38 protein-coding genes and 2 pseudogenes are annotated in these 47,247 nt (G+C 74.2%); 22 read left to right on the top strand and 18 right to left on the bottom strand.

From position 1 onward, the window contains the following. Positions 1–128: 128 nt before the first annotated feature. The gene (locus tag ACI79X_RS20505) at positions 129–1,040 is read left to right on the top strand and encodes a TIGR01777 family oxidoreductase (RefSeq protein ID WP_457027264.1); all 912 of its coding nucleotides are present in this window, start codon (positions 129–131) and stop codon (positions 1,038–1,040) included. A gap of 5 nt (positions 1,041–1,045) precedes the next feature. On the opposite strand, the gene ACI79X_RS20500 is transcribed toward ACI79X_RS20505, so the two are convergent. Beyond that, positions 1,046–2,731, bottom strand: coding sequence for a serine/threonine-protein kinase (locus ACI79X_RS20500; RefSeq protein WP_457027263.1), 1,686 nt, complete (start codon positions 2,729–2,731; stop codon positions 1,046–1,048). Positions 2,732–2,850: 119 nt separating this feature from the next. Between ACI79X_RS20500 and ACI79X_RS20495 the strand changes: the two genes are divergently transcribed. From ACI79X_RS20495 to ACI79X_RS20480, 4 genes are read left to right on the top strand one after another with little or no spacing between them, the layout of a single operon-like run. Then, a complete protein-coding gene (locus ACI79X_RS20495; RefSeq protein ID WP_457027262.1) occupies positions 2,851–4,095 on the top strand; it encodes an NAD(P)/FAD-dependent oxidoreductase in 1,245 nt (414 codons plus the stop codon). Continuing rightward, positions 4,095–4,829, top strand: coding sequence for a Type 1 glutamine amidotransferase-like domain-containing protein (locus ACI79X_RS20490; protein ID WP_457027261.1), 735 nt, complete (start codon positions 4,095–4,097; stop codon positions 4,827–4,829). Before ACI79X_RS20495 ends, ACI79X_RS20490 begins: the two co-directional genes overlap by 1 nt. Before the next feature lie 22 nt (positions 4,830–4,851). Continuing rightward, the gene (lipB, locus tag ACI79X_RS20485; protein WP_457027260.1) at positions 4,852–5,511 is read left to right on the top strand and encodes a lipoyl(octanoyl) transferase LipB; all 660 of its coding nucleotides are present in this window, start codon (positions 4,852–4,854) and stop codon (positions 5,509–5,511) included. A gap of 5 nt (positions 5,512–5,516) precedes the next feature. Then, entirely contained in the window at positions 5,517–5,900 is a 384-nt protein-coding gene (locus ACI79X_RS20480; RefSeq protein WP_457027259.1) for a PPOX class F420-dependent oxidoreductase, read from the top strand. A gap of 27 nt (positions 5,901–5,927) precedes the next feature. Here the strand turns inward: ACI79X_RS20480 and leuS are convergent, their stop codons facing one another. After that, positions 5,928–8,843, bottom strand: coding sequence for a leucine--tRNA ligase (gene leuS, locus ACI79X_RS20475; protein ID WP_457027258.1), 2,916 nt, complete (start codon positions 8,841–8,843; stop codon positions 5,928–5,930). A 216-nt stretch (positions 8,844–9,059) separates the two neighbouring features. On the opposite strand from leuS, the gene ACI79X_RS20470 reads away from it, so the two are divergent. The 4 genes from ACI79X_RS20470 to ACI79X_RS20455 all read left to right on the top strand — a co-directional run bounded on the left by ACI79X_RS20470 (position 9,060) and on the right by ACI79X_RS20455 (position 14,450). Continuing rightward, positions 9,060–11,336 (top strand): putative bifunctional diguanylate cyclase/phosphodiesterase, encoded by a 2,277-nt coding sequence (locus ACI79X_RS20470; protein ID WP_457027257.1) that lies wholly within the window; start codon positions 9,060–9,062, stop codon positions 11,334–11,336. Between the two features lie 77 nt (positions 11,337–11,413). Then, positions 11,414–12,484 carry a hypothetical protein gene (locus tag ACI79X_RS20465; RefSeq protein ID WP_457027256.1) on the top strand — a complete coding sequence of 357 codons (1,071 nt, stop codon included), beginning with the start codon at positions 11,414–11,416 and terminating at the stop codon, positions 12,482–12,484. 84 nt (positions 12,485–12,568) lie between these two features. Then, positions 12,569–13,543: a lipoyl synthase gene (gene lipA / locus ACI79X_RS20460; RefSeq protein WP_457027255.1), complete on the top strand. Its 975-nt coding sequence runs from the start codon at positions 12,569–12,571 to the stop codon at positions 13,541–13,543. A gap of 61 nt (positions 13,544–13,604) precedes the next feature. Continuing rightward, positions 13,605–14,450 carry a DUF4191 domain-containing protein gene (locus ACI79X_RS20455; RefSeq protein ID WP_457027254.1) on the top strand — a complete coding sequence of 282 codons (846 nt, stop codon included), beginning with the start codon at positions 13,605–13,607 and terminating at the stop codon, positions 14,448–14,450. A gap of 189 nt (positions 14,451–14,639) precedes the next feature. Here ACI79X_RS20455 and ACI79X_RS20450 read toward each other — a convergent pair. Together ACI79X_RS20450 and ACI79X_RS20445 are read right to left on the bottom strand one after the other, a co-directional pair. Beyond that, positions 14,640–14,999 (bottom strand): annotated as a pseudogene (locus tag ACI79X_RS20450) (GNAT family N-acetyltransferase); the annotation flags it as partial. Beyond that, the gene (locus ACI79X_RS20445; protein WP_457027253.1) at positions 14,996–15,418 is read right to left on the bottom strand and encodes an RDD family protein; all 423 of its coding nucleotides are present in this window, start codon (positions 15,416–15,418) and stop codon (positions 14,996–14,998) included. The pseudogene ACI79X_RS20450 and the gene ACI79X_RS20445, both read right to left, overlap by 4 nt. Before the next feature lie 162 nt (positions 15,419–15,580). Here ACI79X_RS20445 and glnA point away from each other — a divergent pair, with 162 nt between their 5' ends. After that, a complete protein-coding gene (glnA, locus tag ACI79X_RS20440; RefSeq protein WP_457027252.1) occupies positions 15,581–17,014 on the top strand; it encodes a type I glutamate--ammonia ligase in 1,434 nt (477 codons plus the stop codon). Positions 17,015–17,067: 53 nt separating this feature from the next. Here glnA and ACI79X_RS20435 read toward each other — a convergent pair whose 3' ends face one another. Next, entirely contained in the window at positions 17,068–18,150 is a 1,083-nt protein-coding gene (locus ACI79X_RS20435) for a tyrosine-type recombinase/integrase (RefSeq protein WP_457027251.1), read from the bottom strand. 300 nt (positions 18,151–18,450) lie between these two features. Between ACI79X_RS20435 and ACI79X_RS20430 the strand changes: the two genes are divergently transcribed. Both ACI79X_RS20430 and ACI79X_RS20425 read left to right on the top strand, forming a co-directional pair. Then, complete coding sequence (locus ACI79X_RS20430; protein WP_457027250.1) at positions 18,451–20,196, top strand: DUF4304 domain-containing protein; 1,746 nt, start codon at positions 18,451–18,453, stop codon at positions 20,194–20,196. A gap of 124 nt (positions 20,197–20,320) precedes the next feature. Then, positions 20,321–20,785, top strand: a complete 465-nt coding sequence (locus ACI79X_RS20425) for a hypothetical protein (protein ID WP_457027249.1) — start codon at positions 20,321–20,323, stop codon at positions 20,783–20,785. A 523-nt stretch (positions 20,786–21,308) separates the two neighbouring features. On the opposite strand, the gene ACI79X_RS20420 is transcribed toward ACI79X_RS20425, so the two are convergent. The 3 genes from ACI79X_RS20420 to ACI79X_RS20410 form a co-directional block, all read right to left on the bottom strand. Beyond that, positions 21,309–21,524, bottom strand: coding sequence for a hypothetical protein (locus tag ACI79X_RS20420; RefSeq protein ID WP_457027248.1), 216 nt, complete (start codon positions 21,522–21,524; stop codon positions 21,309–21,311). Between the two features lie 122 nt (positions 21,525–21,646). Continuing rightward, a complete protein-coding gene (locus ACI79X_RS20415; protein ID WP_457027247.1) occupies positions 21,647–22,906 on the bottom strand; it encodes a hypothetical protein in 1,260 nt (419 codons plus the stop codon). A gap of 1,206 nt (positions 22,907–24,112) precedes the next feature. Then, positions 24,113–24,235, bottom strand: a complete 123-nt coding sequence (locus ACI79X_RS20410; RefSeq protein ID WP_457027246.1) for a hypothetical protein — start codon at positions 24,233–24,235, stop codon at positions 24,113–24,115. 163 nt (positions 24,236–24,398) lie between these two features. On the opposite strand from ACI79X_RS20410, the gene ACI79X_RS20405 reads away from it, so the two are divergent. Beyond that, positions 24,399–25,535: a transglycosylase domain-containing protein gene (locus tag ACI79X_RS20405; RefSeq protein WP_457027245.1), complete on the top strand. Its 1,137-nt coding sequence runs from the start codon at positions 24,399–24,401 to the stop codon at positions 25,533–25,535. 85 nt (positions 25,536–25,620) lie between these two features. After that, positions 25,621–27,075, top strand: a complete 1,455-nt coding sequence (locus tag ACI79X_RS20400) for a sugar porter family MFS transporter (protein ID WP_457027244.1) — start codon at positions 25,621–25,623, stop codon at positions 27,073–27,075. Between the two features lie 31 nt (positions 27,076–27,106). Here ACI79X_RS20400 and araA read toward each other — a convergent pair whose 3' ends face one another. From araA to ACI79X_RS20360, 8 genes are all read right to left on the bottom strand, one after another. After that, positions 27,107–28,615 (bottom strand): L-arabinose isomerase, encoded by a 1,509-nt coding sequence (gene araA / locus ACI79X_RS20395; RefSeq protein WP_457027243.1) that lies wholly within the window; start codon positions 28,613–28,615, stop codon positions 27,107–27,109. A 14-nt stretch (positions 28,616–28,629) separates the two neighbouring features. Beyond that, positions 28,630–29,304, bottom strand: coding sequence for an L-ribulose-5-phosphate 4-epimerase (locus ACI79X_RS20390; RefSeq protein ID WP_457027242.1), 675 nt, complete (start codon positions 29,302–29,304; stop codon positions 28,630–28,632). Further along, on the bottom strand, positions 29,301–30,923 hold the full coding sequence (locus ACI79X_RS20385; protein ID WP_457027241.1) for a xylulokinase: 1,623 nt from the start codon (positions 30,921–30,923) through the stop codon (positions 29,301–29,303). The genes ACI79X_RS20390 and ACI79X_RS20385 overlap by 4 nt, the downstream gene beginning before the upstream one ends. Positions 30,924–31,069: 146 nt before the next feature. After that, complete coding sequence (locus tag ACI79X_RS20380) at positions 31,070–32,116, bottom strand: LacI family DNA-binding transcriptional regulator (protein ID WP_457027240.1); 1,047 nt, start codon at positions 32,114–32,116, stop codon at positions 31,070–31,072. Positions 32,117–32,190: 74 nt separating this feature from the next. After that, on the bottom strand, positions 32,191–33,255 hold the full coding sequence (yjfF, locus tag ACI79X_RS20375) for a galactofuranose ABC transporter, permease protein YjfF (RefSeq protein WP_457027239.1): 1,065 nt from the start codon (positions 33,253–33,255) through the stop codon (positions 32,191–32,193). Further along, entirely contained in the window at positions 33,252–34,433 is a 1,182-nt protein-coding gene (locus tag ACI79X_RS20370; protein WP_457027238.1) for an ABC transporter permease, read from the bottom strand. The genes yjfF and ACI79X_RS20370 overlap by 4 nt, the downstream gene beginning before the upstream one ends. Beyond that, complete coding sequence (locus ACI79X_RS20365) at positions 34,426–35,973, bottom strand: sugar ABC transporter ATP-binding protein (protein ID WP_457027237.1); 1,548 nt, start codon at positions 35,971–35,973, stop codon at positions 34,426–34,428. The genes ACI79X_RS20370 and ACI79X_RS20365 overlap by 8 nt, the downstream gene beginning before the upstream one ends. 94 nt (positions 35,974–36,067) lie before the next feature. Further along, positions 36,068–37,060: an ABC transporter substrate-binding protein gene (locus ACI79X_RS20360; protein ID WP_457027236.1), complete on the bottom strand. Its 993-nt coding sequence runs from the start codon at positions 37,058–37,060 to the stop codon at positions 36,068–36,070. Positions 37,061–37,325: 265 nt separating this feature from the next. On the opposite strand from ACI79X_RS20360, the gene ACI79X_RS20355 reads away from it, so the two are divergent. Further along, positions 37,326–38,276 (top strand): aldose 1-epimerase family protein, encoded by a 951-nt coding sequence (locus tag ACI79X_RS20355; protein WP_457027235.1) that lies wholly within the window; start codon positions 37,326–37,328, stop codon positions 38,274–38,276. A gap of 86 nt (positions 38,277–38,362) precedes the next feature. Here the strand turns inward: ACI79X_RS20355 and ACI79X_RS20350 are convergent, their stop codons facing one another. Continuing rightward, positions 38,363–39,715 (bottom strand): dicarboxylate/amino acid:cation symporter, encoded by a 1,353-nt coding sequence (locus ACI79X_RS20350; RefSeq protein ID WP_457027234.1) that lies wholly within the window; start codon positions 39,713–39,715, stop codon positions 38,363–38,365. 249 nt (positions 39,716–39,964) lie between these two features. On the opposite strand from ACI79X_RS20350, the gene ACI79X_RS20345 reads away from it, so the two are divergent. The 5 genes from ACI79X_RS20345 to ACI79X_RS20325 are packed head-to-tail and all read left to right on the top strand — an operon-like array spanning position 39,965 to position 43,259. Continuing rightward, positions 39,965–40,291, top strand: a complete 327-nt coding sequence (locus tag ACI79X_RS20345; protein WP_457027233.1) for a DMT family transporter — start codon at positions 39,965–39,967, stop codon at positions 40,289–40,291. Continuing rightward, on the top strand, positions 40,291–40,860 hold the full coding sequence (locus ACI79X_RS20340) for a TetR/AcrR family transcriptional regulator (RefSeq protein ID WP_457027232.1): 570 nt from the start codon (positions 40,291–40,293) through the stop codon (positions 40,858–40,860). Before ACI79X_RS20345 ends, ACI79X_RS20340 begins: the two co-directional genes overlap by 1 nt. Before the next feature lie 45 nt (positions 40,861–40,905). Next, positions 40,906–41,487, top strand: a complete 582-nt coding sequence (locus ACI79X_RS20335; RefSeq protein WP_457027231.1) for a sugar O-acetyltransferase — start codon at positions 40,906–40,908, stop codon at positions 41,485–41,487. After that, positions 41,484–42,041 (top strand): TetR/AcrR family transcriptional regulator, encoded by a 558-nt coding sequence (locus tag ACI79X_RS20330; RefSeq protein WP_457027230.1) that lies wholly within the window; start codon positions 41,484–41,486, stop codon positions 42,039–42,041. Before ACI79X_RS20335 ends, ACI79X_RS20330 begins: the two co-directional genes overlap by 4 nt. A 21-nt stretch (positions 42,042–42,062) precedes the next feature. Beyond that, entirely contained in the window at positions 42,063–43,259 is a 1,197-nt protein-coding gene (locus ACI79X_RS20325; protein ID WP_457027229.1) for an MFS transporter, read from the top strand. 13 nt (positions 43,260–43,272) lie between these two features. Here the strand turns inward: ACI79X_RS20325 and ACI79X_RS20320 are convergent, their stop codons facing one another. Then, entirely contained in the window at positions 43,273–43,950 is a 678-nt protein-coding gene (locus ACI79X_RS20320) for a GntR family transcriptional regulator (protein ID WP_457027228.1), read from the bottom strand. 155 nt (positions 43,951–44,105) lie between these two features. On the opposite strand from ACI79X_RS20320, the gene ACI79X_RS20315 reads away from it, so the two are divergent. Together ACI79X_RS20315 and ACI79X_RS20310 are read left to right on the top strand one after the other, a co-directional pair. Next, complete coding sequence (locus ACI79X_RS20315) at positions 44,106–45,629, top strand: aldehyde dehydrogenase (protein ID WP_457027227.1); 1,524 nt, start codon at positions 44,106–44,108, stop codon at positions 45,627–45,629. A gap of 31 nt (positions 45,630–45,660) precedes the next feature. Beyond that, positions 45,661–47,076: pseudogene (locus tag ACI79X_RS20310) on the top strand (FAD-dependent oxidoreductase). Positions 47,077–47,247: the final 171 nt, after the last annotated feature.

The following is a 47,247-nucleotide window of genomic DNA, read 5'->3' as shown; positions in this document are numbered from 1 at the left end:
GCGCCCCCCCCCCCCCCCCCCCCCCCCCCCCCCCCCCCCCCCCCCCCCCCCCCCCCCCCCCCCCCCCCCCCCCCCCCCCCCCCCCCCCCCCCCCCCCCGCTTCCGTGCCAGGGGGGACGAGGAGCGTCATGAAGATCGCTGTCACCGGGGCCTCCGGCCTCATCGGGTCGGCGCTGGTCCCCGCCCTGCGCGAGGACGGCCACGAGGTGATCCGGCTGGTCCGGCGCACCCCGCGCACGGCCGACGAGCACCGCTGGGACCCCCAGCACCGGCGCATCGACCCCGCGCTGCTGGCCGACGTCGACGCCGTGGTGAACCTGGCCGGCACCCCCATCCGGCCGCGCCCGTTCACCGCCTCCTACAAGCGGGACCTGCTCGCCAGCCGGGTCGACAGCACCACCACCATCAGCGAGGCGCTGGCCACCGCGTCCGCCGCGGACCCCTCCCGGCCGCGCGTGCTGCTGTCGGCATCGGCGGTCGGCTACTACGGCGACACCGGTGACCGCGTCACCGACGAGCAGGCCCCGCCGGGTGAGGACTTCCTGGCCCACGTCTGCGTCGAGTGGGAGGCCGCCACCCGGCCGGCCGCGGACGCCGGCGTGCGGGTGGTGACCCTGCGGACCGGGCTGGTCATCGACCGCGGCGCGATGCTCGTGAAGATCCTCGGCACCGTGTTCCGCCTCGGCCTGGGCGGCCGGATGGGCTCGGGCCGGCAGTACTGGCCCTGGGTCGGCCTCGCCGACGAGATCGCCGCCATCCGGTTCCTGCTCACCGCCGACGGCGTCCGCGGGCCGGTGAACCTGACCGGGCCCGAGCCCGTGCCCAACGCCGTCTTCGTCCGGGAGCTGGCCGCCGCCGTCCGCCGGCCCGCCGTCCTGCCGGTGCCGGCCTTCGCGATCCGCGCCGGCCTGGGTGAGTTCGGCCGGTCGAGCGTGCTCGCCGGGCAGCGCGCGGTCCCGGCCGCGCTCCAGGCAGCCGGGTACCGCTTCACGCACGACACGCTGTCCTCGGCCCTGCGGGAGGCGCTGGCGCGACGCTGACCGGCTCACGCCAGCCGCCCCGCCGAGCCGATCCGCCAGCCGTCCGGGCCGGGCACCAGCACCATCGACACCGCCACGGGCGCCCGGCCGGGCTCCGTGCGCAGGGCCGGGCCGTCGGGGTCGGCGGCGGACACCACCGTGTAGGCCGGCCAGGAGTCGACCAGGTCGACCCGGACCTGCCCGTCCGCGGTGGGCGCCGCGGCCGCCTCGACCTCCGTGACGGCCGGCCGGAAGTCGCGCAGGAGCTCGCCGGCCGAGGCCAGCGCGTCGAGGAAGGCACGGTCGGTGGCCAGGAGCGGGCTGTCGGCGGTGTAGACGCCGTCGAGCAGGGATGCGTCCCCGGTGGTGAAGGCCTCGGCGCGGCGGTCGTAGAGGGCGCCGAGGACGGCGGTCCAGTCGGTCTCTCCCGCGGGATCCGGAGCGGAGCCCGGAGCGGGAGCCGGGACGGGCTCCGGAGCGGGGAGGACGGGCTCGGGGAAGACCGGAGCGGGTGTCGGGTACCCCGCGTCCGGCGGGGATGCCGGGGCCGCCGGGCCGGTCCGCGGGGTGGTCCCGGTGGCGGTCCCCGCGGCGGTGGCGGTCCCCGCCGCCTCAGCCGGAACCCGTGCGGCGCCCGGGCCCGACCGCGACCACAGCAGGCCGCCCCAGACGGCGACGGCGACGAGCAGCGCCGTCCCGGCGGCGACCGCCCCGCGGCGGAGCAGGGCCCGCGAGGGCAGTCGCGGGCGGCGCGCGGGCGGCGGCACCTCCCGCGGCGCGGGACGGCGGTGCCGACCGGGCACCTGGTGGGTGAGCTCCGTGCGCGGGCCCCGGCCGGGGTCGGCGAGGTCGGCGTCCGGCATGCCGGCCGCAGGGAGCCGGACGGCCTCGGGCCGGCAGGCGTGCCGGAGGTCGAGGGCGAACGCGGCGGCCGAGCCCCGGGCGTGCGGATCGGCCGACAGGCCCCGGGCGACCACCTCGAGGAGCCCGGGCGGGCACCCGGGCGCCAGGGCGGCGAGGTCGGGCAGCTCCCCCACTGCCGCCAGGGCCAGGGTGTCGGCGGGAGTGGCGGCGTTCCACGGCGGTACCCCGGTGAGCGCGTGGAAGGCGGCCGCCGCCACGCCGAAGACGTCGGAGGCCGGGCCCGGCGCGGCCCCGCGGGCGACCGCCGGGTCGACGTAGGCCGGGGTGACCTCACCGGCCGCCTCCTCGCCGAGCACCCGGGCCACGCCGAGGTCGGTGAGCACCGGACGCCCCTCCGCGGTGAAGACGACGTTGCCCGGCGAGAGGTCGCCGTGCACGACGCCCTCCTCGTGCGCTCGGGCGAGCGCCGCCGCGACCGGCGCCAGCGCGGTGACGACCTCCCCGGGCCGCAAGCGGCCCCGGCGGGCGAGCAGCGCGGCCAGGCTGCCGCCCTCCAGCAGGTCGAGGACGAGCGCCACCCGCGCCGGACCGCCGCGGCGGGGCTGGTGCACCACCTCGTGCAGCCGGACCAGGTGCGGGTGGTCGAGCGCCCCGAGCAGGGCGGCCTCGCGCGCCTGCCGGGCGGCGTCGCCGGCCACCAGGACCTTGACCGCCACCGGCGGGCCGCCACCACGCGGGCGGGCGCGCCAGACCTCGCCCGAGCCGCCCCGGCCGAGCAGGCGGTCGAGCAGGTAGCCGGGCACGACGGGCGGTAGCGGGCACTCGTCGTCATCGGGAGGCGCGGACACGGCCGGGACGGTAGGTCCCGCCGCGCTCCGCCCGCTCCGGCCGTCCACAGGCCGGGGAGCCGTCCACAGCCCGGCCGCCCGACGGGTGTGGCGGTCGTCCTGCGCCTAGGTTCGGGGCCATGCCGCTCCCCGCCCGTGCCGAGGTCGTCGTGGTCGGTGCGGGGCTCGCCGGCCTGTCGGTGGCCACCCGGCTGGCCGCGGCCGGCGTCGACGTGCACGTGCTGGAGGCCGCCGCGCACGCCGGTGGCCGCCTGGCCACCGAGCAGGTCGACGGGTTCGTCGTCGACCGCGGGTTCCAGGTGTTCAACACCGGCTATCCGCGCGCCGCCGACCTCGACCTGCCCGCCCTCGACCTCGGCTACTTCGTGCCCGGCGCCGTCGTCCGGGTCGACGGGTCGGCGCACCGGGTGGCCGATCCGCGGCGCCGGCCGGGCGCGGCGCTCGACACGCTGCGGGCACCGATCGGGTCGCTGCCGCAGAAGGCGGCCATCGCCGCGTTCTCCGCGCGGGCCGGCTACTGGCCGGTCCGCCGGCTGCTCGGCGCCCGGGAGACCACGGCGGCCGAGCACCTGCGGCAGGCGGGCGTCGGCACCGCGGCGCTGGAGCGCTTCTTCGGCCCGTTCCTCGCCGGCGTGCTGCTCGAGGACCGGCTGGAGACCTCCAGCCGCTACCTCGACCTGCTGTGGCGCAGCTTCGCCCGCGGCGGCACCGGCCTGCCCGCGGCCGGCATCCAGGCGATCGGCGAGCAGCTCGCGGGCCGGGTGGGCGCCGGCCGCGTGCACACCGGGGTCCGGGTCGAGGCGGTCACCGGGACCAGCGTCACCAGCGACGCCGGTCCCGTGCGGGCCGACGCCGTCGTGGTGGCCACCGATCCCGGCACCGCCGCCGGCCTGGTCCCCGCCGTCGAGGCCTCCGCGCCCCGCCAGGTGACCACGCACTACCACGTGCTGCCGTCCTCGCCGTGGATAGAGCCGCTCATCGTCCTGGGCACCCCGGGCGGGCAGCTGGTCAACAGCGTGGTGCTCAGCGACGCGCAGCCGGCCTACTCCCCCGACGGGCGGGCGCTGGTCGCGAGCAACAGCCTGGCCCCCACCCGGGAGGCCGACGTGCGCGACGAGGTGGCCCGGCTGCACGACGTCGCCGCGGCCGACCTCGAGCACCTGACCACCGTGACGGTGACCGGCGCCCAGCCCGCCGCCCTGCCCCCGTTGCGTCACCTCCGGCCGGTCGACCTCGGCGGCGGGCTGTACGTCTGCGGCGACCACCGCGACACCCCGTCGATCCAGGGCGCCATGGCCAGCGGCCGGCGCACCGCCGCCGCGGTCCTGCGGGCGCTGCGCCCGGGCACCGCCGGAGCCGCCTGATGCCCGCCACCGCCCCGACGATCCTGGCCACCAGCATCGGCTTCGACTCCCGCGGCCGGGGCCCCTCCGACTGGGCGCCCGGTCCGGTGTTCGACCTCGCCGCCGAACTCGCCGGCGCGCCCGGGCAGCCGCGGCTGTGCTGGCTCGGCACCGCCACCGGCGACGACCCGGCGCGGCTGGCCGGTGTGTACGGCGCCTTCGCCGGCAGCCGGGTGCGGGTCAGCCACCTGAGCCTGTTCCCGATGCCCACGGTCGCCGACGTGCGGGCGCACCTGCTGGCCCAGGACGTCGTCTGGGTGGGCGGGGGCAGCGTCGCGAACCTGCTCGCCGTGTGGCGGGTGCACGGCCTCGACGAGGTGTTCCGCGAGGTGTGGGAGGCGGGCGTCGTGCTGGGCGGGGTGTCGGCGGGTTCGCTGTGCTGGCACGTCGGGGGCACCACCGACTCCTTCGGCCCCGACCTGCGCCCCGTGACGAACGGCCTCGGGCTGATCCCCACGTCCAACGGCGTCCACTACGACTCCGAGGAGCAGCGCCGGCCGCTGTACCACCGGCTGGTCGCCGACGGCACGCTCCCCGCGGGGCACGCCACGGACGACGGCGTCGGCCTGGTCTACCGCGGCACCGAACTGGCGGAGGCGGTCGCCGACCGGCCCGGGAAGGCCGCCTACCGGGTGGAGCGGGGGCCCGACGGCGGCGCCGTCGAGACCCGGCTCGAGCCGCGCCGGCTGCGGTGACCGCGGGCATAGGCTGGGAGCCGTGACCGAACTGCGCGTCGTCCGGGCCGGCACCGTCCCCTACGAGGAGGCGTGGGCGCGCCAGCGCGAGATCCACGCCGCCCGCGTGGCCGGGGAGGGCCCCGACACGCTGCTGCTCCTCGAGCACCCGTCGGTCTACACCGCCGGCCGGCGCACCGAGCCGCACGAGCGCCCGCTCGACGGCACCCCGGTGGTCGACGTCGACCGCGGCGGCAAGATCACCTGGCACGGGCCGGGTCAGCTGGTCGGCTACCCGATCGTGGCGCTGCCCGACCCGGTCGACGTCGTCGCGCACGTGCGGCGCCTCGAGGACGCGCTGATGGAGGTCTGCGCGGGCCTCGGCGTGACCACGCAGCGGGTCGAGGGGCGCAGCGGCGTCTGGGTCGCCGCCGACCCGCCGGGTCCGGACAGCCGGTTCCGCCCCGAGCGCAAGATCGCCGCGATCGGCGTCCGGGTGGCCCGCGGCGTGACCATGCACGGCTTCGCGCTCAACTGCGACCCCGACCTGGGCGCGTTCGGCGCGATCGTCCCGTGCGGCATCGCCGACGCGGGCGTCACGTCGCTGACCGCGGAGCTCGGCCGCGACGTCCCCGTCGCCGAGGTGATCGACGCCGTCGAGGACGCGGTGCGCCGCGTGCTCACCCTCACCCCGGCCGTCTGACGCCCGTGGCCGGCCTGCCGCACAGCGAGTACGTCAGCCTCACCACGTTCCGCCGCTCCGGTGACCCGGTGGCCACGCCGGTGTGGGCCGCCCCCGACGGCGACACGCTCGTCGTCTGGACCCGCGCGGAGTCCGGCAAGGTCAAGCGGCTGCGGCACACCGCCCGGGTCACCGTGGCGCCCTGCGACGTCCGCGGCCGCCTCCTCGGCGAACCGGTCGAGGCCACCGCCGTCCTCATGCCGCCCCACGAGTGGCGGCAGGCGCGGGCCGCCCTCGCCCGCCGCTACGGCTGGCGGTGGCGGATCTCCTACACCAGCTCGCGGCTGTGGCAGCGGCTCACCCGCCCGGACACCCAGCGCCACGCCATGATCCGCATCCGTCCCGCCTGAGCCGACGGCCCAGGCCGGACGGCGGGGTCAGCCGACGACGAAGTTGACCAGCCGGCCCGGGACGGCGATCACGCGCCGCACCGTCTTGCCGGCCAGCTGCGCGGCCACCCGCTCGTCGGCGCGTGCCGCCGCCTCCAGCGCCGCGGCGTCGGCGTCGGCCGGCACATCCACCTGGGCCCGCACCTTGCCGTTGACCTGCACCGCCACCTGCACGGTGTCCTCGGCCAGCCAGCGCTCGTCGGCCACCGGGAACGGCGCCCACGCCACGGACCCGGTGTGCCCCAGGCGCGCCCACAGCTCCTCGGCCAGGTGCGGGGCCAGCGGGGCCACCAGCAGCACCAGCGGCTCGGCCACCTCCCGCGGCACCGGGGACTCCGCGCCGTAGGCCGCGGTCAGCGCGTTGGTCAGCTCCGCGATCCGGGCGATGGCGACGTTGAACCGCAGCGTGGCCATGCCGTCGCGCACGCCGGCGATGGCCCTGTGCAGCGCCCGCAGCTCGTCGTCACCGGGAGCCACGTCCGCGGCCCGGACGGCGCCGGTCTGCTCGTCGACCACGACGCGCCAGATCCGCTGCAGCAGCCGCTGCGAGCCGACGACGGCCTTGGTGTCCCACGGCCGCGACTGCTCCAGCGGGCCGGTCGACATCTCGTACACGCGGAAGGTGTCGGCCCCGTAGGCGCCGATCATCTCGTCGGGCGTGACCATGTTCTTCAGGGACTTGCCGATCTTCCCGTACTCGCGGTTGACCGGCTTGCCCTCGTAGAGGAAGCGCCCGTCCTCCTCCACCACGTCGGCGGCGGGCACGTAGAAGCCGCGCTCGTCGGTGTAGGCGTAGGCCGAGATGTAGCCCTGGTTGACCAGCCGGCGGAACGGCTCCTCGCTCGACACGTAGCCCAGGTCGTGCAGCACCTTGTGCCAGAACCGCGCGTACAGCAGGTGCAGGACCGCGTGCTCCATGCCGCCGACGTAGAGGTCCACGCCGCCGACGTCGCCGGGCGACCGCGGGCCCATCCAGTAGCGCTCCAGCTCCGGGTCGACCATCTGGGTGTCGTCACCCGGGTCGATGTAGCGCAGGTAGTACCAGCACGAGCCCGCCCAGTTGGGCATCGTGTTGGTCTCGCGGCGGTAGGGCTTGAGCCCGTCGCCCAGGTCCAGCTCGACGGTCGTCCACTCGGCCACCCGCGACAGCGGCGGCTCGGGCGCGGAGTCGGCGTCGTCGTCGGCGAAGGTCTTGGGCGAGTAGTCGTCGACCTCGGGCAGCAGCACCGGCAGCAGGGACTCCGGGACCGCGCGCGGCAGGCCGTCGGCGTCGTAGACGATCGGGAACGGCTCGCCCCAGTAGCGCTGCCGGCTGAACAGCCAGTCACGCAGCTTGTAGGTGGTCGTCGCCTCGCCGTGGCCCGCGGCCACCAGCCACTCCGTCATCCGCGCGATGGCGGCGGCCTTGTCGGTCAGCCCGTCCAGCGACACCTGCTCGTTCGACGAGTTGATCATCGGCCCGCTGCCGGTGTACGCGCCGCCGTCGAAGTCGGCGGGCGGCTGCACGGTGCGCACGACGGGCAGGCCGAACGCCTCGGCGAACTCCCAGTCGCGGGTGTCCTCGCCGGGGACGGCCATGATCGCGCCGGTCCCGTAGCCGGTCAGCACGTAGTCGGCGATGAACACCGGCAGCTCCCGGCCGTTCACCGGGTTGACGGCGGTGACGCCCAGCCAGACCCCGGTCTTCTCCCGGCTCTCGTTCTGCCGGTCCAGCTCCGAGCGCCGCGAGGCCTGTCGCTGGTACTCGCGGACCGCCTCGGCCGGGGTGGCCGCGCCGCCGGTCCACCGCGGGTCGGTGCCGTCGGGCCACGCGCCGGCGGTCAGCGTCTCGACCAGCGGGTGCTCGGGCGCCAGCACCATGTAGGTGGCGCCGAACAGGGTGTCGGGGCGGGTGGTGAACACCTCGACCGTCTCGGCTGAGCCGTCCGCCCGCCCCGCCGCCCCGACGGCGAAACGGATGCGGGCACCGGTCGAGCGGCCGATCCAGTTGCGCTGCATCTGCTTGACCGAGTCCGACCAGTCCAGCCGGTCCAGGTCGGCCAGCAGCCGCTCGGCGTAGGCGGTGATCCGCATCATCCACTGGGTCAGCGGGCGCCGGAACACCGGGAAGTTGCCGCGCTCGGAGCGCCCGTCGGGCGTGACCTCCTCGTTGGACAGCACGGTGCCCAGGCCCGGGCACCAGTTCACCGGCGCCTCGTGCCGGTAGGCCAGCCGGTGCGCGTCGACGACCTGCCGCTTCTCGACGTCGGACAGCTCCGCCCACGGCCGGCCCGACGGGTTGGTGCCCGGCGCGGGCGAGCGGGTGCCGGCGTCCAGCTCGGCGACCAGCTCCTCCACCGGGCGGGCCTTCCCGGCCTCCTCGTCGAACCAGGCGCCGAAGATCCTCAGGAAGATCCACTGCGTCCACCGGTAGTAGCCGGGGTCGATCGTGGCGAAGGTGCGGCGCTCGTCGTGGTCGACGCCCAGCCGGCGCAGCTGCGCCCGGATCGCCGCGATGTTGGCCTCGGTGGTGATCCGCGGGTGCTGCCCGGTCTGCACCGCGTACTGCTCGGCGGGCAGGCCGAAGGCGTCGTAGCCCATCGGGTGCAGCACGTTGTCGCCGTCCATGCGGCGGAACCGGCTGGTGACGTCGGTGCCCAGGTAGCCCAGGGGGTGCCCGACGTGCAGGCCCGCACCCGAGGGGTACGGGAACATGTCCATGATGAAGGTCTTGGGCCGGCCGGCGACCCGGTCGAAGCCCTCCGACAGGCGGCCCGTCGGGTTGGGCGTGTGGAAGGTGCCCTCGGCCTCCCACCGGTCCTGCCACTCCAGCTCGATCCGCTGCGCCAGCGCGGGCGTGTAGCGGTGCGGCGGGACGCCCTCGTCCGCAGGCTCGGTGGTGGGCTGGCTCGCCGTCTGGCTCATCGCGGTGCTCCCGGGGTCATCCGTCGGCGGACATGAAAAAACCCCTCACGCAGGAGGGGTCGCCGTGCTGACTGGTGGATCAGGTCAGCACGGCCGGAGAAGCAGGCGCCCGCCGGTCACCTCCCCAGCCTAGCGCGAGGCCGCGACTCACCCGGAGGGGTCGGACCGGAGGCCTCCCGGGTGCATGTCGGCGGGGTACCCGCCGATGGAGTCCTCGTGCGCTCGAACGCGGCCTCCCCCCGGCGTACCGGGACCGATCCCCGCGACCTCCTGCTGGTGGTCGCGGCCCTCGGCGTGACCGCGTTCTCGACCGGCGTGGGCCCGCGGCCGGGCGGAGCGGTGTGGGACGTCGTCTACGACGTCGTGCTCTACCACGTCGCCTGGGTCGCGGCGGGTCTCGCCTGCTGGCTGACCGCCCCGCGCGCGCCGCGCGAGGCCCTCGGCTGGCGCGCCATCGGCACCACGCTGCTGCTGGCCAGCGTCGGCAACATCGCCCGCATCATCGAGACCGGCCAGGCGGGGACGACGCCGTCGGTGGTCGGCGACACCTGCGTGACGGTGGCCTACGCCTTCCTCTACGTGGCGCTCTTCGTCTTCATCCGCGCCCGCGTGAGCCGCTTCCTCCCGAGCATGTGGCTCGACGGCGTCATCGGCGCCCTCGGCACGGGCGCCGTCGGCATCGGTTTCCTGCTCGGCCCCTACCTCACCGGCGCCGGCACGGTCTCCTACCTGCAGCTGGCCTGGCCCGCCGCCGACGTCCTGCTCCTCGCCCTGCTCACCGGGGTCGGCGCCATCCTCGGCGTTCACCTGGACCGCACGCTGCTGCTGGTCAGCGCGTCGGTCGCCCTCATCTGCGTCGCCGACGTCGGGCTGTTCCTGCTCAGCGTCGCCGGCCGCTACTCCGACGGCGGGCCGCTGGAGCTGGTCTGGCTGGCCGGCGTGCTGTGCGCCGGGGTCGCCGCCCAGCGCACCACCGGCGACCCCGAGCCGCGCGAGGAGGGGGCCGGCGTCCGGATCTCCTGGCGGCTGGTCGCGCTGCCGCTGGCCGGCGCGCTGGCCGCGCTCGCCGTGCTCGCCGCCGGCTACGGCGACCACCTGCCCTCGAGCGCCGGCTGGCTGGCCGTCGGCTGCGTGCTCGCCGTCCTGGGCCGGACGGCGGTCACCTTCCGCGAGGTCCGTTCCTTCGCCTCCGCGCGCCAGGAGGCCCGCACCGACGAGCTGACCGGCCTGCCCAACCGCCGGGCCCTGCTCGAGACCGCGCGCACGGTGGTCGCCACGGCGACCACCGCGCACCCGGCCGCGCTGCTGCTGCTCGACCTCGACGGCTTCAAGGAGGTCAACGACAGCCTCGGCCACGGCGCCGGCGACCAGCTGCTGGGCCAGGTCGGCCCGCGGCTGACCCCGGCGCTGCGCCCCGGCGAGGTGCTCGCCCGCCTCGGCGGCGACGAGTTCGCCGTCCTGCTGCCCGACACCGACCTCGACGGCGCCGCCGAGCGCGCCGGCATCGTGCACGACCTGCTGCGCCAGCCGTTCGTCGTCGACGGCATCCGGCTGCACGTCGGCGTGAGCGTCGGCGTCTCCACCGCCCCGGTGCCCGCCGACGACGTCCAGGAGCTGCTGCGCTGCGCCGACGTCGCCATGTACGCGGCGAAGACCGAGCGCACCGGCGTGCACGTCTACGTGCCCGACCCGCACAGCGGCTCCGGCGAGCGGCTGCGCACGATGGAGGAGCTGCGCACCGCGCTGGTCGAGGACCAGCTCGACGTCCACCTGCAGCCGCAGGTCGCCATGGACGACGGCCGGGTGGTCGGCGTCGAGGCGCTGCTGCGCTGGCACCACCCCGAGCGCGGGCTCGTCGGCCCCGGCGTCGTGCTGCCGGCCGCGGAGCAGGCGGGGCTCATGCGCCCGCTCACCGACACCGTGCTGGAGCGCTCCCTCGACGCGGTCGCCCGCTGGTGGGGCGAGCACCGGGTGCCGGTGTCGGTGAACCTGTCGGCGGCCAACGTCGCCGACCTCGACCTGCCCGGCAAGGTCGCCGCGAAGCTGGCCCGCCGCGGGCTGCCGCCGACGGCGCTCACCCTCGAGCTGGTCGAGGACACCCTCATGGCCGACCCCGAGCGCGGCCGCACCGTGCTCGGCGAGCTGCGCCGCCTCGGCGTGCGCACCTCGATCGACGACTACGGCACCGGCTACAGCTCGCTGGCCTACCTGCGCCGGCTGCCGGCCGACGAGCTCAAGCTCGACCGCAGCCTCACCGCCGACGTCGACGTCGACGAGCGCGCGGCGGCGATCGTGCGGCACACCGTCGCCCTCGCCCACGACCTCGGCCTGACGCTGGTCGCCGAGGGCGTCGAGGACGCGGCCACCGCCCGGCGGCTCGCGGCACTGGGCTGTGACGTCGCGCAGGGCTACGCCGTCGCCCGGCCGATGCCCGTCGGGGACCTGCTGGTCTGGCTCGCCGCCGACCGGGCGCCGCTCACCGCGGCCCCCTGAGCGGCGCCGCCCCGGGGTGTGCCGATCCGGCCGAGCGTGCAGGATGGCCGGAGTCGATCAACCCGGAGGTGCGATCCGTGTTCCGCTCCCAGTCCCACGGCCAGGTCATCGGGGCCGAGCTGCAGGAGGGCCTGAACCACCTCGGCGCCGCCGTCACCGAGGCCGGCCGGGCCGCCGCGGAGCAGCTGGGCCCCCGCGTGGAGGCCGCTCGCGAGGCCGCCGGCCCCGTCCTCGACGCCGCCCGCGAGGCCGTCGCCCCGAAGGTGGCCGCGGCCGTCGCCGCCGCCACCCCCGCCGTCGACGCGCTCGTCGACGCGCTGACCCCCCGCGTGGAGGCCGCCCGCGACGCGGCCACCCCCGCGCTGGAGCTCGCGCGCGAGCGGGTCGACGCCGCCGTCGACGCGCTCACCCCGCGCGTCGTGGCCGCCCGCGAGTCGGCGGGGCCGGCGGTGACCTCGGCGCTGGCCGCCGCGGGCGCCGCTGCCGCCAGGGCCGCCGCCGACCTCGGGCCCCGGCTCGAGGCCGCGCAGACCGCCACCCGCACGGCGCTGGCCGCCGAGGTGGCGCCCCGCGTGGCCGCGGCCCGCGACACCGTCGTCCCCGCGCTGGGCAGCGCCCGCGACACCGTCGTCGCCGGGGTGGGCACCGCGCTCGGCGAGCTCGAGCAGAGGCGGGCCGAGCTCGTGGGCGGCACCGCGAAGGCGGCGGGGAAGACGAAGAGGAAGTCCGCGAAGAAGGTCGCGCAGGCGAGGCGATCCGTGGGTAGTGACACGGGGTCGCGCCGCTGGCCGTGGGTGCTCCTGGCCCTCGCCGTCGGTGCGGCGACGTTCTCCTTCCTGCGCCGCAGGAAGCAGGACCCGTGGACGCCGGCCCCGGCCGGTGACGGGCCCGTGCCGAGCTACCGAGAGGACCCCGTGCCCAGCGCACCGAGCAACGACCAGTCCGGCAAGACCGTCTCCGACGCGATGTTCGTCGCCGGCGACTCCGCCCCCGCCGAGGACGACATGGGCATCCGTGACGCCCAGAACGTGGGGGGCGACGACAACTCGGGTGCCACCGACCCGACCGAGACGGCTCCCGAGCCGTTCACCAGCGGCGGCAACACCCAGGAGGGCCCGACCGCCGGCCCCGCCGCCGGGATGGCCTGACGCCGCACGCGACACCCGCGACCGCCCCCGCCGCCTCCCCCGAGGCCGCGGGGGCGGTCCGCGTCCGGGGGTACCGTGGGGATCATGAGCGAGACGGCGACGACCAGCACCCCCGACTCGTCCCGGATCGGTCCCGCCGGCCGCAAGCTGCTGCGCCTCGAGGTGCGCAACAGCCAGGTGCCGATCGAGCGCAAGCCCGAGTGGATCAAGACCCGCCTCAAGACCGGGCCGGAGTACACCGAGCTGAAGTCGCTGGTCCGCCGCGAGGGCCTGCACACGGTCTGCGAAGAGGCCGGCTGCCCCAACATCTACGAGTGCTGGGAGGACCGGGAGGCCACCTTCCTCATCGGCGGTGACCAGTGCACCCGGCGCTGCGACTTCTGCCAGATCGACACCGGCAAGCCCGCCGACTTCGACGCCGACGAGCCCCGCCGCGTCGCCGAGAGCGTCGCCACGATGCAGCTCCGCTACGCCACCGTCACCGGCGTCGCCCGCGACGACCTGCCCGACGGCGGCGCGTGGCTCTACGCCGAGACCGTGCGGCAGATCCACGCCGCGGTCCCCGGCTGCGGCGTCGAGCTGCTCATCCCCGACTTCAACGCCGACCCCGCCCAGCTGGCCGAGGTGTTCTCCTCCCGGCCGGAGGTGCTCGCGCACAACGTCGAGACCGTGCCGCGGATCTTCAAGCGCATCCGCCCCGGCTTCCGCTTCGAGCGCTCGCTCGCCGTCATCACCGCTGCCCGGGAGGCCGGGCTGGTCACCAAGTCCAACCTCATCCTCGGCATGGGCGAGGAGCCGCACGAGGTCGTCGAGACCATGCGCGCGCTGCACGAGGCCGGCTGCGACCTGCTGACCATCACCCAGTACCTGCGCCCCTCGCCCCGGCACCACCCCGTCGTCCGCTGGGTCAAGCCCGACGAGTTCGTCGGCTTCCAGCAGCAGGCGGAGGAGATCGGCTTCCCGGGCGTGCTCGCCGGGCCGCTCGTGCGCAGCTCCTACCGGGCCGGCCGGCTCTACCAGCAGGCCGTCGAGGCCCGCGGTCTGACCCCTCGGGGCTGATTCCCGCCGTCCCTGCCCCGCGCCGACCGGGGACGCGCCCGCGCGCCCCTATCCTGGGGACATGGCACGCAGCAAGCCCACAGACTCCACCGCGCCGTCCGGGCGCGGCAAGGCCGCGACCGGTCCCGGCTCCCGCGGCCGGACCACGGGCGGTGCCACCGCGGCGAGCGCCGCCGGCAAGGGCAAGGCCCCGAAGGTCGGCAAGGACGGGCAGCCCAAGGTCGGCCGGCTGAAGAAGGTCGGCAACCAGGCCCGCATGATCAAGCAGGCCTACTCGCTGACGGCGAAGAACGACCCGAAGCTCCCCTGGCTGATGCTCATCGCCTTCGTGGTGGTGGCCGGCCTCGTCGAGCTGGTGGCGATCCTCTTCGGCGCCCCGTTCCTCTTCCTGCCGATCGCGGTCGTCCTGGGCCTGCTCGCCGCGATGATCGTCTTCGGCCGGCGCGCGCAGGGCTCGGCCTACCGCCAGGTGGAGGGCCAACCCGGCGCCGCCGCCTGGGTGCTCGAGGGGATGCGCGGCGACTGGCGGGTCTCCTCCGGCGTCGCCGGCACCGCGCAGCTGGACTCCGTGCACCGCGTGCTCGGCCGCCCGGGCGTGATCCTGGTCGGCGAGGGCTCCCCCAGCCGGGTCCGCGGGCTGATCGCGCAGGAGAAGAAGAAGATCGCCCGCGTCGTCGGCGACACCCCCATCTACGACATCACCGTCGGCGAGGAGGAGGGCCAGGTCCCGCTGCGCAAGCTCTCCACCCACGTGATGAAGCTGCCGCGCAACCTGTCCGCCGGTGAGGTCAACACCCTCGGCCGGCGGCTGGCCGCCCTCGGCGGCGCGCGCATGCCGGTCCCCGGCGGCCCCCTGCCCGGCGGCCGGCAGATGACGGTCAGCCAGCGGCAGGTCCGCCGCCGCTGACCCCGGTCCGATGGGGAGCCCCGCACCGCACGGTGCGGGGCTCCCGTCGTCTAGAGGCGGTCGAACGGGGCCGCGTAGCGGAACGTGCCGCGCGGCCAGGGGTCGGCGAGCGCGCGGGCCCGGAAGTGCCCGCCCCACGCCGGGTCCGGCGCCGCCAACCCGAAGGTCCGCGGCGGGGACGAAGCCCGTCCGGGAGTACCAGCCGGGGTCGCCCAGCAGCGCGACCAGCCGCTCCCCCGCGGCCTCGGCGACGGCGACCAGCGCGTGCACGAGCACCGTCCCGATGCCGCGGCCCTGGACCTCCGGCCGCACGCCGACCGGGCCGAGCCCGAGCGCCGGGGCGCCGATCGGCTCGACCCACCCGCAGGTGGCGATCACGTGCCCGACGACGTCGCCGCCGTCGACCGCGACCAGCGACAGGTGCGGCAGGAAGCCGGGGTCCTCGCGCAGCTCGCCGGTGAGCCGGGCCTCGACGTCGGTGGGGAACGCCGCCCGGTGCACGTCCGCCACGGCCCGGTGGTCGGCGGGCCGCTCGCGCCGGACGATCACCTGTCGCGGACGACGGCGGTGTCGGTCAGCCGGTCGTGCAGGCCGCGGCCGTCGGCGTCGACGACCAGCGCCGGCACCAGCAGGAACAGCAGCGCGGTGCGCACGACCGCCCGCCACGGCGCCAGCCGCGACGCCGGCCGCGGGTGGGCCAGGCGCAGCCCGAGCAGCCGCATGCCCGGCGTCTGGCCGATGGCGACGAGGGAGACGACGTACACGACGGCCAGCGACAGCAGGCTCCAGTTGCCCGGCAGGTCCGGGGCGGTGAAGAAGCCCGCGACGACGGCGGAGAGGAACGCGTCGACGAGGAAGGCCAGCACGCGGCTACCGAAGGTCGCCAGCGATCCGGGCCCGTCGGCCGGCAGGCCCAGGGAGGCGCCCCGCCGGCGCTCCTGAGAGGGTGGCTGCGCGTCCCTGACCATGCTCTCAGCGTAGGACCCGACCGCCGCAGGCCCGCCCGCCCCGGGGAGTCCCCTCCCCGACACGCCGGGTTCGTTGTTACCGCCCCGAAACAGACGGGACACCGGCGGGCAACTCCCCGGCCATAGCGTTCGGACGGCTGTCCACCCGATACCGGAGGATCGATGTTCACCAGTCCCGACGAGGTCGCCGCCTACATCCGCGACAACGACGTCGAGTTCGTCGACGTCCGCTTCTGCGACCTGCCCGGCGTCATGCAGCACTTCACCATCCCGGCGTCGACGTTCGGTGAGGACACCTTCTCCGACGGGCTCGGCTTCGACGGCTCGTCGATCCGCGGCTTCCAGGCGATCAACGAGTCGGACATGCTGCTGCTGCCCGACGCCAACAGCGCCTTCCTCGACCCGTTCCGCAAGCACAAGACGCTGAACGTCAACTTCTTCATCCACGACCCGATCACGCGCGAGGCCTACAGCCGCGACCCGCGCAACGTGGCGAAGAAGGCCGAGGCCTACCTCGCCAGCAGCGGGATCGCCGACACCGCCTACTTCGGGCCGGAGGCGGAGTTCTACATCTTCGACTCCATCCGGCACTCGACCGGCATCAACGAGGGCTACTACCACATCGACTCGGTCGAGGGCTCCTGGAACTCCGGGTCGCTGACCGGCGAGAACGGCGGCCCCAACCTCGGCTACAAGACCCGGGCCAAGGGCGGCTACTTCCCGGTCGAGCCCTTCGACCACTACAGCGACCTGCGCGCCACGATGATGGCCAACCTGACCGGCGTGGGCCTCGAGCTCGAGCGCGGCCACCACGAGGTCGGCACCGGCGGCCAGGCCGAGATCAACTACAAGTTCGACACGCTGCTGCGGTCGGCCGACAGCCTGATGCTGTTCAAGTACGTCATCAAGAACACCGCCTGGGCGCACGGCAAGACCGTGACCTTCATGCCCAAGCCGCTGTTCGGCGACAACGGCTCGGGCATGCACTGCCACCAGAGCCTGTGGAAGGACGGCGAGCCGCTCTTCCACGCCGAGACCGGCTACGCGGGCCTGTCCGACACCGCCCGCCACTACATCGGCGGCCTGCTGGCCCACGCGCCGTCGCTGCTGGCCTTCACCAACCCGACGGTCAACAGCTACCACCGCCTGGTGCCCGGCTACGAGGCCCCGATCAACCTCGTCTACTCGGCCCGCAACCGCTCGGCCTGCTGCCGCATCCCGATCTCCGGCGACAACCCCAAGGCCAAGCGCATCGAGTTCCGCGTGCCCGACCCGTCGGCCAACCCCTACCTCGCCTTCTCGGCGATGCTGATGGCCGGCCTCGACGGCATCAAGAACAAGATCGAGCCGCCGGCCCCGGTGGACAAGGACCTCTACGAGCTGCCGCCCGAGGAGGCCATGGGCATCGACAAGGTGCCCGCGTCGCTCGACGCCGTCCTCGACCGGCTCGAGGTCGACCACGACTACCTGATCGACGGCGGGGTCTTCACGCCCGACCTGATCGAGACGTGGATCGAGTACAAGCGGGAGAACGAGATCGACCCGATCCGCCTCCGCCCGCACCCGCACGAGTTCGCGATGTACTACGACATCTGATGCGGACTGGGCCGGTGACCTGCGCGAACAGGTCACCGGCCCTTCTCGTGCTCTCAGTCTGCTCTCAGCAGGGATGATCTTCCGCTCGGCGATCGCGACCGGAGCACCGCACCGACCACAGCTCGGGTGGCCTCGTCCCGGTCGGGCCACAGGTGTCCGTAGGTGTTCAGCGTCGTGGTGGCCGATCCGTGCCGGAGTCGGTGCTGCACCGTCTTGACGTCCAGTCCCGACGCGATGAGCAGCGAGGCGTAGTAGTGGCGGAGGTCGTGGAAGCGGAAGTCCTCCGGTAATCCCACTTGCTTGCGCCGAGCCGCCCGTACCGCCCGCTCGATGGCCCAGGTGGACGACGGACCGCGGATCCCGTCGGTGACGACGGTCGATCCGGGGAACCGTCGCACCGCGCCCGCCAACTGCTCGACGAGCTCGGCCGGGATGGGGATCGACTGACCGCTCATCGCCGACTTGAGCGGCTTTCCGCCGGCCTGCTCGACCGGAGTGACGACGCCGGCCTCGAAGTCGACGTCGACGACCCGCAGGCCGGCGACCTCGGCGGTGCGCAGGCCGGCGAAGGCGCCGAGGAGCACCGCGGGACGCAGTTGCTCCGCGACGGTGTCGTGGAGAGCGAAGACCTGCTCGGTGGTGGCGACGTAGGGCCTGGGCCTGCCGGCGGCCGGCGAGGTCCGGTGGGAGCACGGTGATCGCAGGATGAGCCCGTCGTGCACGGCGTCGGACATCAGCTGGGACAGCCGACGGTGCAGTGCGTAGACGTATGAGTCGGCGGCGCCCGCGGCCTTGAGCTCCGCCGTCCAGCGGCGCACGTCCGACGGTCGGATGGTGGCGAGCGGCCGGGTGCCGAAAGCCGCCCGGATGTGGGCGAGGTGAACGCCGGCCTGCCGGACCGTGGAGGCGCGACGGGTGCCGTAACCGGCCAGCCATTGGTCGCACCACTCCCCGACGGTGAGCTTCGCGGTCGCCGGATGTATGTGCCGCCCCTCGGCCAGCGCGGCGGTCTGCTCCGTCAACCAGCGAGTCGCATCGACCTTGCGGCTGAAGGTCCGGGTGATCTGGATGGCACCGGGCGCAGGTCGGTAGCGCGCCTGCCACGTCCCGTTGGCACGCCGGTCGACGCTCCCCACGCGGTACACCTCCCCAGCGCATGACGCGGAGGCAAGCCACGCACGAGGACCGGGCCTCCTGGAGGAACGCGCGACATCTGTGGATCGCCGGTGACCTGTTGACAGCCACTCACCGCGAGGCTGACGGGGCGCCGCTGCCCTCCGTCGAAACGGAGGTTGCTGAGCAGTCCTCCTGTACTTCTCCAGTGAGGTGAGGCCCCTACTTGAGGGCACGCACTCGCTACAGATGGCGGACATCGATGCGCGTGTCGACTTCCGGGCGGCGGAGCGGCAGGGAAACCGGGCCTGATACTGACGCGCGTGCCGGACCTGGAGTCGCACCGTGCGGCGGTGGATCGTGCGCTGTCGGCCGCGGGAGTCACCTGGGAGGCCTGGCCCCGAGCGGCCGTCGAACGTCTCGCCGACCCGCAGGACCAGCTCTCGGCACTACTGATGCTCTTGGCACCCTCGGCGACTGTGTCGCCCGGCGACGAGGCGGCCGCTGGTGACCGGCCGCGTGAGGTCATCGATCGGCTCCGCCGGCGGCGGTTGCCCTGGACGGCGCCGACGGCAGGACTGGCGCTGCGTGTGGTGCGGCAGCGGGGCGAGTTCGACCACGTCCGGGTCCCGACTGCCCTGCGGGGAGCTGAACGGGTTGCGATGTCGGGCGCAGCCGACGTCGCGCTGTTCGATGAGCTGCAGCGCTGCCGGACTTGGCTGACCGGCATCCCGGACGACTGGCAGGTGCCTCAGACGCGGTCCCTGGCCGACCGGGTGCTGGCCGCGCTGGCGCCACCGGACATGCTGGACCTCTCGCTGTTGCACGACGGGGACTGCTGGGGTGCTGCGGCCCGCGAGTGCGTCCGCGCCCATGACCCGAGCGCGGTCACCGCGCTGGTCAGACGACTCGGGGAGCTGGGGGCCGGCGCTCCGTCGGCGACCTGGCTGCGGCGGGTGCAGGACGCCCTCGAGGCGTCCGCCGCCCGGGACCTGTTGCGCGACTGGCTGCGGCTGGCTGCCGACAGCGACGTCATCGCCCGCGACGGGCAGGACCGGTCCTCCGGCGGGCGACTGTTCGCCCCGGACAACGAGGACATGGTCCGCGCCGCGGTTGTGGCGACGCGGCTGTTGCCCGAGGAGCAGTGGGTGCCTGAGCTGTTGGGCGTGCTGGCGCGGCGCGGGGCAGCGAGCAGCGGCGCGCCGGGGGTGACCGAGGCGCTGTGCCTGAAGGTCGCAGGTGCCGCTGTCGACAGCCTGGCCGCCCGCGGGACATCCGCCGACCGGGAAGTGCTGGGACAGCTGTTGGTGGACCTGTCCCGGCGTGACCTGGTGAAGCGGATCGGCGCGGCGCTGGGCGCCGAGGCCGAGGCGGCTGATCGGGACACACGACTTCGGCGGGAGAAGGCGGCCGCCGTGCGAGGCCGAGCAGACCCCGGGCCGCGACAGGCACGGGCGGAGGTCGACGCGCTCCTGCGGCGGCATCTGGCGGCCACGCTCCGCCGGCACGGCTTCCACGGGAGTGGCCGCACCTGGCGACGGCTGCACGACGACCGCGTCGACGTCGTCTCCCCGGGGTCCAGCGGTGATGAGCTCGCGGTGGCCTTCGGCACCCGCTTCGACGCCGCACATCCCGAGAGCGAGCCTCATCCGGTCGAGCGGGCCGCCCTCCGTGACTACCACCTCGACATCCGGCTCATCGAGTACTGGGGACTTAGCGGATCGGACCTCGACCGGCTCGCCCGGCACCTGAACGCCGTCGTCGTGCCGTTCCTGGACACACTCGGGCGCTACGAGCTGACCCGTTCCTTTCTGGAGCACCGCAGCGGTGCACCGGCTCCGGGGTGGGAGGTCGACGTCGTGGAGCCCCACGGGCCAGCAGCCGACGGGCTGCTCGGTCTGCTCGCGCTCGCCGCATCGGACCGCGCCACGGCCATCGACCGGCTGACGCGCCGGCTGACGTTCGAGGACTCACCTGGGCGCGGCGATGGCGACCACGCTGAGGCGGCCCGGCGCTTCTGGCGCGGCCAACTCGCCCATGCTCAGGCGCTGCCCGGCGGCGACGACTAGAACGGCGCTGCCTGACCACCGGCCCATGGGCTACGACAGGCACGCCTCGATGTCCCCAAGCGGCCCACTTGAGGACACCCGCAGCGACGACAGGTCCGCATCGACTCACCTGTCATGCGCGAGCATGTCGCTGATTGCGCAGTGGCCTCGAGAACGCCACGGCGCCTGCATGGCTGGAGTTGACATGACTCGACGTGATCTGGTCTTCCTCTGCGTCGGCATCGTCGGCGTTCTCATCGGCATCTTCGGGCTCGCCAAGTGGTTTTTGAGCTATGACGGTCGCTCGGCCATCGACCTCTCGTCCTTCGTGGAGGACCCGGGCCCGTCTATGCCGGGCGCCGCGATGGCGACCGCGGATCTGTGCACAACGACGCTGCCCTGCATCCAGGGCGTCGACTCCACCACCCTGACCTTGCGCCGGTTTGATTCGGCTCAGCAGGCTTCGGCCGCCGCGGCCGCGCTCGGAGGAGACGTTCGCCTCGCCGGATGGATCGTCGTCGAGTTCAAGCCGGGCGCCCTCGCCGAGGACGACAAGTCGAACTTCATGTCGGTGCTGTACTGCTTGCACGTCGGGCCGGATCCTTGTTGACCGCCCTCACCACCAGGGCGGGTGGAGCGTCGGCGAGTGTCCCTGAGCGGCCCACTGAGGGACACATCTCGGCGCTTCGAACCGGCCCTTTGGCCTCGGCGGACTGTGGCACGGTTAGCGGGCCATGCTGACGCCGCACGCACGCGAGCTGCTGCAGTCCGTGCTCGAGGATCTGTCGGAGCCGGCTCCGTACCCGGGCACCGCCGGCGACGTGGAACAAGCGGTTTGGATTGACCAGCAGGAGGCGGAGTCGGCACTCGCCGGGCTGATCGGCACTGCGCTCGCAACTGGCCGTGTGGACGGCCAGGCGCTCCGGGAGACGTGCGCCCTCGTGGAGAGGAGCGGCACTCGCACCGATGCTGCGCGGGTGGCCGCGGCACTCCGCGTCCTAACTGTAGGGACGTAAGTCCTGCGGGACCCCTACGACGCCTGTGTTTCTGAACGGCCCACTAAGGGACAGTCAGCGGCGGCACCGCCCCTGCCCGGTCCGGGTGGAGGCCGTTCGCCGTCCCGAGGGGGCTGATTAGGGCGCGCCGCCCTCGGCGGCGGTGCGGAGTCCCCGGCCAGTCACGCGCGCCTCCCAGGCCCGGTCAGGGATCGCCTTCTGGAACTTGAGCACCGCCTCGCCGACCGCGATCAGCAGTTCGTCGTGCACGAACTCCCCCGCCCGCATCGGCACCTTGACCTGGATGACGTACATCGGTTCGGGGTCGTCGCCTGGGATCTCCTGCACCGTCATGCGCTTCATGATTCCCCGGTTTCTCCGTGGGACGTCCGACTGGCGCATAGGCCGCCCTCACGACGAGGCCGACCGATGTCCCTGAGCGGCCCACTATGGGACGCCGGCTGGAGACGGCAGGGTCAGCTGAGGAGCGGGGAGATGTCTTGCCCGTCTGAGCGCTTGGCTCGGCGGTACTCGTCGTAGGTGACGATGGCGTCGGCGATGTCAGCGCGGGCGGCCTGGAGTACTTCGGGCTTGGGGGTTGGTCCGTCGGGTCGGAACCAGGCGTCGGGATCGGTTGTGGTCAGCAGCCGGCCTGCGTCGAGCTGCTCGACGCGGTACATCTGCGGATCGGCGGCCAGGCCGTCGAAGCCGGGACCGAGGTACATGACGCCGAAGGCGTCGATGATTCGCCGGTCGTCGATTGGCGCCAGGCGGTCGATCTGGTCCGCCGGCGCCGCCGTCTCCGCCCACTTACTCGGCAGCAGGGACCTGGTTAGGTGCGGAGCCTGGCGGGCGATGGTGCGCAAGGCAAACGCCGAGGTGATGTGAGGCGCCAGGCGTTCGATCAGCTCGCGGACCGCCGCCACGACCAACCCCGGTGCCTGGAAGGTCTCCTCTTCGACGCTGAACAGCACCCTGCCCGGCTGGTACTCGAAGCTGACCTGGCGCGCCTCTCCCGGCCAGTTCCCCACACTCGCCTGCACCGGCAGACGCGCGCTCCGCAGAGCCAGGCGCGCGGTGGCCTCCCACAACTCCGGGGCCGGCTGAAGGCTCGACGCCCCATGCGCCACGTACCGCTGTCCGCCCAGGCCTCCGCGCACCTCCAGACACCACGCCAGCGCGGTGTCCACGACCGCGGCCCACGCCTCCTCCTGCAGGTCGCTGCGGTGCCGCATCCGCAACGCTGGCGGCAGCGCCGAAGCTCGGCGCTGCTCCAGCCGGCGCAGCACATCGGCACGCCAAGGCAGGGTCACCGACACCGCCGTGACGGGGTGCCGTCCTGAGACGTCATCAGGACCCTTCGGTCCGGTCAAGGCGACGGGGTTCCAAACCTCCTCCTGAACCCCGACACGGGCGTCCAACCCGGCGGACTCGAGCGTCGCGGACAGATCGCTCACCACCGACACCAGATGCGCGCTGTTCCCGTATCCGACCAGACGCAGCAAGAACGCCCCGTCGGACAGATGCAGGGGACCTAGCAACTGCAGCCCCTGCAAGGCCGGACGCTGTCCCAGCCGACCCGCCGCCTCCGCCACCCAAGAGGACAGCACGTCGGCCAGCACACCCGGCGTCGCGGAGCGCAGCAGCAACCACAATCCGGAGTCATGCCGCAACGCGGATCTGATGCCCTTGGAGTCGACCACTACCGCCACAAACACGTCCCCCACGGTCGCCACCGGATCCCAGCAGCATGCGTCGTTCGCCAAGCAAGAGCGAGCGTCCGCGAGCAGGGATGACCCAAAGGGAGTGTCACAAGGCGAGCGTGTCCCTAGAGCCGCCTTCAGGGACACCTCGCCGTGGCCCATGACCCCACATGGAGGCGTTGCCGCGGCGTCCTGTCGAGCGGCCGTGCGGTGCACACGCAGAGCTCGGGCCGTCGGCACTGGAGATGGCCAAGATCGAGGGACACACCTCATGCACTCGGCGTCCGCGAACTCGTCGGACGGGTTGCTGGAGGTCGCTGAGGAGTCTGTGCCCATGGCAGCTGGCCGACGGACCGAGGACCGAACACGCCGGCGCGAGGCTGAACGACAGCGTCGCGAGCGGCGTTCACGACGGGATGCCACAGACCTACCGGTGGCGGCTGAGTCACCGACGGATGCTCGCTCAATCGGCGAAGCCCGGCGGCAGGCAGCGACGTCTTGCGCCTGGTGCGGCGGTGCCATCACGCCCCGGCCGCGAGGGCCGGTCCCGAAGTGGTGCTCGGTCGGCTGTCGACGTCGCGGCTGGGAGCAGAGCCGCGCCGCAGCTTCCGGCCGGTCGGCCATCGAGGTGGTGGAGCGGCGGGTCGAGGTTCGCGTGCCGGTAACGCCGACACGTCGGGACTGGCCACCCTTGCTCGCGGAGCTGACCCGCCAGCTGGAGGACGGACGCGTCTACGACCGCGACATACTCCGGCTTGGTGAAGCACTCAGGTCGGCCCTTGACGCCCACAACCGTCGGCTGCTCGGTCGGGACGCGGCCTTCTTGCGCCCGAGCTGAGTGACCAAAACGGCTGAAGACCCAAGCGAGCCGTCGCCCCGCCGAATGATGGCGACCCGGGGTGCCACCTCCCCAGCGAACGGAACGGTGGGCGCACGGCAGAAAGCGGTCTCGAGGGCGTCTGCGCGCATGAGTACAGGTTGAACTTTGCGGGCCTGCTCTCAATCGGCTCTCAGTAGGTTCAGCGACGTCCGCTAGTGATCAAGCACGGCCAACCGGAAATCCGCAGCTCAGAGCAGTGTCCGTCATTAGCCAATGTAGGCAGTCCATACGGCACGAGAACGCGATGTACTACGACATCTGATCGACGGGGGCACCGCCCCTGAGCTGTCCGACCGCGGCCCCCGCCGGGAACTCCCGGCGGGGGCCGCGGCGCGTCCGGGTGCGCCGGGGGCCGGTCGTCAGACGGCGGCCGGGTGGCCGGCGACGATCACCGAGCGCTCGCTGACCTCGAACCCGTCGCCGACCGCGTTGTCGCCCACCAGCTGGTCGAGGACGCCGTCGAGCGTCTCCCGGTCCTGCACCCGCCACAGGCACCGGACCCCGGCTGTCGTCGGCGGCGGTGGCGGTGGACACGAGCTCGACGCCCGCCGGGCGCACGACCCACCGCCCGCGACGGCGGCTCGCGCACGAGTGCCGCCCGTACCCTGGAGAACCGGTCCGTCGGTCCACGGGAGGACAGCACGCATGCCCTTCGCGCCCCGCCGCCGCTCCTCCGGCGAGCCCCCGCCCGAGCGGTCCTGGACCGACCGGGCGCCGACCCGGCGGATGTCCCGGCCGGCCGCCGGGCCCGAGGGACCCGGGCCGTTCGGTGCGTCCGGGCCGTACGACGGGCCGTACGACGCAGGCGCGCCCTACGGCGAGCCGTGGGCGCCGCCTCCCCCGTCGGCGCCGGGCACACCGCCCGGCCGCGGCGCCCAGCCGCCCGGCGGCGGGGCACCGCCGGCCCCGCCCGGTCCGCAGCGGCGGCGGGGCTGGGGCCGCCGCGGGGACGGGGGACCCGAGCCGCGCCGGCCGCGCCGCCGCCGGCTGCGCCGGGTCGGCCGCGTGCTCGCCGTCGTCTTCGTCCTGCAGGCGCTGGTCATGGTGTCGCTGCGCTGGGTGGACCCGCCGACGACGGCGTTCATGGCGGCCAACGACCTCGGCGCGATCCAGCAGTCGGTGCCGGTGGAGCACGTGTCGCGCAACTTCCTCGCCGCCGTCATCGCGCACGAGGACCAGCAGCTGCCCTACCGCGACGGCGCCTTCACCTGGGACGAGCTCTCCGGCCGCGCCGAGGCCCGGCTGCGCGGCGAGGAGGACCCGTCGGGGTCCACCATCCCGCAGCAGGTGGCCAAGAACCTCTTCCTGAACCAGAGCATGAGCATCTGGCGGAAGGCGCTGGAGGCCGGGCTGTCGGCCGAGCTGGCACTGGTGGTCGACGACCGGCGCATGCTCGAGCTCTACGTCAACTACGCGCAGCTCGGCCCGCAGCTCTACGGCATCTGCTCGGCCAGCTGGTACTACTTCGACACCCCGCCGTCCACGCTCACCGTCGACCAGGCCGTGCAGCTCGTCGGGCTGCTCCCCTCCCCCGGCCACGTCCAGCGGGCGCCCGGCGGCGGGCTGGACTACGACGTGGAGGACGGCCTCGGCTGGCTGTCGCGCTCGCACGTGGTCAACGCGCAGAACCGGGTGCCGCGGCACCTGGAGGCGCAGGGCTTCGGTCCCGTCGAGGACGCCGGCGTCGAGGGGCTCGCCCAGGACCAGCCGCCCAGCGACGACGACTGCTCGGAGGCGCCCGAGGAGGTCACCGAGCTGATCGCGGAGCAGGGCACGGAGTAGGACGCCGTCCGACGCTCGCCGGGCAGCTCGCCGAGCCCGGACGTAGCGTGACCGGGACCTCAGCGTCTCGATGGAAGTGGGCCCCATGGCCAGGTCCGACGGTCCCTCCCGCAGCGCGTCCGGCACCGTCGGGAGCCGGACGGGCCCGGACGACGGCGGGGGCCTGACCGGCGCCGTCGTCGTCGTGGCCCTGGTGTCGGCGATCTCCGGGCTGCTCTACGGCTACGACACCGGCATCATCTCCGGCGCGCTGCTGCAGATCAGCGACGAGTTCGGCATCGGCAGCGGCTGGGAGCAGGTCATCGCGGCCTCGATCCTCGCCGGGGCGGTCATCGGCGCCCTGACGTGCAGCCGGCTGTCCGAGCGGCGCGGCCGGCGCGGCACCCTGCTCATCGTCGCGGGCGTGTTCGTCGTCGGGTCGCTCGGCGCCTCGCTGGCGCCGGACCCGCTGACGCTGTCGATCGCGCGGGTGGTCCTCGGGTTCGCCGTCGGCGGCGCCACGCAGACCGCGCCGGTGTACGTCGCCGAGCTCGCCCCCAGCCGCTACCGCGGCCGGCTGGTGCTCTTCTTCCAGATCGCCATCGGCGTCGGGATCCTCGTCGCCACGATCGTGGGTGCCACCGAGGCCGTCGACTGGCGCGTCGCGATCGGGGCGGCCGTGGTGCCCAGCGCGATCATGCTCGGGCTGATGCTGCGCCTGCCGGACAGCCCGCGCTGGCTGGTCAAGCACGGCCGGGACGACGACGCGCGGCAGGCGCTCGAGCGCGTCCGTCCCGCGGGGACCGACGTGTCCGGCGAACTGTCCGACATCGACGAGCTGGTGGAGGCCGAGCGGACGGCGAGGACGGCCGGCTGGCGCGGCCTGCGGGAGCCCTGGGTGCGGCCGGCGCTCGTCGTCGGCTGCGGTCTGGCGATCTTCACCCAGCTGTCGGGCATCGAGATGATCGTCTACTACTCGCCGACGATCCTCACCGACAACGGCTTCTCCGACACCGCGGCGCTGCGGGTCTCCGTCGCCCTCGGGGCCACCTACCTGGTCACCCAGCTGATCGGGCTGGCGATCATCGACCGCGTCGGCCGGCGGCGGCTCACCCTGCTCACGCTGCCGGGCGCGGCGCTGGCGCTGGTCGTGCTGGGCACCTTCTTCGTCACCGGCAACGACGGCGAGGCGCAGGTCCCCTACATCGTCGCCACGCTCATCGCCTTCATGGCCTTCACCGCCGGCGGCATCCAGCTGATGGGCTGGCTCACCGGCTCGGAGATCTACCCGCTGGCCACCCGCGAGGCCGGGGCCGCGGCGCAGTCGGCGTCGCTGTGGGGCACCAACCTGCTCATCACGCTGACGCTGCTGACGACCATCGAGACCATCGGCACCGGTCAGACCTTCTGGCTGTACGCGGCGTTCAACGTCGCCGCGTTCGTCTTCCTCTACCTGAAGATGCCCGAGCTGACCGGGCGCAGCCTCGAGCAGATCGAGCACAAGCTGTCGGAGGGCGAGTTCCGGCCCGCGGACTTCGCCGGGCAGCGCGCCGGCCGGTGACCTCCGCGGGGAGGTCGCCGGCCGGCGGCGGTCAGAGGCCCCCGGCGAGGCGGTGGTAGGCCGCGCTCCAGCGCAGCTCCTTGGCCAGCGACCGGCGGGTGGTCGTGTCGTCGATGAGCACCAGCTCGGTGCCGAAGACCTCGGCGAGGTCGGTGAGCTCCTCGGCGCCCAGCGCCGTGGACAGCACCGTGTGGTGCGGCCCGCCGGCGGTGAGCCAGCCCTCGGTGGCCGTCTCGAAGTCCGGCCGCGGCCGCCAGACGGCGTGCGCCACCGGCAGGTTCGGCAGCGCCTCACCGGGGTCGACGACGTCGATCTCGTTGGCCACCCACCGGAACCGGTCCCCGAGGTCGCACCACCCGACGACGACGCCCTCGCCGGGTGCGGCGGTGAACACCAGCCGCGCGGGGTCCTCCCGGCCGCCGATCGACAGCGGGTGCACCTCCACCCGCGGCCTGCCGCCGGCGATCGTGGGGCACACCTCGAGCATGTGCGCGCCGAGGACCCGCGGTGTCCCGGTGAGGTCGTAGGTGTAGTCCTCCATGAACGAGGTCCCGCCGGGCAGACCGGCGGCGGCGACCTTCAGCGTGCGGAGCAGGACGGCGGTCTTCCAGTCGCCCTCGCCGCCGAACCCGTAGCCGTCGGCCATGAGCCGCTGGACGGCGAGACCCGGCAGCTGGCGCAGGCCGCCGAGGTCCTCGAAGTTCGTGGTGAACGCGCCGAAGCCGCCGTCGCCGAGGAAGGTCCGCAGCGCGGCCTCGATCCGCGCCTGGTAGCGCACCGCCTCGTGCCGCTGCCCGCCCGGGCGGCAGTCGTCGGCGAAGGAGTAGAGGTCGCCGTACTCCTCCACCAGGGCGTCGACCGCCTTCTCCTCGACCGCGTCGACGACGGCGACGAGGTCGTTCACGCCCCAGGTGTTCACCGAGACGCCGAAGCGGATCTCGGCCTCGACCTTGTCCCCCTCGGTGACGGCGACGTCGCGCATGTTGTCGCCGAAGCGAGCGAGCCGGAGCGACCGGACGGCGGTGGCCGCGGCCGCCGCGCGGGCCCAGGCGCCCACGCGGGCGCGCACCCGCGGGTTGCCGACGTGGCCGGCGACCGTCGTCCGCGGCATGCGCAGCCGGGTCAGCACGAACCCGTACTCCCGGTCGCCGTGGGCGGCCTGGTTGAGGTTCATGAAGTCCATGTCGATCGTCGCCCACGGCAGGGCGGCGTCGGCCTGGGTGTGCAGGTGCAGCAGCGGCTTGCGCAGCGCGTCGAGGCCGGAGATCCACATCTTCGCCGGGCTGAAGGTGTGCATCCAGGTGACCACGCCGACGCAGGAGGGATCCTCGTTCGCCTCCCCCATCGTGCGGCGGATGGCGCCGGCGTCGGTGAGCACCGGCTTCCACACGACCCGCACCGGCACCTCGGTGGACTCGTCGAGCGCCTTGGCCACCCGCTGCGACTGCTCGGCGACCTGCAGCAGCGTGTCCTCGCCGTACAGCCCCTGGCTGCCGGTCAGGAACCACACCTCGTGCGCGGCGAACGGGTCTGCGACCACGACGGCGTTCCTCCTCACTGTCCGTAGACGTTCTGGTAGCGCGCGTACAGCGCGTCGACGTGGCCGGGGCTGATCGGCAGCGGTTCCCCGAGCTGCCGGGACAGGTGCACCGTGCGGGCGACGTCCTCGCACATGACGGCCGCCTTGACCGCGTCGCGGGCGGACGCGCCGACGGTGAAGACGCCGTGGTTGCGCATGAGCACCGCCGGCGAGCGGGAACCGCGCAGCGTGGCCACCACCCCCCGCCCGATCGAGTCGTCGCCGATGAGGGCGAACGGCCCGACCGGCACGGGGCCGCCGAACTCGTCGGCCATCGCCGTCAGCACGCAGGGGATCTCCTCCGCGCGCGCCGCCCAGGCGGTGGCGTAGGGGCTGTGGGTGTGCACCTGGCCGCCCACCTCCGGCATCTCGCGGTAGACGTGGGCGTGTGCGTCGGTGTCGCTCGAGGGCTTGCGGACCCCGTCGACGACGCCGCCGTCGAGGTCGCAGACCGTGATGCCCTCCCAGGACAGGCCGTCGTAGGAGACCCCGCTGCCCTTGATGACGAACAGGTCCTCGCCGGGCACCCGCTCGGAGACGTTCCCGGAGGTCCAGGTGACCAGGCCGTAGCGGGTCAGCTCGGCGTGCAGGCGGGCGACGTGGTCGCGCTGCGCGCGGTGTGTGCCGCGCTCGGTCAGGACGGCGGTCATCGGGGTTCTCCTCGCTGGGCGGGGCTGACGTGGTCGACGGCGGCGCGCTCGACCGGGAGCGCGGCGACGTAGCGCTGCATGAAGGCGTCGAACCCGGCGACGTCGACCGGGTCCGGCTCGGCCGTCCGCACGTCCGCGCCGGGGAAGACCGTGGTCTCCAGGTAGTCCGCCAGGCTCCGGTCCGGGGAGCGACTGGCGGCGAAGGCGGCCAGGACGGCCATGCCCCAGGCGCCTCCCTCGCCGGCGACGTCGCCGACGGAGACCGGGGTGTCGAGGGCGGCGGCCAGGAAGCGCTGGGCGACGCCCTCGGTCTTGAACAGGCCGCCGTGGGCGAACATCCGGTCGAGCCGCACGCCCTCGGCCTGTTGCAGGACGTCCATGCCGATCCGGAGCGTGGCCAGGGACGAGTACAGGTGGGTCCGGACGAAGGTGCCGAGTTCCAGCCGGCTGTCCGGGGACCGCAGGAAGAGCGGCCGGCCCTCCCCGAGCCCGGTGATCGGCTCCCCGGACAGGTAGTTGTAGGCCAGCATCCCGCCGCCGTCACTGGCGCCGGCGAGCGCCCCGGTGAACAGGACCTCGAAGACCGCCGAGGGGTCCGCCGGGGCCCCCAGGGCCCGGGCGAACTCGGTGAACAGCCCGACCCAGGCCTCCAGCTCACTGGCCCCGTTGTTGCAGTGCACCATGGCCACCGGGTCGCCGGCCGGCGTGGTGACCAGGTCCAGCTCGCGGTGGACCCTGGCGAGCTCGTGCTCCAGCACGACCATCGCGAAGACGCTGGTGCCGGCGGACACGTTGCCGGTGCGCGGAGCGACCGAGTTGGTGGCGACCATCCCGGTGCCCGCGTCGCCTTCCGGCGGGCAGAGCGGGATGCCGGGGCGCAACCGCCCGGTCGGGTCGAGCAGCTCCGCGCCGGCCTCGGTGAGCTCGCCGCACCGGTGGCCGGCGGACTCGATCCTGGGGAGCAGGTCGGCGAGGTTCAGGTCCACCCCCGCCTCGGCGGCCAGCTGGTCGAACCGGGCCAGCATCCCGGCGTCGTAGCCGCGGGTGCCGTCGTCGATGGGGAACATGCCGCTCGCGTCACCGATGCCGAGGACCTTCTCGCCGGTGAGCCTCCAGTGCACGTAGCCGGCCAGGGTCGTCAGGTGGTCCAGACGACCGACGTGCTCCTCGCCGTCCAGGATCGCCTGGTAGAGGTGCGCGACGCTCCACCGGTGCGGGACGTTGACGCCGAACTCCGCGCTCAGCCGCTCGGCCGAGCGTCCGGTGTTCGTGTTGCGCCACGTGCGGAACGGCGTGAGCAGCTCACCGGAGGCGTCGAACGCGAGGTAGCCGTGCATCATCGCCGACACGCCCAGGACCCCGACCGTGGACAGCTCGACCCCGTGACGCCGCCGCACGTCCTCGACCAGGGCGGCGAAGCTCTGCTGCACCCCGGTCCAGACGTCGTCCAGGGCGTACGTCCAGATCCGGTCCACGAGCTGGTTCTCCCAGTCGGAGCTGCCGACCCCGAGCGGGACGTGGTCCGGCCCGATCAGCACCGCCTTGATCCGTGTCGACCCGAGCTCGATCCCCAGGGCCGTGCGCCCGCCGGTGATCACTGCGCCGGCGTGTTCCGGCATCGGTCCTCCTGCTCTGACGCCGGCCGGGCCGGCCGACGTCGGGAACGGGTCGCGGCGGCCGCGCCCGGGGGTCATCGGGTGTGCTGGGGACCCGTCGCGGACGCGACGGGGGGAGCGCCCCTGCCGGGGCGCGGGGACGGCGGGTGTCAGTCGCCGGGCGGCGGCGCGGTGGAGGCGCGGACGACGAGGGTCGCGGGGACGACGACGGCGTCCTCGGCCGAGGACCAGCCCGGGTCCTCGATCCGCTGCAGGAGCAGGTCCACGCAGCGCCGGCCCACCTCGGCGAAGTCCTGCCGCACGGTGGTGAGCGGCGGGCGCAGGTACTCCGCCTCGGCGATGTCGTCGAAGCCGACCACGCTGACGTCCTCGGGGATCCGGACGCCGCCCTCGGCCAGCGCCCGGATCATCCCGAGCGCCATGTGGTCGTTGGCGACGAACACCCCGGTCACCGGGACGCCCGCCGCCACCAGCGCGAGACCGGCCTCGTAGCCCGACCGCGCGCCCCAGTCGCCGGGGAGCACGACGTCGGCGGCCAGGCCGGCGGCGGCCATCGTCTGCTGCCAGCCGTGCAGTCGCGCGGCGGACTCGATCCAGTCCTCCCGCCCCGTGACGTGGCCGATCCGGCGGTGCCCGAGGTCGACGAGGTGCCGGGTGGCCTGCACCGCGCCGCCGACCTGGTCGATCACCACGGACGTGATGCCGGGAGCGGCGCCGCCCTCGACGGCCACCGCCGGGAGGTCGGCCGGCAGCCCGGCCATCACCCGGACCGCCGCGCGCTGCGGCGCCAGGACGACGACGCCGGACACCGAGTGCTCGCGCAGCCGCTCGACCGCCTCGGTGAACCCCTCCTCCGAGAGGTCGGGCACGGTGGCGACGTGCACGTGGTAGCCGCGCTCGCGGGCCGCCTGCTCGAGGCTGAACAGCGTGCTCGCCGGGCCGTAGAGGCCGGTGTCGAACGCGACGACGCCGATCGTGTCGGTGCGGCGGGTGACCAGGGCCCGCGCGGTGAGGTTGCGGCGGTAGCCCAGCTTGTCCATGGCCGCGAGCACCCGGGTGCGGGTCTCCTCGGCCACGTGCGGGTGGTCGTTGAGCACCCGGGACACCGTCTGCGCGGAGACGCCCGCGAGCCGGGCGACGTCGGTCATGACCGCGGGACGGCTGCCGGCCGCCTGGCCCCTCGGTCGCGCGCCCATCGCCGCCGATCCTGTCAGGCCGCGGCGGGTCCCGCGGCCCGTGGCGCCGCCCCGGGCCGGGCTGCCCAGGGTGGTCACGACGTCGATCCGGCGCGCCGTGCGGTGAGCCGCTGCAGCACCACGAAGACCAGCAGCAGGACGCCGATGGTGATCTTCGTCCACCAGGAGTTCAGGCCGCCGTCGAAGTCGATGAGCGCCTTGATCGTGCCGAGGACCAGGACCCCGAGCAGCGACCCGACCACCAGCCCCCGCCCGCCCACCAGCAGCGTGCCGCCGATGACCACCGCCGCGATCGCGTCGAGCTCCAGGCCGATCCCGTGCAGGCTCCAGCCGGAGAGGATGTAGACGCTGAACAGCAGTCCGCCGAGCGCGGAGCAGAAGCCGCTGATGACGTAGACGCCGACCTTCGTCCGGCCGACGGCCAGCCCCATCAGCGCCGCGGAGGACTCGCTGCCGCCGATGGCGTAGACGGTCCGCCCGAAGCGGGTCCGGTGCAGGACGTAGGCCGCCACCGCCACGACGACCAGCGCGAGGACCGCGCCGTAGGACAGGAACGTCCCGCCCGGCAGCTCGACCACGTTGATCGCGACCGCGGTGAACAGGTCGTCCTGGATCGGGATCGAGGGCCCGCTGATGGCGAAGCAGATCCCGCGGGCCAGGAACATCCCGGCCAGCGTCACGATGAACGGCTGCAGCTGCAGGCCGTGGATGGCCAGCCCCATCAGCCACCCGAGCAGCGACCCCGTGGCGAGCACGGCGACGACGACCAGCGGCGCCGGCCAGCCCGCCTGCAGCAGGCTCGCGGCCATCACCGTGCCGAGCGCGACCACCGCCCCGGAGGAGAGGTCGATCCCGCCGGTCAGGATCACGAAGGTCATCCCGACCGCGAGCACGATCAGGTAGGCGTTGTCGACCAGCAGGTTCAGCGCCACCTGCGGGTACCCGAAGTTCTCGTAGCGGACCGAGCCCGCGCCGAAGAGCACCACCAGCAGGACCGCGGTCATGAGCACCGAGACGGTGCTGGACCCGGTGCTGGTGCTGCGCAGCCAGCGGCGCACCGCGCCCTGCCACCCCGGAGCCGTCGCCGGGACCGGCGGCCGGTCGGGGGCCTCGGGCAGCCGGGTGTCGGAGACGGTCATCGGAGGACCCCCTGCTCGGCCGGGCGGCCGGGGACGGACGCGGAGCCGGCGGCCGGCTCCGCGGTGGACGGCCGGGCCGGTCCCGGCGGGGGAGGACCGGGGTCCCCGGCGCCCGCCGCCGGTCCGGCGGGGGCGGCGGCGCTCCGCCGGCGGCGGAGCGCGGCGCGCACCCGCGGCGCCTGCAGCAGGAACACCATGATGATCACGACGGCCTTGAACAGCCGGATGTACTCGTCGGGCAGCCCCATCGTCAGCACCGTGGTGGTCAGCGTCTGCAGGATGAGCGCGCCGACGACCGTGCCGGTCAGGGAGTAGCGCCCGCCGGCCAGCGACGTCCCGCCGATGACGACGGCGAGGATCGCGTCGAGCTCGATGAACAGCCCGGCCCGGTTGGCGTCGGCCGCGCTGACGTTGGCGGTGACCATGAGGCCGGCCACGGCCGCCACCAGGGCGACGAAGACGTAGACGGTGAAGGTGATGCTGCGGGCCCGGACGCCGGCCAGCCGGGCCGCGGCCGGGTTGACGCCGACGGCCTCGATGAGCACGCCCAGTGCGGTCCGACGGGTGAACAGCCCGACCGCCAGCAGCACCAGCGCCGTGATGACCACCTGGACCGGCAGCCCGAGGAGGAAGCCGCCGCCGAGCCAGTCGAAGACGGGGTTCTCCGCGGTGACGATGTTGCCGTCGGTCACGAGCATCGCGATGCCGCGGCCGGCGGTCATCAGGACCAGCGTCGCGATGATCGGCTGGATCCCGACGACCGCGACGAGGAACCCGTTCCAGGCCCCGAGCACCAGCCCGGCGGCGACGGCGACCGCGATGGCCAGCGCCGCGGTCGCACCCGAGGACGGGTCGTCCGAGCCCTCGATGATCGTGAAGGCCACCGAGCCGGAGATGGCGAGGACCGCGCCCACCGACAGGTCGATGCCCCGGGTGGCGATCACCAGCGTCATGCCGACGGCGATGAGCAGCACCGGCGCGACGTTCTTGACGACGTTGACGAGGTTGCCGAACAGGTGGCCGTCCTGGATCCGCAGGCTGAAGAAGCCCGGGTTGGCCACGAGGTTGAACAGCAGCAGGACGCCCAGTGCGGCGAGCGCCCAGAGGACCGGGGAGCGGCGGGCCCGGTCGAACAGGCCGCCGGCCGCGCGCCGGGGGCCGGTGGAGGTGTCAGTCACGGGCGTTCCCCCGGGCGATGAGGTCGACGACGCCGTCGAGGGTGGCGTCGGAGGCGTCGAGGTCGGCCACCGTGTGGTGGTCGCGCAGCACCACGACGGAGTCGCAGATGCGCAGGACCTCCTCGAGCTCCGCGGACACGAAGACCACGGACATCCCCTCCGCGGCCAGCTGCGCGACCAGTTCCTGGATCTGCGCCTTGGCCCCGATGTCGATGCCGCGGGTGGGCTCGTCGAGGAGGAGCAGCCGCGGCTCGGTGAGCAGCCAGCGGGCCAGCAGCACCTTCTGCTGGTTGCCGCCGGAGAGGTTGCGCAGCAGGGCGCCGGGATCGGCCGGCCGGACGTCGAGCGCGCGGATGTAGCGGGCGACCATCTCGTCCCCGGCGCGGCGCGGGATCGGCCGCAGCCACCCGCGCCGGGCCTGCAGGGCGAGCAGGACGTTGTCGCGCACCGTCAGGTCGCCGACGACGCCCTCGGCCTTGCGGTCCTCGGAGCAGAAGGCGATGCCCTGGGCGATCGCGCTCCGGGGCGAGCGCAGGCGCACCGGCCGGCCGTCGACCTCCACGCGGCCGCTGGTCGCGCGGTCGGCGCCGAACAGCAGGCGGGTGAGCTCGGTGCGCCCGGAGCCGAGCAGCCCGGCGAGTCCGACCACGCGCCCGGCGTGCACGCGGACGTCGGCGGGCTCGACGGCGCCCTTGCGGCCGAGGCCGGTGGCCGCCAGCCGCGGCACCGCGCCCTCCTCGACCGGCCGCGGCGCGGCGCGGTCGAGGTCCTCCAGCGTCGCCAGCTCGCGGCCGATCATCGCCCGCACGAGCTCGGTGCGCGGGAGGTCCGCGGTGCGGTGCTCCCCCACCAGCCGGCCGTTGCGCAGGACGGTCATGCGGTCGCTGATCGCGTAGACCTGCTCGAGGAAGTGCGAGACGAACAGGATCGCCACCCCGCGGTCGCGCAGGGAGCGCACGACCCGGAACAGCTCGGCGACCTCGCCCGCGTCGAGGCTCGACGTCGGCTCGTCCAGGACGAGGACCCGGGCGTCGGTGTCGACGGCGCGCGCGATCGCCACCAGCTGCTGGACGGCGATGGGGTGTGACCCGAGGACGGACCTCGGGTCGATGTCGAGGTGCAGCTCCCGCAGCACCCGCCCGGCCCGCTCCCGGGAGGCCCGCCGGTCGATCGAGCCACGGCGGCGGGGCTCACGGCCGAGGACGATGTTCTCGGTCACCGTGAGGTTCGGGCAGAGGTTGACCTCCTGGTACACGGTGCTGATGCCGGCCGCCTGCGCGTCGGCGGGGGTGGCGAAGCGCTGCTCGACGCCGCCGAGGGTCACCGTGCCGGCGTCGTAGGCGTAGACGCCGGTGAGTGCCTTGATCAGCGTGGACTTCCCGGCGCCGTTCTCGCCCATCAGGGCGTGGACCTCGCCGGGGAACAGCCGCAGCGAGACGTCGTCGAGGGCCTTGACGCCCGGGAACTGGATGGTGATGCCGGTCATCGCGACGACCGGCTCGGGTGCGGCCGGCGGGCCGGCGGCGGGGGCTGGGGACACGGGAGTCCTCTCGGGAGGTGGTACCCGCCGCCCGCCCGGGGGTGGACACCCGGGCGGGCGGGGGCGGGGGCCGGACCGGCTCCCCCGGACGGGATCAGTACTTCCGGTCCGGGAGGGCCTCCCGCGCCTGCTCCTGGGTGAAGGTGGTCTCCTCGGTCACCACGCGCTCGGGGACCTCCTCGCCGTCGAGCACCTGCTGGGCGAGCTCCATCAGCTGCTCACCGAGCAGCGGGTTGCACTCGACGATGAAGTTGATCTTGCCGTCGGCGAGCGCCTGCATGCCGTCGCGGACCGCGTCGACCGAGATGATCTGGATGTCCTGGCCGGGCACCTTGCCGGCCGCCTCGATGGCCTCGATGGCGCCCAGCGCCATGTCGTCGTTGTGCGCGTAGACGGCGTTGATCTCGGGGTTGGAGTTGAGCATCGCCTCCATGACCTCGCGGCCGCCGGTGCGGGTGAAGTCGCCCGACTGCGAGGCCACGATCGTCAGGTTGGGGCTGTCGGCGATCGCCTCGGCGAAGCCCTCCTGCCGGTCGATCGCCGGCGCGGCGCCGGTGGTGCCCTGCAGCTCGGCGATGTTCCACTGCGCGCCGGTCGAGGCCCAGTTCTCCACGGCCCACTCGCCGGCCTTGCGGCCCTCCTCGACGAAGTCCGAGCCGAGGAAGGTGACGAAGAGGTCCTCCTGCTCGGTCTCCACCGAGCGGTCGGTGAGGATCACCGGGATGTTCGCGCGCTTGGCCTCGAGGAGGACGGCGTCCCAGCCCGTCTCGACCACGGGGCTGAAGGCGATGACGTCCACCCGCTGCTGGATGAAGGAGCGGATCGCCGAGATCTGGTTCTCCTGCTCGCCCTGGGCGTCGGAGAACTGCAGCTCGATGCCGGCGGCCTCGGCCGACTCCTGGATGGACTGGGTGTTGGCGGTGCGCCAGCCGCTCTCGGCGCCGACCTGCGCGAAGCCCATCGTGATGGTGTCGTCACCGCCGCCACCGCCTCCGCCGCCGCTGCCGCTGGCCGAGCCGCCGCAGGCGGCCAGCCCGAGGGCCGCGACCGACGCCGTGACGACGGCGAGGAGCTTGTTCCTGATCAACGTCTGCCTCCTGTGAGTTCCTGCCGGCCCGTCGGGTCCGGACACGTGGTGCTCCCCGGAGCGACCACCGCTGACTGGTCCCGGGGACGCGCTCTCAGGCGGCTCGTCCTGCGGGCCCGGCGACGCTGCTGGGCGTGACGCGGGACACTGTGAACGCAAACATGCATCGCCGTCAAGGGGTCCCGGCAACCCGTCGGAGTCCCGCGCGACGCGGCGCTCCGCGCGGACATGGGGCGTGCATCACAGTCTGTTAACGTTCGCAGCCATGGTGCACGCGCCTCCCCCCACCGGCCGGCAGGTCCACCTCCGCGCCGGGGACGTCACCGCCGTGGTGACCGAGGTCGGCGGCGGTCTGCGCCGGCTGCGCCTGGGCGACCGCGACCTGGTGGCGGGCTTCGACGCCGCCGACCTGCGGCCGGTGTTCCGGGGCTCGGTCCTCGTCCCCTGGCCCAACCGCATCGGCGAGGGCCGCTACCGCTGGGCGGGCCGGGAGGAGCAGCTCGCGCTCACCGAGCCGGACCGCCGCACGGCGCTGCACGGCCTGCTGTGCTGGACCCGGTGGGAGGTGCACGACCCCTCCCCCGACGCCGTGTCGCTGGGCGCCCGGGTGGTCCCCCAGCCGGGATACCCGCACCGGCTCGACGTCGTCGTCACCTACCGGGTGCACGAGGACGGGCTGTCCTGGCGGCTCGAGGCGGAGAACACCGGCGGCACCGCGGCGCCCTACGGGTGCTCGGTGCACCCCTACCTGGTCGCCGGGCCCGGGCGGGTGGACGACTGGACGCTGACCCTGCGGGCCGCCGAGTACCTCGAGGTCGACCCCGGGCGCCTCCTGCCGGTCGGCCGCCGGCCGGTCGACGGCACGGCCCTCGACTCCCGGCGCGCCCGCACCCCCCTGGCCGGGGTGGCCGTCGACCACGCGGTCACGGCCGTCGCGCCGGAGGCCGACGGGAGCGCCCGCGCGGAGGTCCGCTGCGCCGACGGGAGCGGGGTGGCGCTGGAGTGGGACCCGCGGGCGCTGCCGTGGGTGCAGCTGCACACGGCCGACCGCCCGGAGCCGGAGCTGCACCGCGCGGGGCTGGCGGTCGAGCCCATGACGTGCCCGCCGGACGCCTTCCGCAGCGGCGAGGACGTGGTCGTCCTCGAGCCGGGCGGCCGGCACGCCGCGGAGTGGCGGATCCGGGCGCTCGCCGCGGACCCCGCCGGTTCCCGCTGACGACGACGGGCCGGCGACCTCCGCGGGGAGGTCACCGGCCCGTCGGGCGGTGCGGGGATCAGGCGGTGCGGATCAGGCCGTGCGGATCAGGCGGTGGCGGGCTGGCGCAGGTCGGCGTCGACCCCGCCGGTCTCCTCGGCGACCGGGGCGGAGGCCCGCCCGGTGCGGAACCGCTCGACGTCGAGGATGCCCTCGCGCTTGGCCACGATCGTCGGCACCAGCGCCTGGCCGGCGACGTTCACCGCGGTGCGGCCCATGTCGAGGATCGGGTCGATCGCCAGCAGCAGGCCGACGCCGGCGAGCGGCAGGCCCAGGGTGGACAGCGTGAGGGTCAGCATGACCACCGCGCCGGTGACGCCGGCCGTGGCGGCCGAGCCGACGACGGAGACCAGCGCGATCAGCAGGTAGTCGGTGACCGACAGGTCCACGCCGAAGAACTGCGCCACGAAGATCGCCGCGAGCGCCGGGTAGATCGCCGCGCAGCCGTCCATCTTCGTCGTCGCGCCCAGCGGCACGGCGAAGGAGGCGTAGGACCGCGGGACGCCCAGGTTCTGCTCGGTCACCCGCTCGGTCACCGGCAGGGTGCCGATCGACGAGCGCGAGACGAAGGCCAGCTGGATGGCCGGCCAGGCGCCGGCGAACCAGCGCAGCGGCGAGAGGCCGTGCAGCCGGAGCAGCACCGGGTAGACGACGAACAGCACCAGGGCGAGGCCGGCGTAGACGGAGCCGGCGAAGACGCCGAGGCTGCCGAGGGAGTCCCAGCCGTAGCTGGCGACGGCGTTGCCGATGAGGCCGACGGTGCCGATCGGGGCCAGCAGGATGACCCACCACAGCACCTTCTGGACGATCGCCAGCGCGGAGCGGACCAGGCGCAGGAACGGCTCGGCGGGCTCGCCGACCTTGAGGACGGCGACGCCGATGGCGACCGAGATGACGATCAGCTGCAGCACGTTGAACGACAGGCCCACCGAGCCGTCGTCGCCCGCGGAGGCCTGCAGGCCGAGGATGTTGCCGGGCACCAGACCGGTGAGGAAGTCCCACCAGCCGCCGGTGGTGCCGGGGTCGGTGGCGGCGGCCGCGTCGACGGAGTTGTTGCGGCCGGGCTCGGTGAGCAGGCCCAGGCCGATGCCGATGGTGACGGCGATCAGCGCGGTGATGCCGAACCACAGCAGGGTCTGCGCGGCCAGCCGGGCGGCGTTGGAGACCTGCCGGAGGTTGGCGATGCTGACGATCACCGCGGTGACGATCAGCGGCGGGACCAGCGCCTTGAGCAGCGTGACGAAGGTGCCGCCGACGGTCTGCAGGGTGCTGGTGAGCCAGTTGGGGGTCCCGTCGGCGACGGGGCCCATCTCGCGGGCGACGAGGCCGAGGACCACGCCGACGACGAGCGCGAGGAGGACCTGCGCCGCGAAGGGGACGCGGCGGAGACGTGCGAGCACGGAGGGGTGCCTTTCGGAGCGGGGAGGACGTCAGGAGGGGTGGAGGGCGCCGCGGCGACAGGCGGCGGTCGTCACCCGGCCGTAGTCGAGCGCGCGGCGGCGCGTGAGTCCCCAGAGGTCGTGCACGAGGAGGTCAATGCCGCCGGGGGCCGGCTCCATCCCGCCTGTGCGGCAACTCACGATCTTGACCGGGCCGGTACTCGTGTACTGTTCTACTGGTACTGACGTACCACTCCGAGGGAGCGCACGATGGCCTGGGCCCTGCTCGTCACCGCCGGCCTGTTCGAGACCGCCTTCGCCGTCTCGCTCAAGCAGTCGGAGAACTTCACGCGCCTGTGGTGGTCGGTCGCGTTCGTCGTGTGCGCCGCCGCGAGCTTCCTGTTGCTGTCGGCCGCTCTGCGCACGCTGCCGGTGGGCACCGCCTACGCCGTCTGGACCGGCATCGGCGCCGGCGGCACGGCGATCGTCGGCATGGCCGTCCTCGGCGACCCGACCACCACCATGCGCATCGTCGCGATCCTGCTCATCCTCGGCGGCGTGCTGCTGCTGCAGCTCGCGCCGTCGGCGGCGCACTGATGACCCGCCTGACCGGCAAGGGCGAGGCGAGGCGCGCCGCGATCGTCGAGGCGGCCGCGCGCGTGCTGGCCGAGGCGGGGCCGGACGCGCTGACCCACCGGGCCGTCGTCGCCGCCTCGGGGGTCCCGCTGGCCGCCACCACCTACTACTTCGCGAGCATCGACGACCTGCGGGCCGCGGCCGTGGCCGCCCTCGCCGCGCAGGAGCGGGCGGAGGCCGAGGAGCTGGTCGCCGGGGTGTCCCGCCGCGCCCGCTCCGCGGCGGCGACCGCGCGCCTGGTCGTCGACGTCGTCCACGGGGCCGGGCGCACCGGCGACGACGAGCTGCTCGCCCTCTACGAGCGGTTCCTGGCCTGCGGGCGGCACCCGGCGCTGCGGCCGGTGCTGCGCGACGCCCGGCTCGCGATCGACGCCGCGCTCGCCGACCTCCTCGACCGGTGCGGCCGCGCCGGCACCGACGTCGCCACGCTGGTCGCCCTGGTCGACGGGTCGACGGTCTCGGCCCTGGTGGAGGGCGACGGCTCGGCGCGGCGCCGGGCCGAGGAGGCGGTGGCCCGGGCGCTCGCGTGAGGATCGCTGTGTACGGACGTTCCTAGTATGTGTACGGTCGTCCGCATGGCCGCTCCCGCCGACCCCCGCACCATGCGCGAGCGCATGCTCGCCGGTGACCTCTACATCGCCGACGACCCCGAGCTGGCCGAGGCGAGCGCGCGGGCGCAGGACCTCGCTGCGGCCTACAACGCCACCACCGCGCGGCAGCGCCCGCTGCGCCGCCGGCTGCTCGGCGAGCTGCTCGGCGCCGTCGGCGAGGACACCGAGATCCGCCCGCCGCTGCACGTCGACTACGGCAGCTCCCTCCGCATCGGCGCCCGCTGCTTCGCCAACTTCGGCCTGGTCGCCCTCGACGTCGCGACGATCACGATCGGCGACGACGTCCAGATCGGGCCGAACGTCCAGCTGCTCACCCCCACGCACCCGGTGGAGCCCGGCCCGCGCCGGGACAAGTGGGAGGCCGCGCAGCCGATCACCATCGGCGACAACGTCTGGCTCGGCGGCGGCGTCGTCGTGCTCCCCGGCGTCACCATCGGCGCGGACACCGTCGTCGGCGCCGGCTCGGTGGTCACCCGCGACCTGCCGGCCGGGGTGGTCGCCGTCGGCAACCCGGCGCGGGTCGTGCGCACGCTGGAGCCGTCGTGACCCAGGCGCCCGTGCGCCGGGCCCGACGGCACGACCCCGGGCGGCGCGACCGGCTGGTGGCCACCACCGTCGACGTCATCGCCGAGGTGGGCGTCGTGGGCGCCACGCACCGGGCGATCGCCCGCGCCGCCGACGTGCCGCTGGGGTCGCTGACCTACCACTTCGCGTCCCTGGACGAGCTGCACACCGCGGCCTTCACCCGGCACGTCGACGAGGTGGCGCCGCGCTTCGACGAGCGGATGCGGGCGGCGGCCGACACCGCGGCCGCGCTCGAGGTGCTCGTCGCCCACCTCACCGACGACCTGCTCGTCTCGCACCGCGACTTCGTGGTGATGGTCGAGCTCTACGCCGCGGCCGCCCGGCGGCCGGCGCTGCGCGCGGTCACCCAGGACTGGATGCAGCGCAGCCGCCGCAGCCTGGAGCGGCACTTCGACCCGGTCACCGCCAGGGAGATCGACGCCATGGTCGAGGGCCTGGTGCTGCACAGCGCCCTGTCGACCGACCCCATGACCCCCGACCAGATCCGCGCGGCCTTCGCCCGCTTCGCGCGCTGACCCCTCCCGGACAGGACACCCGTGTCGGACACCCTCGCGGTCCCCGCGCACCTGCGCGCCGCCCGCGCCGCCGTCGCCACCTGCTTCTTCGTCAACGCGGTGCTCTACGCCAACCTCGTGCCGCGGCTGCCCGAGGTGAAGGACCGCCTCGACATCGGCAACGCCGCCCTCGGCGCCGCCCTCGCCGCGCTCCCCCTCGGCGCCCTGGTGAGCGCGCTGGCCTCGGCCGCGCTCATGCGTCGCTTCGGGTCGGCGCGGGTGGCCTCGTGGGGGCTCGTCGGGCTCGCGGGAGCCATCTGGGGCGCGGCCGTGGCGCCGTCGTGGTGGACGCTGGCCGCCGCGCTGTTCGTCGCCGGGGCGCTGGACGCCGTCGTCGACGTCGCGCAGAACGCGCACGGGCTGCGGGTGCAGCGGGCCTACGACCGGTCGATCCTCAACGCCTTCCACGGGCTCTGGAGCGTCGGCGCGGTGGCCGGTGGCCTGCTCGGCTCGGCCGCCGCCGGCCTGCGCGTGCCGCTCGCGGTGCACCTCGGCGTCGTGGCGGTGGTGTTCGCCGTCGTCGCGCTGGTCGCGTATCGCCGGATGCTGCCCGGCCCCGACCACGAGGAGCCCGCCGGCGACGACGGCGCCCCGTCGGCCGGGCGCCCGGGGATGCGGGCGTCGCTCGGCGCGATGGCCGCCCTCGGCGTGCTGGCCACCTGCGGGGCGTTCGTGGAGGACGCCGGGTCGTCGTGGGCCGCGCTCTACCTGCGCGGCGAGGTGGGCACGGGTGTCGCCACGGCGGGCCTGGGCTTCGTCGCGCTGTCGGTGGCGATGACCGTGGGCCGGCTGACCGGCGACCGGGTGGTCGACCGCTTCGGCCAGCGCCGGGTGGCCCGCGGCGGCGGCGCGCTGATCGCCGTCGGCATGGGCCTGGCGCTGGCGGTGCCGTCGCTGGCGACGACGCTCGTCGGCTTCGCGCTCGCCGGGCTCGGCGTGGCCACCCTCGTCCCGGCCGTCTACGCCGCCGCCGACGAGCTGCCCGGCCTGCGGCACGGCGTCGGCCTGACGGTGGTCAACTGGCTGCTGCGGATCGGCTTCCTCGCCTCGCCGCCGCTGGTCGGCGCGGTCGCCGACGCCACGAGCCTGCGGGTGGGCCTGCTCGGCGTCGTGCTCGCCGGCGTCGTCACCCTCGTGCTCGGCCGGGCCCTGCGGCCGAGCGTGTCAGCCGCGGCCTAGCGCCCCGCCGCCGTCAGGAGGCCAGCGCGGCGGAGCCGATCGCCGAGCGGGCCGCCGAGCGGATGTGCTCGCGCCACAGGCGGCTGGCACCCTCGGCGTCACCGGCGACGATCCGCTCCACGACGCCCTCGATCTCGGCCATGCTCTGCGCCGGCCGGCCGGGCTCGGACAGCGACCGCCCACGCAGACGCGCGAGCCGGTTGCCCAGCAGTTGCGCTTGGGCGTGCAGCACGTCGTTGTCGGCCCCGCGGTAGAGGACGTCGTAGAAGGCGTTCTTGCGCGCCAGCATCTCGGTGACGTCGCCCCCGGCGTGCGCATCGCGCAGCGCCTCGACGGCGGTCAGCAGCGCCTCGCGGTCCTGAGCCGACGCCCGCTCGACGAACAGCCGGACCGCCAGGCCCTCCAGCGCCTCGCGGACCTCGAACAGGCCCCGCGCCTCGCGCTCGCTCATCTCCGAGACGGTCGGCCCCCGGTGCGGCACGACGACGATGAAGCCCTCGGCCTCGAGCTGCCTGTAGGCCTCCCGGAGCGTGTTGCGCGACACGTCGAGCTGCTCGCACAGCTCCCGCTCGATCAGCCGGGTCCCCGGCGCCAGCCGGCCGCTGATGATCTCCGCGCGGATGGCCTCGACCGCCATGGAACGCAGGGAGGACAGCCGCGGGATGGGTGCCAGGCCGGGGACGTCGCTCATGGCGCCATCGTAGCGGGATCCATCGGCCCTCTTGCTGGATTGTTGAACAATCCCTTAGTGTGGTCTGCGCCACCACAGCGATGCCGGCCGCCGGCCGCCTCAGCCGCCGCACACACCGGGCGGCACCCGCACCCCCGAGAACGAGGTCTTCACCGATGTCCCTTGCGCCCTCTCCCCTCTCACCGCTCACCGAGCTGGGGACCACCCGCTACGGACTGTTCATCGACAACCAGCAGGTCGAGCCGGCTGAGGGCAGGTACCTCGACGTCGTCAACCCCGCCAACGGCCGGGTCTGGGCGCAGGTGCCCGACGCGAGCCTGGCCGACGTCGACCGCGCGGTCGCCAGCGCACGAGCGGCCTTCGAGGGCGAGTGGGCCGGCTGGCGTGCCGCCGACCGAGCCGCCTTCCTGATCCGCTTCGGCCAGGCCATCGCCGACCACGCCGACGAGATCGCCCAGCTGCAGGTCGACGAGAACGGCAAGCTGATCCGCGAGATGGCCGGTCAGGCGCGTCTCATGCCGGAGTACTTCAACTACTACGCCGGCCTGGCGCAGATGCCGACCGGTCACACCAACCCACTGCACCTCAAGCAGATGCTCAACTACACGGTGCGCGAGCCGCTCGGCGTCGTCGCCGCCATCACGCCGTGGAACTCTCCGCTGCTCCTGCTGGTCTGGAAGCTCGGCCCGGCCCTCGCCGCCGGGTGCACGGTCATCGCCAAGCCGTCGGAGATCACGCCCGTCTCCACCATCCGCATCGCCGAGCTGGCCGCGGAGTGCGGGCTGCCGCCGGGCGTCTTCAACGTCGTCACCGGCTACGGGCAGCCCTCGGGCACCGCGCTGACCACGCACCCCGGCGTCGACAAGATCGCCTTCACCGGCTCGACCGCGACCGGCCAGGCCATCGCCTCGGCTGCGGGACGCAGCCTCAAGAGCCTCTCCCTCGAACTGGGCGGCAAGTCGCCGAACATCGTGTTCGAGGACGCCGACCTCACCAGCGCGGTGAACGGCCTGGTGGCCGGCATCTTCGGTGCCAGCGGTCAGACCTGCATGGCCGGCTCGCGGATCCTCGTGCAGCGCTCGATCTACGACCGCGTCGTCGAGGAGCTCGCCGAGCGCGCCGAGCGCATCACCGTCGGCGACCCGCAGGACGACCGCAGCGAGATGGGCACCGTCGCCTGCCGACCGCAGTACGACAAGGTCCTGCACTACATCGACGTGGCGAAGAACGAGGGCGCCCGGCTCGTCGCCGGCGGGACGCCGGCGACCGTCGACGGCCTCGAGGACGGGCTCTTCCTGCGGCCGACGGTGTTCGCCGACGTCCGCAACGACATGCAGATCGCCCAGGAGGAGGTGTTCGGCCCGATCGCCGCGGTCATCCCCTTCGAGGACGAGGACGACGCCGTGCGGATCGCCAACGACACCCAGTTCGGCCTGGCCGCCGGCGTCTGGACCGGCAACGTCCAGCGCGCCCACCGGGTCGCGAGCCGCCTGCGCGCCGGGACGGTGTGGATCAACAACTACCGCAAGACCGGCTACAACACGCCCTTCGGCGGCTACAAGCAGAGCGGCGTCGGCCGGGAGAACGGGCCCGACGCACTGCGCGAGTACCAGGAGGAGAAGTCCGTCTGGGTCGACATGGGACAGGGCGTCAAGGACCCGTTCAATCCCCGCGCCTGATCCGCGTCCCGGCTTCCAGAGGAGACCTCCCGTGACCACCCGTGACATCGTCGTCATCGGCTCCGGCATCGCCGGGCTCTCCGCCGCCGTGGCGGCGGCCGAGGAACTGCAGGGCCGCGACGACGCCCGCGTCGTCCTCGTCGACCGGGCCGACCGGCTCGACGCCGGCGGCCTGACGAAGTGGACATCGGCCTACCTGCGCATCGACGACGTGTACGAGCCGGGCGAGACCTTCGTCAGCGACGTCGTCGGCTTCTCCGACGGCCGCACCCCCACCTGGTACGTCGAGTCCCTGGTCGAGCACCTGCCCGAGACGATGGAGTGGATCCAGGACAAGGGCGTCCGGTTCCGCAAGCTCCCGACGTACTTCATCAACAGCAACCGGCCGCGGCTGCAACCGGTCGGCGGCGGGGAGGCACTGCTCGACGCGCTCCGTCCCGCCGCCGAACGGCTGGGCGTGCAGTTCCGCTAACGGACGACGGCCCAGCGGCTCGTGCTCGACGCCGCCGGCCGGGTGACCGGCCTCGAGGTGGACGGCGACGACGGGCCCCAGGTGCTCCCCGCGGCCAGTGTGGTCATCGCCTCCGGCGGGTTCGAGGGCTCCGTGGAGCACCTGACCCCGGAGCTCGGCGGGGACTGCTCCCGGCTCCGGCACATCGCGCCCGGCGTCCAGTTCAACAAGGGCGAGGGCATCCGCATGGCCCTCGAGGCCGGCGCCGCCCGGGCGGGACAGTGGAACTCCTTCCACGCCGAGCCGGTCGACCCGCGCTGCGACGACCCCGAGCCGCTGCTGATGGTCTTCCCGTACGGCATCCTCGTGAACACCGAGGGGCGACGGTTCGTCGACGAGGGCCGCGGCACCGTGGACGAGACCTACGAGGCCACCGCGCGGGAGATCTGGCGGCAGCCCGAGAGCACCGCCTGGTTCGTCACAGACCAGCACTTCACCGAGGTCGAGGCCCGCGAGCGCGGCATCCTGACGAGCAAGAAGCCGGTCACGGCGGGCAGCGTCGAGGAGCTCGCCGCGGCGCTGGACCTCCCGGCCGACGCGCTGGCCGCGACGATCGCCGGGTACAACGGGGCCGCTCGCCGGGGCGGCGCCTTCGACTGGCGCACCCCTGACGGGCTCGCCACCGAGGGGATCGAGCCGCCGAAGAGCAACTGGGCGGTGCCGCTGACCCGGCCGCCGTTCATCGCCTACCCGGTGGCCTGCGCGATCGTCTTCACCTTCGGCGGCCTCGACGTCGACGACCGCGGCCGCGTGCTGTCCACCTCCGGGTCGCCGATCGAGGGTCTCTATGCCGCCGGCGAGTGCACCGGCCTCTACCACGGCAAGTACCCCGGCGGCACGTCCGTGCTCCGCGGCATGGTCTTCGGCCGACTCGCCGGCCGGGACGCCGTGCACTCGCTCACCCCCGCCGCCCTGTCCGGCCGGCCCTCCGCCTGACCCGTCCCGGGGGGCGGGCCCCCCCCCGCCCCCCCGCCCCCCCCCACGGCCGGTGGCGCCGCCGGAGCCCGCCCCGTCGAGGACGTAGGAGACGTCGCACACGGCGCAGTAGGGCTCGAGCACGGCCAGCGCCCGCCACACGTGGCTGCGCGGCGCGGCCACCTCGCGGGT

It is taken from the genome of Geodermatophilus sp. SYSU D01119, from assembly GCF_054049975.1.
This window is presented reverse-complemented; position numbering and strand designations above follow the sequence as displayed.

Coding starts and splice junctions, on each gene's coding strand:
- ACI79X_RS20505 (WP_457027264.1), top strand. CDS start 129: ATGAAGATCGCTGTCACCGGGGCCTCCGGCCTCATCGGGTCGGCGCTG.
- ACI79X_RS20495 (WP_457027262.1), top strand. CDS start 2,851: ATGCCGCTCCCCGCCCGTGCCGAGGTCGTCGTGGTCGGTGCGGGGCTC.
- ACI79X_RS20490 (WP_457027261.1), top strand. CDS start 4,095: ATGCCCGCCACCGCCCCGACGATCCTGGCCACCAGCATCGGCTTCGAC.
- leuS (WP_457027258.1), bottom strand. CDS start 8,843: ATGAGCCAGACGGCGAGCCAGCCCACCACCGAGCCTGCGGACGAGGGC.
- lipA (WP_457027255.1), top strand. CDS start 12,569: ATGAGCGAGACGGCGACGACCAGCACCCCCGACTCGTCCCGGATCGGT.
- ACI79X_RS20455 (WP_457027254.1), top strand. CDS start 13,605: ATGGCACGCAGCAAGCCCACAGACTCCACCGCGCCGTCCGGGCGCGGC.
- ACI79X_RS20445 (WP_457027253.1), bottom strand. CDS start 15,418: ATGGTCAGGGACGCGCAGCCACCCTCTCAGGAGCGCCGGCGGGGCGCC.
- glnA (WP_457027252.1), top strand. CDS start 15,581: ATGTTCACCAGTCCCGACGAGGTCGCCGCCTACATCCGCGACAACGAC.
- ACI79X_RS20425 (WP_457027249.1), top strand. CDS start 20,321: ATGTCGCTGATTGCGCAGTGGCCTCGAGAACGCCACGGCGCCTGCATG.
- ACI79X_RS20420 (WP_457027248.1), bottom strand. CDS start 21,524: ATGACGGTGCAGGAGATCCCAGGCGACGACCCCGAACCGATGTACGTC.
- ACI79X_RS20405 (WP_457027245.1), top strand. CDS start 24,399: ATGCCCTTCGCGCCCCGCCGCCGCTCCTCCGGCGAGCCCCCGCCCGAG.
- ACI79X_RS20400 (WP_457027244.1), top strand. CDS start 25,621: ATGGCCAGGTCCGACGGTCCCTCCCGCAGCGCGTCCGGCACCGTCGGG.
- ACI79X_RS20390 (WP_457027242.1), bottom strand. CDS start 29,304: ATGACCGCCGTCCTGACCGAGCGCGGCACACACCGCGCGCAGCGCGAC.
- ACI79X_RS20385 (WP_457027241.1), bottom strand. CDS start 30,923: ATGCCGGAACACGCCGGCGCAGTGATCACCGGCGGGCGCACGGCCCTG.
- ACI79X_RS20380 (WP_457027240.1), bottom strand. CDS start 32,116: ATGGGCGCGCGACCGAGGGGCCAGGCGGCCGGCAGCCGTCCCGCGGTC.
- yjfF (WP_457027239.1), bottom strand. CDS start 33,255: ATGACCGTCTCCGACACCCGGCTGCCCGAGGCCCCCGACCGGCCGCCG.
- ACI79X_RS20355 (WP_457027235.1), top strand. CDS start 37,326: ATGGTGCACGCGCCTCCCCCCACCGGCCGGCAGGTCCACCTCCGCGCC.
- ACI79X_RS20345 (WP_457027233.1), top strand. CDS start 39,965: ATGGCCTGGGCCCTGCTCGTCACCGCCGGCCTGTTCGAGACCGCCTTC.
- ACI79X_RS20340 (WP_457027232.1), top strand. CDS start 40,291: ATGACCCGCCTGACCGGCAAGGGCGAGGCGAGGCGCGCCGCGATCGTC.
- ACI79X_RS20335 (WP_457027231.1), top strand. CDS start 40,906: ATGGCCGCTCCCGCCGACCCCCGCACCATGCGCGAGCGCATGCTCGCC.
- ACI79X_RS20320 (WP_457027228.1), bottom strand. CDS start 43,950: ATGAGCGACGTCCCCGGCCTGGCACCCATCCCGCGGCTGTCCTCCCTG.
- ACI79X_RS20315 (WP_457027227.1), top strand. CDS start 44,106: ATGTCCCTTGCGCCCTCTCCCCTCTCACCGCTCACCGAGCTGGGGACC.